Consider the following 57,671-nt stretch of genomic DNA (forward strand, 5'->3'; position numbering starts at 1 on the left):
CGCTGCCGCACGGCAACGGCGAACAGGCCCTGAACGCGGCCTCCCTCGTGGCCGCCGGCGGGGCCGTGCTGGTCCGCGACGGCGGGTTCACACCCCGCTGGGTCACGGACGAACTAATCCCGTTGCTGCGAAACGCGGAGCGGCTGCAGCAGATGTCCGCCGCGGCACACACCCTGGGAATCCGCGACGCAGACACCCGAATGGCAGAATTGGTGCTCGAGGCAGCAGGGAGGAACACAGATGAAAGCCGTTGATTTCCACACCACCGCCCGGCTGCCGTTCGGCGACCTCGGCGCCGTGCACTTCATCGGATTGGGCGGCGCCGGAATGTCCGCCATCGCCCGGATCCTGCTGGCCCGCGGCGTGCCGGTCTCCGGTTCGGACGCGCGCGACTCGGCGGTCCTGCGCCAGCTGGAGGCCCTCGGTGCGACCGTCTTCGTGGGCCACGAGGCCGGCCATGTCGCCGGCGCGGACACGGTGGTTGTCTCCACCGCCATCCGGCCGGAGAACCCCGAACTGCAGGCCGCTGCCGCCGCCGGCCTGAACATCGTGCACCGCTCGGTGGCGCTTGCCGCCGCGATGGAGGGGAAGCGGCTGATCGCCGTCGGCGGCACCCACGGCAAGACGACCACCACGGCCATGGCGACCGTGATGCTGCAGGCGGCCGGCTGCGAACCCTCGTTCGCCATAGGCGGCGACGTGGCGGCGCTCGGCGTCAACGCCGCCCACGGCCAGGGCGAACTGTTCGTCGCCGAAGCCGACGAATCCGACGGATCGTTCCTCAACTACCGTCCGCAGGTCATCGTGGTGACCAACGTGGAGGCCGACCACCTGGACCACTACGGGTCGGCCGAGGCCGTGTACGCCTCCTTCGACCGGTTCACGGCACTGCTTCCGGCCGACGGCACCCTGGTGGCCTGCCTCGACGACGACGGCGCCCGCGCCTTGGCGGAGCGCACGGCGGCGTCCAGCACCGCAGGCCGCGTGCTGGGCTACGGCTACGCGGCCGACGCCCAGGTGCGTGTCGAAGACACCGTCTTCGCCGGCTCGGGGAGCACCAGCAGGATCGAATACCCCGGCGGCAGCTGCACGCTGCGGCTGCAGGTGCCGGGCGAGCACAACATCCGCAACGCCGCCGCCGCCCTCGCCGTGGCCATCACCCAGGGCATCGATCCGGCCACCGCGGCCGAGGGACTGGCCGGGTTCACCGGAGCAGCCAGACGGTTCGAGGCCAAGGGCACGGCGGCAGGGGTACGGGTGTTCGACGACTACGCACACCACCCCACCGAGGTCCACGCGGCACTCACGGCCGCCCGCGAGGTGGCCGGCGGGCATGCGGTGCATGTCCTGTTCCAGCCGCACCTGTTTTCCCGCACCCGGGAATTCGCCGCCGAGTTCGCCCGGGCCCTGCAACTGGCCGATTCGGCGGCCGTTCTCGACATCTACGCCTCCCGTGAAGATCCGATCCCGGGCGTCACCAGCGAACTGATCACCAGCCGGCTCGCGCCCGGCAGCTATGCACCGGATCCGGGGCGGGCGGTGAGGGACATTGTTGCCCGCTCCCGGCCCGGGGACATCGTGCTGACCGTCGGCGCCGGTGACGTGACCCAATACGGGCCGGTGCTGGTCGAGGCCCTGGGGCAGGCCGCAGCGGCGGCGCGATGAGTCCGCGCAAGCCCCGCACTCCCGCCGCGCGTCCCGCCGCCGCCCGGCAGCCAGACGCCCCGCCGCCGGAAGCCGCCGGGCAGCAGCCAAACCCCGGAGCCGCGACGGAGGCGCCCCGGGACACCGGCGTGCGGATCAACACCGGCAGGGTGTCGGCCATGCCCGCCGCGGAGTCCACCGCGGCTGCCGGGCCCGCCGCGGCAGAAGGGCCCGCCGCCGCTGCCCGGCCCGCCCCCGCTGCCCGGCCCGCCCCCGCTGCCAGGCCCGCCCCGCGCGCCCCTAAGCGCGGATCGGGCAAGCCTTCCGGTCGGGGCGGTGCCCCCGCCGGGAGGACGGCCGGGACGGCCGCGCCCTCCCGCACCCCCAAAGCCGGGGGAGCGGCACGGCCCACGCGTGCGCCCAGGCCCGGCGCCGGCACCCCGTCCGTCCCGGCAGCATCCGGCGCGCCCGGCAAGGCGGCAGGCAAGGCCGCGCGCGCGTCCGGCGCCAAGCGGGCCGGGGCGGCAGCGCTGTTGTCGCGGTGGCGGGCCCACAAGGGACCGGACCGCGCGGACGGGGCGGACACCTCCGAATCCACCGTTGTCAGTTTCCCCGAACCGGCGGCGCGCAAGACGCGGCGCCGGCTGTTGATTGCTTCCGGCATTGTGGCCGTGCTCTTCGCCGTCTTGATGTCGGTCATCTTCCTGTCGCCGGCGCTGGCCGTGAAGACAATCACCGTCGAGGGCGACGAACTCACCGAAAAAGCAACGCTCACCGAGGCGCTGCGACCGCTCATGGGAACACCGCTGGCCCGCATCGGAGAACGCGACGTCCATGCCCGGGTGGACCACCTGCCGGCGGTGGAGTCGGTGGAAGTGATCGCCAGGCCGCCGTCGGAACTGCACGTTCGGATCATCGAGCACACGCCCGTGGCTGTGCTGAAGGACGGCAAGAAATTCGTGCTGATCGACGAGTCGGGGACGGAGCTTGCGTCGGTCGCCAAGCGCAGCGAGGCAAAACTGCCCTTGATCGACGGAGCGAAGGCCGCCGAAAACCCGGATGTCTTCGCGTCCATCACCGGGGTGCTCGCCGCGCTGCCGCCGGACGTCCTGAGGCAGCTCAAGCACGCCTCAGCGCAGTCGGTGGACTCGGTGGAACTCCAGTTGGCCGGCGGCCAAAAAGTGCTGTGGGGCAACGCGCAGGAGCAGGAACTCAAGGCCACCGTCCTGCAGGCGATGCTGCGGGCAAAAGACGTGAAAGACAAGGCGAGCGTCATCGATGTGAGCACGCCCACACGCCCGGTGACCCGTTGAGCAGGAGACGGGAAATGCGCAACATCCGGGGAACGCGCGACACGCGGAGCAAGGTCGTTGTGTGGGCCGGGGCTTGCGTCTAGCGTCTCGAATAGAAACTACTTGACATAACTCTAACCTTCAAGCTGAAGGTTAAGGTTAGGTGAAACTACCGGACAGGGTACCCGCCCGCTCCGGCAGAACTGATCAGTGCACAGACTCGAGCAAGGGACACAGGACGTGGCAGCACCGCAGAATTACTTGGCCGTCATCAAGGTCGTCGGCATCGGCGGCGGTGGCGTGAATGCCGTCAACCGGATGATCGAGGTGGGACTCCGTGGCGTGGAGTTCATCGCCATCAACACCGACGCTCAGGCACTGCTGATGAGTGACGCCGACGTCAAGCTCGACGTCGGGCGCGAACTCACCCGGGGCCTTGGCGCCGGCGCCGACCCGGAGGTGGGCCGGAAGGCCGCCGAGGACCATGCCGAAGAGATCGAGGAAGTGCTGCGCGGGGCGGACATGGTCTTCGTGACCGCCGGCGAAGGCGGCGGCACCGGCACCGGCGGCGCACCCGTGGTGGCCCGGATCGCGCGCTCGCTCGGCGCCCTGACCATCGGCGTTGTCACCCGCCCGTTCACGTTCGAGGGCCGCCGCCGGTCGAACCAGGCCGAAAGCGGCATCGAGACGCTGCGCGACGAAGTCGACACCCTCATCGTGATCCCCAACGACCGCCTGCTGTCCATCAGCGACCGCAACGTCTCCATGCTCGATGCCTTCCGGTCCGCCGACCAGGTGCTGCTCTCCGGCGTGCAGGGCATCACCGACCTGATCACCACCCCGGGCCTGATCAACCTTGACTTCGCCGACGTGAAGTCCGTCATGCAGGGGGCCGGCTCGGCGCTGATGGGCATCGGCTCCGCCCGCGGCGAGGACCGGGCCGTCAAGGCCGCCGAGCTGGCCATCGCGTCTCCGTTGCTGGAAGCGTCGATCGACGGTGCGCACGGCGTGCTGCTGTCGATCCAGGGCGGATCGGACCTGGGCCTGTTCGAGATCAACGAGGCCGCCCGGCTGGTGCAGGAAGTCGCACACCCCGAGGCAAACATCATCTTCGGCGCCGTCATCGACGATGCACTCGGCGACGAAGCCCGGGTGACCGTCATCGCCGCCGGCTTTGACCAGGTGGACGTCACCTCCGCTCCGACCCAGAAGCCGGCCGCCGCCCCCGCCGGTACGCCCGCCGTTCCGGCCGCCCAGCCGTCCGTGCCGGTCTCGGAGCCCATGGAGCACAGCTTCAGCGGTGCCATGCCGCAGCACCATGTTCCCGCCGACGCGGGCTTCGACATGGACCTGCCGGCGATCGTCGAGCCGGACCTGAGCGCAGGCCGCGTTGACGACCTGGACGTTCCGGACTTCCTGAAGTAAACCCTCAGGCAGGTCCGGCAGTGTTTTGGTGGAAGCAGCGGGTCCACACCGGCGTGTGGGCCGCTTTTACCGACCGCTCGGCCGGGAACCTTGGCCTGCATGTCGGGGACGACCCCGACACGGTGCTCCGGCGGCGCGCGGCGCTGGAAGACGCCATGGCCGTACCGGCCGGTTCGCTGCGGTTCATGAACCAGGTGCATTCGGCCGTCGCCGCGGTCATCCCCGCCGGCTGCGTGGAGGCCGACGCCACTGAAAGAGCCGCGCCGGCCGACGCGCTGGTCAGTGCCGACGGCGCGGCGCCGCTGGCGGTGATGGTCGCGGACTGCCTGCCGGTCGTGCTGGTGGGAACACGGGCCGACGGCGGGCCCGCCACCGCCGTGGCCCATGCCGGCCGCCGCGGACTGCTCGACGGGGTGCTGGCCAACACCGTCGCCCGGCTCCGCGAGGCCGGTTCGGGCGAACTGCGGGCCTGGATCGGTCCCTCAATCTGCGGGGCCTGCTATGAGGTTCCCGAGCAGATGCAGGCCGAGGCGGTTGCCCGGATTCCCCAACTGGCGGCGAGGACAGCCTGGGGGACGCCGGCTTTGGACCTTGCCGCCGGAGCCAGGGCAGAGCTGGCCGGGCTCGGTGTGGACGTGCATCAGGTGGCCGGCTGCACCCGGGAGGACGAGAGGCTCTACTCCTACCGGCGCGATCAACAAACCGGCCGGTTCGCCGGCCTTGTCTGGAAGGACGCATGAGTACCGACGCCCGCAAGTCCGAACTCGCAGCGAACCTGGAACGTGTCCGGGCACGGATTGCCCGGGCCGCCGCGGGGCGATCCACGGAGCCGGAACTGATCGTCGTGACGAAGTTCTTCCCGGCCTCCGACGTCGCGCTGCTGCATGACCTGGGCGTCACCGACGTCGGCGAAAACCGGGACCAGGAAGCGGCCGCGAAGGCCGCCGAGCTTGCCGGTGCCGGGCTCCGCTGGCACTTCATCGGGCAACTGCAGACGAACAAGGCAAAGTCCGTGGTGCGGTACGCGGATGTGGTCCATTCGGTGGACCGGCGGCAACTCGTCACCGCCCTCGGCAAGGCCGTGGTGGCCGAGCAGGAACGGCGGGAGGCGGCCGGGCTCGGACCACGGGCGCACCTGGACTGCCTGATCCAGGTGAACCTTGACGAGAGCGGCGCCGGGCAGGCCGCGGGCACGGCGGCCCGCGGCGGTGCCCGGCCCGAGGACATCCCGGCGCTGGCCGATGCCCTCGGCGACACCGAGGGACTGAACCCCGCCGGGCTGATGGCCGTCGCACCGCTGGGCGCAGACCCTGCCCGCGCATTCGGCCGGCTGGTCGAACTGTCGCAGCGGCTTCGGGAACAGCATCCCGGCGCCGGCCTGGTGTCGGCGGGCATGAGCCAGGACCTCGAAGCGGCGGTCGCCGCGGGCGCGACACACCTCCGCGTCGGTTCCGATGTCCTCGGCCCGCGACCAGCCGTGGGGTAGCGTTTTGGCTAGGACTCCTTGCCGGGCCGGCCGATCCGGGACCTGGCAAGGCGCGACAGCAGCGCTGAAGACAGGATGGGAGCGACCATGGCAGGCACACTGCGCAAGACAATGATTTATCTTGGGCTCGCCGATGGTGACGAGCACTACGAAGCCGAGCAGGCAGACACGCCCGCTCGAGATGAGGAGCAGCCTGTGGACCAGCCCCGTCAGGAGCGCCGCCCCGAGCCCGCCCCGCCGGTGAAGCAGGTTGCCGAGGAATACCGGGCGCCGGTGACGCCGATCAAGCGCGCTCCGTCGGCCCGCGAGGACGCTACCGTGCTGCACCAGATCACCACCGTGCATCCGCGGTCGTACAATGATGCCAAGATCATTGGCGAAAGTTTCCGCGACGGCATTCCGGTGATCATGAACGTCACGGACATGGGCGAAGCGGAAGCCAAGCGTTTGGTCGACTTTTCCGCCGGCTTGGTCTTCGGACTGCACGGCAGCATCGAGCGGGTCACGAACAAGGTCTTCCTGCTCTCGCCGTCGAGCGTTGAAGTGCTGGGCGAGGACCGGAAGTCCAGCGACCAGCAGGCCAGCTTCTTTAACCAGAGCTAGCCCGCAGCTACGTCCGGCAGGCGTGCCGCCAGCCTTACTCCTTCTAGCGCTAGGAATCGTGGAACCGGCGTGTCCCTCATTTTCGTCCTGCTCTACCTGATCTTGATGCTGTTCCAGCTGTCCCTGATCGTGCGGATCGTCTTTGAAATCGTGCAGGCCTTCGCCCGGCGCTGGCGGCCGCGCGGCATCGCGCTCGTCGCGGCGTCGGCGGTCTACTCCGTGACCGACCCTCCCATGAAGGCCCTCCGGCGGCTCATTCCGCCGCTGCGAATCGGAGGATTCGCGCTCGATCTTGCGTTCCTGGTCCTGTTCCTTGCCGTCACGATCGCCATGGCGATCGTGGCCGGTCTGGCCTGACCCGAGGCGCGTTAGTGTTCGTCTCCGAAACGATATATTCTGATTCAGATATAGCTGGCGGATGCCCGTTGCACGGCGGATATTCGCTACCGTTGTTATGAATCCAGCACGTAGCATTCATGACCCACGAACCAGTATGAGGTGACCAGATGGCTTTGACGCCAGAAGACGTTGTCAACAAGCGGTTCCAGCCGACCAAGTTTCGCGAAGGCTATGACCAGGACGAGGTCGACGATTTCCTAGATGAGATCGTCGTCGAACTCCGCCGGCTGAACCAGGAGAACGACGAACTTCGCAAGAAGCTGGCCGAAGCCACGTCGAACCAGGGTCCGGAGGCCTCCGTGCCGGCTCCGGTCTCCGCCGCCCCGAAGACCGAGCAGGTCCGGGAACCGGTCAAGGAAGAGCCCAAGGAAGAGCCCAAGCCGAAGGAAGAGCCGAAGCCGGCCCCCGCGGCCGTTCCGGCATCCGGGACCGGGCACACCGCGGCCGCCGAGTCCGCCGCAGGCGTGCTGGCCATGGCCCAGAAGCTCCACGACGAGTACGTCACCGCCGGTGTGGAGCAGCGGGACAAGATCATTGCCGAGGCACAGCTGGAAGCCAGCAGCCTGGTCAACGACGCCGAAGAGAAGAGCCGCAAGACCCTGGGCAACCTCGAGCAGCAGAAGGCCGTGCTGGAGCGCAAACTGGAGCAGCTGCGTGGATTCGAACGCGACTACCGGGCCCGCCTGAAGGCGTACATCGAAGGCCAGCTGCGGGATTTGGAAGCCCGCGGATCCTTCGCTGCCCCCGAGGTCAAGGACAGCGCGGACGCGTAAGCGCGGAAGATAACCGCCAGCCCCGTGCCACGGGGCTCCCAATGGCCGGCGCCGGGATTACCCTGCCGCCGGCCATTGGCTTTGGGCGCCCCGCCCCGGCGCCCGACCGGCACTGAAGACGAGAGAGACATGTCAGAAACTTCACCGGCAGCCGATCGACCCGACGATGGGGCGGCGGCCGCACCGGAACAGCGGAAGGGCGCCGGCCGGTTCATCCTGCTGCTGGCCGGCTGCGCGGCGTTCGCCTATGCCTTCGACCAGCTGACCAAGTGGTGGGTGGTGTCCACCATGACCGAGGGCCAGATCACCCCGGTGCTGCCGCCGCTGCTGCACTGGCACTTCATCCGCAATTCCGGGGCCGCGTTCTCGATCGGCGAGGACTACACGTGGGTGTTCACCATCGTCATGACGGCCGTTTCCGCGGCGATCGTGGTCTACGCGCGCAAGGTCCGGTCCCTGTGGTGGTCCGTGGCGCTCGGCTTCCTGCTCGGCGGCGCGCTGGGCAACCTGACCGACCGACTGTTCCGCGAACCCGGCTTCGGGGTGGGCCACGTGGTGGACTTCATCGCCTTCCCCAACTTCGCCATCTTCAACATTGCCGACTCCGCCGTGGTGGGAGCGGTCATCCTGTGGTGCGTGTTGACCTTCATGGGCATCGGAATGGACGGTACCCGGGAGGCCCCCAAGGCCGCGGACAAGCCGGCCGGCGACGGCAAGGCGGCGGGGGAGAGCGGTGACTGACGACGTCAGGGTCGTGGAGCTGGACGCCCGGACAGCCGGCGCGCGGGCCGATACCGCGGTGGCCGCGCTGCTGGGAGTATCCCGCTCGGCGGCCGCAGCACTCCTCGGCGACGGACGCGTGGAATTGGACGGCCGGGTTATCGCCAAGTCGGAGAAGCTCCCGCAGCAGGGAAGCCTGCGCATTGCCGTACCCGAACAGCGGGATCCGCTCGCCGTCGTGGTGGAAGAGGTAGAGGATTTGAAGATTCTCGGAGACGAGGACGATTTCGTCGTCATCGACAAGCCGGTGGGCGTTGCCGCCCACCCGTCGCCGGGCTGGGTCGGCCCGACCGTCGTCGGCGCCCTGGCCGCCCGGGGCTACCGGATTTCGACGTCAGGCGCCGCCGAGCGGGCCGGCATCGTCCACCGCCTCGACGTGGGAACCTCCGGCGTCATGGTGGTCGCCAAGACCGAACACGGCTACACCCTGCTGAAGCGCGCGTTCAAGGAACGCACGGTGGACAAGGTCTACCACGCGCTGGTCCAGGGACTGCCGGACCCGCTGGAGGGCACCATCGATGCGCCGATCGGCCGGCATCCCGGCTACGACTGGCGGTTCGCCGTGGTCGAAGACGGCCGCAACTCGATCACCCACTACGAGGTACTCGAGGCCTTCGGCAGGGCTTCGCTGGTCGAGGTGCACTTGGAGACCGGCCGCACGCACCAGATCCGCGTGCACTTTTCCGCGCTGCGGCATCCGTGTGCCGGCGACCTGACATATGGCGCGGACCCCAAACTCGCCGCCGCACTGGGACTGACCAGGCAGTGGCTGCACGCCAAGAAACTTGGTTTCCACCACCCCGGCAGCGGGGAGTGGGTCGAATACGAGAGCGAGTACCCGCGGGACCTGGCCTACGCGCTGCAGGCGCTGGCCGAACACCGCGTGTAAGCCGGTACCGGCCGACTCCGGCACCTAGAATGAAACGGTGGCAGCAGTGACTTCATCCAAGATCGGCAACGATTCCTTCGTCCACCTTCACAACCACACCGAGTACTCGATGCTCGACGGTGCCGCGCGGCTGACCGACTTGTTCAGCCACGCCGATGAACTGGGCATGAACGCGGTGGCGACGACCGACCACGGGTTCGTTTTCGGCGCCTTCGATTTCTGGAACAAGGCCCGCAACGCCGGCATCAAGCCGATCGTCGGGGTGGAGGCGTATCTGACCCCGGGCACCGCCCGGGCGGACAAGACACGCGTGCGGTGGGGCGACGGCGGACGCAACGACGTCTCCGGCGCCGGCGCCTACACCCACATGACCATGTGGGCCGAGACCACCGAAGGCATGCACAACCTGTTCCGCGCCTCGTCGCTGGCCTCCCTGGAAGGCTACCTCTACAAGCCCCGGATGGACCGCGACCTGCTGCAGACCTACGGCAAGGGGCTGATCGCCACCACCGGCTGCCCGTCCGGCGAGGTCCAGACCAAGCTGCGGCTCGGACTCTACGACGAGGCCAAGCAGGCCGCCTCAGATTTCCGGGACATCTTCGGCAAAGAGAACTTCTACTGCGAGTTGATGGACCACGGCCTGGACATCGAACGCAACGTCCAGGCCGACCTGCGGAAACTGGCCCGCGAACTCGGGCTGCCGTTCGTCGCCACCAACGACCTCCACTACACCCATGCCGAAGACGCCAAGTCGCACGCGGCGCTGCTGTGCGTACAGTCCGGATCGACGCTGGCCGACCCGAAGCGCTTCAAGTTCGATGCGGACGAGTTCTACCTGAAGTCGCCGGCGGAAATGCGCGCCATCTTCCGCGACGTCCCGGAGGCCTGCGACAACACGCTCCTGATCGCCGAGCGCTGCAACGTGGAGTTCAATACCAAGGCTTCCTACATGCCGCGCTTCCCGGTGCCGGAGGGGGAAAACGAGGAGTCCTGGTTCGTCAAGGAAGTCGAGAAGGGCCTGCACTACCGGTTCCCCCACGGCATTCCCGACGACGTGCGGAAGCAGGCCGAATATGAGATCGGCATCATCCTCCAGATGGGCTTCCCCGGCTACTTCCTGGTGGTCGCCGACTTCATCAACTGGTCGAAGGACCACGGCATCCGCGTGGGACCCGGCCGTGGTTCCGGCGCCGGCTCCATGGTCGCGTACGCGATGCGCATCACCGACCTGAACCCGCTAAAGCACGGGCTGATCTTCGAGCGCTTCCTGAACCCGGACCGCGTCTCGATGCCCGACTTCGACGTCGACTTCGACGACCGCCGCCGCCCCGAGGTGATCAAGTACGTCACAGAGAAGTACGGCGACGACCGCGTCGCCATGATCGTCACCTACGGCACCATCAAGGCCAAGCAGGCGCTGAAGGACTCCTCCCGCGTCATGGGCTACCCGTTCTCCACCGGCGAGCGGCTGTCCAAGGCGATGCCGCCGGACGTCATGGGCAAGGGCCTGACGCTGAAGGAAGTCCACGATCCCAACGCCAAGCGCTACGGCGAGGCCGAGGAGATGCGTGAGCTGCTCAAGTCCGACCAGGAGTCCGCGAAGGTCTTCGAAACCGCGCTGGGCCTGGAGGGGCTGAAGCGCCAATGGGGCGTGCACGCGGCCGGGGTGATCATGTCCTCGGAACCGCTGATCGACATCATCCCGATCATGCGCCGGGAGCAGGACGGCCAGGTCATTACGCAGTTCGACTACCCCACCTGCGAAGGCCTCGGCCTGATCAAGATGGACTTCCTCGGCCTGCGCAACCTGACGATCATCACGGACGCCATCGAGAACATCAAGATGAACCAGGACATCGACCTGGACCTTGAAACGCTCGACCTGGACGACCGGCCGTCCTACGAACTGCTCGCCCGCGGCGATACCCTCGGCGTGTTCCAACTCGACGGCGGCCCCATGCGGTCCCTGCTGAAGATGATGCGCCCGGACAACTTCGAAGACATCTCCGCCGTCATCGCCTTGTACCGGCCGGGCCCGATGGGCGCGAACTCCCACACCAACTACGCCCTGCGCAAGACCGGCGTCCAGGAGATCACCCCGATCCATCCGGAGCTGGAAGAGCCGCTGCGGGAAATCCTGGATACCACCTACGGTCTGATCGTGTACCAGGAGCAGGTGATGGCGATCGCGCAGAAGGTGGCCGGCTTCTCGCTGGGCCAGGCGGACATCCTGCGCCGCGCCATGGGCAAGAAGAAGAAGTCCGAACTGGACAAGCAGTATGCGGGCTTCCACCAGGGCATGGTGGACCGCGGCTACTCCGAGGCGGCGGTCAAGGCGCTGTGGGACATCCTGCTGCCCTTCTCCGACTACGCGTTCAACAAGGCGCACTCGGCGGCCTACGGCCTGGTGTCCTACTGGACGGCCTACCTGAAGGCGCACTATCCGGCCGAATACATGGCCGCCCTGCTCACCTCGGTGGGCGACGACAAGGACAAGCTGGCGCTGTACCTGAACGAATGCCGGCACATGGGCATCACCGTGCTGCCGCCGGATGTGAACGAGTCGGCGCTGAACTTCACCCCGGTCGGCACGGACATCCGTTTCGGCATGGGCGCCATCCGCAACGTCGGCGCCAACGTGGTGCACGCCATGGTGGCCGCACGCGACGAGAAGGGCAACTTCGCCAGCTTCAGCGACTTCCTGCAGAAGGTCCCGGCCGTGGTGTGCAACAAGCGCACCATCGAGTCGCTGGTCAAGGCCGGCGCGTTCGACTCGCTGGGCCATCCGCGCCGCGCCCTCGCCATGATCCACGAAGAAGCGGTGGACTCGGTCATCGTGCTCAAGCGCAACGAGGCGGCCAACCAGTTCGACCTCTTCAGCGCGTTCGACGACGGCGGCGAAACCGCCGGGGGTCTGTCGGTCGACGTGCCGGACCTGCCCGAGTGGGACAAGAAGGACAAGCTCGCGTTCGAGCGGGACATGCTCGGCCTGTATGTCTCGGACCACCCGCTGCAGGGGCTGGACGGGATCCTGAGCCAGCACGCGGACCTGTCCATCACGTCCGTGATCGGCGAGGACGGCCCGCCGGACGGGCAGATCATCACCATCGCGGGCATGATCACGTCGCTGCAGCGCCGGATCGCCAAGAACAGCGGCAACGCCTACGCCCGTGCCGAGGTCGAGGACCTGGGCGGTTCCATGGAAGTGATGTTCTTCGGGCAGGCCTACGCGCCGATCGCCACCGTGCTCGCGGAAGACCTGATCGTGGTGGTCCGCGGCCGGCTGCAGCGCCGCGACGACGGTGCCGTCACCCTGAATGCCCAGGAACTCACCGTTCCGGACCTGAGCGACGGGCACTCCGGGCCCGTCGTGATCTCGATGGCCAGCTTCAAGGCCACCGAGTCGGTGGTCACCGCGCTGGGCGACGTGCTGCGCACCCACCCGGGCACCACCGAGGTGCAGGTGCGGCTGAACGGCTCGCGCAAGGTCGAGGTTATGAAGCTCGGGGTGGACCTGCGGGTCAATCCGAACCCCTCGCTGTTCGGCGACCTCAAGGTCCTGCTCGGGCCGGCCTGCCTCGATGCCTGACCGGGCGGCGGCGCCGGGTCAGTAGAATGGGTGGGTGACTTCTGCAGCCTCGGCCAACACCTTCACCGATTTCCCCACCCTTGACCTGCGCGGCCGCCGGCTGGGCACCGCCGAACTCAAGGCGGCCATGCCGCGGGCGGAGACCACCTTCGACGCCGCCACCGGCGCCGTAGAGGAAATCATCGGCAAGGTCCGGGCGGGCGGGTTCGCCGCGTTGGCGGAGCTTGCCCGCCGGTTCGACGGGGTGGAGCAACTGCATCCCCGGGTGCCGGCGGCCGCGCTGGAGGAAGCCCTGGAACAGCTCGATCCGCAGGTCCGCGCCGGTCTGGAGGAATCGATCGCGCGGGCCCGGCGGTTCGCCGCGGCGCAAAAGCCGGGGGACACCGACGTCGAGATCGGTGACGGAGCGGTGGTGACGCACAAGTGGATCCCGGTGAACCGGGTGGGCCTCTACGTCCCGGGCGGGCTGGCGGTGTACCCGTCATCTGTCGTCATGAACGTGGTGCCCGCCCAGGCCGCCGGCGTGGCGTCCATCGCCCTTGCGTCGCCGCCGCAGAAGGACTTCGGCTCGCTCCCGCACCCGACAATCCTGGCCGCCGCCAAGCTGCTGGGAATCGACGAGGTGTACGCCATCGGCGGCGCGCAGGCGGTGGCGGCGTTCGCCTACGGCGCGCCCGCGAACGGGCACGGCCCGGCGCTGGAGCCGGTGGACGTCGTGACCGGCCCCGGCAACGTCTATGTGGCCACGGCCAAGAGGCTGGTCAAGAGCGTGGTGGGGATCGACGCCGAGGCCGGCACCACCGAGATCGCCATCCTGGCCGACGAGACTGCCAATCCGGCGTTCGTGGCCGCCGACCTCATCAGCCAGGCCGAGCACGACCCGCACGCCGCCTCCGTCCTGATCACGGCTTCTGAGGAACTGGCGGCGGCAGTGCGCCGGGAACTCGGCGAGCAGGTCGCCCGAACCAAACACGCCGCCCGCGTCCGCGAGGCGCTGTCCGGTCCGCAGTCGGGGACCATCTTGGTGGACGGGCTGGAACAGGGCATCGCCGTCTGCGACGCCTACGCCGCCGAACACCTGGAGATCCAGACCGCCGACGCGGCCGGGGTAGCCGCGCGCATCCGCAACGCCGGAGCGATCTTCGTGGGCGACTACAGCCCGGTGAGCCTGGGCGACTACTGCGCCGGCTCCAACCACGTGCTGCCCACCAGCGGCACCGCCACCTTCGCCAGCGGCCTGAACGTGACGACCTTCCTGCGCGCCGTCCAGGTGGTCAATTACGGCGACGCGGCGCTGCGGGAAGTCAGCGGGCACATCGCCGCGCTGGCCCGCGCCGAGGACCTCCCGGCCCACGGCGACGCCGTTGCCATCCGGTTCGCCTGAACGGGCCCAAACCCCAACATGTAGTAATCACAGTCTTGTAATTCACCTAGATATGGTTCTAGGATGAATAAGTTGGCTGTCCCGAGGGAAGGAGTGTGGCGTGTACTGTCCGTTCTGCCGTAACTCCGATTCCCGGGTGGTGGACAGCCGGCTGACCGATGACGGTTCCGCGATCCGGCGGCGCCGCCAGTGTCCGGCCTGCGGGCGGCGCTTCACCACAGTGGAGACCACCAGCCTCAGCGTGATCAAGCGCTCCGGGGTCAGCGAGCCGTTCAGCCGGACCAAGGTCGTCAACGGCGTGCGCAAGGCCTGCCAGGGCCGTCCCGTGACGGAAGACGACCTGGCCATGCTGGCCCAGGAAGTCGAAGAGTCGGTCCGCGCCAGCGGTGCCGCGGAAATCGACGCGCATGAGGTGGGCCTGGCCATCCTGGGGCCGCTGAAGAAGCTGGACCTGATCGCCTACCTGCGGTTCGCCAGCGTCTACCAGGGCTACGAATCGCTGGAGGATTTTGAATCCGCGATCGACCAGCTGCGCCACGATGCGCAGAGGAACGGCCAGCAGGGGCCCGAAGGCCGGCAACGGCCGTTGACAGCGCAGTAGCGCGACCAAGACTCCGGTGGCGGCTGCGGAGGGGAAGCCGAGGCCGCCACCGGCACCAACCTCCCGGTTGCCGGCCTATTTGGCGAAGCCGAAGTGCAGGGCCGCCTGCAGGGCCGCCCCCACGATGCCGGCGTTGTTGCGCAGCTGGGCCGGGATGATCGGCGTGGCCAGCTGAAGCCGGGGCAGGAAGTCCTCGCTGCGTTTCGAGATGCCGCCGCCGATGATGAACAGCTCCGGCGAGAACAGGAACTCGACGTGCGAAAAGTACCGCTGCAGGCGCTGCGAGTACTCCGCCCAGTCCAAGCCGTCGCGTTCGCGGGCCACGGCGGAAGCCTTCGACTCGGCGTCGTGCCCGTCCAGCTCCAGGTGGCCCAGCTCGGCGTTCGGGACCAGCTTGCCGTCGAAGATGAACGCGGAGCCGATGCCCGTGCCCAGGGTGATGACCAGCACGGTTCCCTTCACCCCCGCACCCGCCCCGTAGCGGACCTCCGCCAGGCCGGCCGCGTCGGCGTCGTTCATCACCTGGACGGGGCGGGACATCCGGTGCGTGAGCAGCGCGTCCACGTCGGTCCCGATCCAGCGCTCGTCCACGTTGGCCGCCGACCGTGCAATGCCGTGGCGGATGATGGCGGGGAATGTCACGCCCACCGGCCGGTCGGATTCCGGTCCCTCCGGGCGGGCGCTGAGTTCTTTGACGATGCGCGCGACGACGTCGGCCACCGCCTCCGGACTGGACGGACGGGGCGTGTCATAGCGGATGCGGTCGCCGACCAGGATGCCCTTTTTGAGGTCGACGATGCCGCCCTTGATGCCGGTTCCGCCGATATCGATGCCGATCGCCGACCGGGCCGCCCGCTTGGCTGCCTTTTTGGCCACGATGTCCTCGGTCGCCATGCCACCTCCGTGCGCGTTGAGACCCGGCGTGCCTCGCCGGACTACCGGAAGCCTACCCGCTGTGTCCGGCGGTGTCAGGCTGCGAAAAGCTAGGGGAGGGTAAGGATTTCCGCCCCGGTCTCGGTGACCACCAGCGTGTGCTCGAACTGGGCGGTCCGCCTGCGGTCCTTCGTGACGACCGTCCAGTTGTCATCCCACATCTCCCACTCGATCGTGCCCAGGGTCAGCATGGGCTCGATGGTGAAAACCATGCCCGGCTCGATCGCCCGGCTGTAGGCCGGGGCGGCATCGTAGTGCGGGATGATCAGGCCGGTGTGGAAGGCCTCGCCGACGCCGTGGCCGGTGAAATCGCGGACCACGCCGTAGCCGAAACGCCTGGCATAGGACTCGATGCTCCGGCCGATCACGTTGATCTCCCGTCCCGGGGCCACGGCCTTGATGCCGCGGCGCAGCGACTCCTGGGTGCGCTCGACCAGCAGGCGGGACTCTTCATCGACGTCGCCGACCAAAAAGGTGTAGTTCGTGTCCCCGTGGACGCCGTCCAGGTACGCGGTGATATCGATGTTGACGATGTCCCCGTCCTGCAGCACGGTGGTATCCGGAATGCCGTGGCAGATCACTTCATTCACCGAGGAACAGATCGATTTGGGGAAGCCGCGATAGCCCAGGCAGGAGGGATACGCGCCGTGGTCCAGCAGGAATTCATGCCCGATGCGGTCCAACTCGTCGGTGGTCACGCCCGGCTCGATGTGCTTGCCCACCTCCACGATGGCCTGTGCGGCGATCCGTCCGGCGACGCGGATTTTCTCGATGGTCTCCGGCGTCTTGACCTCCGAGCCGGTGAATTTGGCCGGCGCCGGCTTCCACGCGTACTCGGGCCGGACGATCGAAGGGGGAACGGGCAACGGGGGGCTGACGGTGCCTTGAACGAGGGTTCCGACGGGTGCTGTTGCTGCGTTGTGGGGCATAGTATCGATCATATAGGTGCTGCAGAGGTGCCCGACAGCGGAGGGGCAACAGCCTTCGCACGCTGCCGGGCGCCGTCAACGTAAGGAGGCCGGCATGGCGGATTTCTGGTACAACGTGGTCACCCATCAGGTGGAAGTGGGCGCCCAGTCCGACTGGACGCAGCTGATCGGCCCCTACGAGACCCGCGAAGAGGCCGAGCACGCACTGGAAAAGGTGCAGCGGCGCAACGAGGAGTGGGACGCGGAGGACGACTGACCCGCCGGCGCCTGCTCCGGGCGCGGGGTTTACGGACCCAAAGGACGGGGTGCCTAGAAGGAGTGCTCCGGGCCGGGGAACACGCCGTCCTGGACGTCCGAGCGGAAGGCGGCGGCGGCGTCGGAAATGATGGTGCGCACGTCCGCATACTGTTTGACGAACTTCGCCATCTTGCCGCCGCGCAGGCCGACCATGTCCTGCCAGACCAGGACCTGGCCGGTGGTCGACGGTCCGGCCCCGATGCCGATCGTGGGGACACGCAGGGCCTGGTCCACCTTGGCGGCCGCCTCGGCCGGAACCATCTCCATGAGCACGGCGAAGGCTCCGGCCGCTTCCAGGGCCAGGGCGTCGTCGATGAGCCGTTCGGCGTCGTCGCCGCGGCCCTGCACCCGGTAGCCGCCCAGCGCATGTTCGCTCTGCGGAGTGAAGCCGATATGCGCCAGTACCGGAACTCCGGCCTGCACCATGGCCCGGACGGTGTCCGCATAGTAGGCGCCGCCCTCCATTTTCACCGCGTGGACGCCGGTCTCCTTCAGGAAGCGCACGGCCGTTTCCACCGCCTGCGCCGGCGACACCTCGTAGCTGCCGAAGGGCAGGTCGGCAACGACGAACGCGCTGCGGGCCGAGCGGGCGACCGCCCGGCAGAGCGGCAGCATCTCGTCCACGGTGATCGGCAGGGAGGTCTCGTTGCCCAGGACGTTGTTGGACGCCGAGTCCCCGATCAGCAGCACCTCGATGCCGGCGGCGTCGAAAATCTCCGCGGTGTACTGGTCATACGCCGTCAACATCGCGAAGCGCCGGCCCTCGTCCTTGGCCTGCTGCAGGTGGTGGATGCGGGTGCGGCGGGCCGGGCGGGAAGCCGATGCCGCCGCCGGCGTGCCGTAAGGAGCCGGCTGCTCGGCGCCGGAAGACTGTGAAGTGGGCATGTGGTAGAGCCTAATCCTCAGGCGTCCGCTTCCTCCACTCTGGCGCGGACGCGTTACCGGGGGCGCCAACTTCGGTTGTGCTGCCAGTAGGCTAAAGGGAAGCAGACCACCGCAGGCTTTGGCATGCAGTTTTTGGATGCCGTGGCCCGGACACAGCGAAAGGCAGCACATGGACCGTCAGCAGGAATTCGTCCTCCGTACCATCGAGGAACGCGACGTGCGCTTTGTCCGGCTCTGGTTCACCGACATCGTCGGGTCGCTGAAATCCGTGGCGCTGGCCCCTGCGGAGGTCGAAGGCGCCTTCGAGGAGGGGCTCGGCTTCGACGGCTCCTCTATTGAAGGACTGGCCCGGGTCTTCGAGTCCGACATGCTGGTCCAGCCGGATCCCACCACGTTCCAGATCCTGCCGTGGCGGGGCGAAGCGGAGCAAACGTCGCGGATGTTCTGCGACGTGCTCACCCCCGACGGCGAACCGTCCACCGCCGACCCGCGCAATGTCCTCAAGCGGACGCTGGGCAAGGCCGCGGAGATGGGCTTCACTTGCTACACGCACCCCGAAATCGAGTTCTACCTGCTCAAGTCCGACCAGCTGGGTCCGGACGGGGTCCCGGTGCCCGTGGACCACGCCGGGTATTTTGACCACGTGCCCGGCGGTGTTGCCCAGGACTTCCGCCGCACCGCGGTGACCATGCTGGAAAACGTGGGCATCTCGGTGGAGTTCAGCCACCACGAGGACGGGCCCGGCCAAAACGAAATCGACCTCCGGTACGCCGATGCCCTGCAGACGGCGGACAACATCATGACCTTCCGCACGGTGGTCAAGGAAGTGGCGTTGATGGAGGGCATCTACGCCACCTTCATGCCCAAGCCGTTCTCCGACCACCCGGGTTCCGGCATGCACACGCACTTTTCGCTGTTCGAGGGAGACTCGAACGCCTTCTTCGAAGCCGGCGCCGAATTCCAGCTCTCCAAGACGGCGCGCCAGTTCATGGCCGGGATCCTGCGCCATGCGCCCGAATTCACCGCCGTCACCAACCAGTTCGTTAACTCCTACAAGCGCCTGTGGGGCGGGGGAGAGGCCCCCAGTTACGTGTCCTGGGGCCACAACAACCGGTCGGCGCTGCTGCGGGTGCCGCTGTACAAGCCGAGCAAGGGCCAGTCCGCCCGGGTGGAATACCGGGGCATCGACTCGGCGGCCAATCCCTACCTGTCCTACGCGGTGCTCCTGGGCGCCGGGCTCAAGGGCATCGAGGAGGGCTACGAGTTGCCGCCGGCCGCCGAGGACGACGTGTGGAGCCTGAGCACCGCCGAGCGGCGGGCCATGGGCCTTGACCCGTTGCCGTCCAGTTTGCATGACGCCATCCGCACCATGGAGGAGTCGGAGCTGGTGGCCGGGATCCTGGGCGAACAGGTGTACGAGATTTTCCTGCGCAACAAGCGGGCCGAGTGGCACGACTACCGGCTGCAGGTCACCCCGCACGAGCTGAAGCGCAACATCGGAATCCTCTAGGGCTGACACGTGCTGACGAACCGGCGCTTGATCGCCCGAGGATTCCACGATCTGGAGCGCAGCACCCGGTTCCTGCAGGCCAGGGAACTGTCCGGCATCAGCCAGGAGCGGCTGGAGGCCGGGTTCGCGGTGAGCGCCGACCCGGACCAGGCGCTGGTGTCGCTGGTGCGACTGCTGGAGAAAAACCCGTCCCTGGCGGACGTCATCAACATGGGCGGCGACGGCAGTGAAGCCCTGTTCCGGCTGCTCGGGGCTTCCGAGGCCCTGGCGGACTTCCTGCTCCGCCGGCCGGAGCATCTGGACGTCCTCGACACGGACATCGGACCGGAACCGGGCCGGGTGCCGGCGTCCCGGCTGCGCAGCTCGCTGCTGCGTTCCGTCGGGGCGGACCCCTTGTCGGGACAACCGGTCGCCTCGTTTTCGGGCAAGGACGCCTACGTCGCGCTGCGGAGCACGTACCGCCGGCACCTGTCCGAACTGGCGATCCGGGACCTCTCCGCGGCCTCGCCGGTCGACTTCCTGCCGGACGCCGCCCGGGAACTGGCGGACCTGGCAGCGGCCGCGCTGGACGCCGGGCTTGCGGTGGCCCGGGCCGAAGCAGCGGAGCGTTACGGCGCCGGCGACGTCGCGGCGGTGCGGCTGGCCATCATCGGCATGGGCAAGTGCGGGGCCGGGGAGCTGAACTATATTTCCGACGTCGACGTGGTGTACGTCGTCGAGGCCGACGGGCTCGCCGACACCGAGGCCGGGGTGATCGGCGCGGCGCTGGCCAGCGGAACGGCCCGCGCCATCTCCTCGCCCGGCCCGGAACCCGGGCTCTGGGAAGTCGACGCCAACCTGCGCCCGGAGGGCAAGGACGGGCCGCTGGTTCGGACGCTGGACTCGCACCTGACGTATTACCGGCGCTGGGCGCAGAGCTGGGAGTTCCAGGCACTCCTGAAGGCCCGGGCCGTGGCCGGGGACGCCGAGCTGGGCCGCCGGTACGAGGAAGCGGTGTCGCCGTTGGTGTGGTCCTCGTCGGAACGGGAAGGGTTCGTCGAGTCAGTGCAGTCCATGCGCCGCCGGGTCACCGAAAACATCCCGGCCCATGAGCGTGGCCGTCAGATCAAGCTGGGCCGCGGCGGGCTTCGCGACGTCGAATTCACGGTCCAACTGCTGCAGCTGGTGCATGCCCGGGTAGACGAATCCATCCGCCAGCGCGACACGACGTCGGCCATCGCGGCGTTGAGCACGGCGGGCTACATCTCGCGCGCCGACGCGCAGGAATTCGATGAGGCCTACCGGTACCTGCGCGTCCTGGAACACCGGATCCAGTTGGTGCACCTGCGCCGGACCCACTTGATGCCCGACGACGAGCAGGCGCAGCGCGTGCTGGCCAAAGCCGCGCAGGGAGCGCTGCTCGAGAGGCGGCCGGCGCCGGCCGAGTTGCTGGAGAAGTGGCAGCAGACCAAGCGCAGGGTGCGGGCGCTGCACGAGCGCATCTTCTACCGGCCGCTGCTGGCCGCAGCCTCCAACCTGAGCCTGGACGAGGTGCGGCTGACCCCGGAGGCGGCGCAGGGCCGGCTGGCCGCGCTGGGCTACCAGGATCCGCGGGGTGCGATGCGTCATATCGAGGCCCTGACCGGCGGGGTCAGCAGGAAGGCGTTGCTGCAGCGCCAGCTGCTCCCGGTCTTGCTGGAATGGATCGCTTCCGGCGTGGACCCGGACGCGGGTTTGCTGGGCTTCCGCCGGCTGAGCGAACGGCTGGGAGACTCGCACTGGTACCTGGGCATGCTGCGGGACTCGAGCTCGGCCGCCGAACGGCTGTGCCACATCCTTTCCAGCAGCCGCTTCATCACGGACCTGCTGGAGGTCTCGCCGGAGTCCACGGCCTGGCTGGGCACCGACAAGGACCTCGTACCGCTCAGCTTCGACGCCCAGTGGCAGGAAATCCGGTCCAAGATGTCCCGCCATCCGGTGCCCGAGGAGGCCATCCGGCTGATCCGGCTGATCCGGCGCCGGGAAACGCTGCGCATTGCGCTCGCCGACTCCTCCGGGCTGCTGGAGCAGTCCCAGGTCGGGGCCGCTCTGGCGGACGCCGACCGTGCCGCCGTGCTCGGCGCGCTCCACGTCGCGGAAACCTCCGTGCTGGAGTCCGAGGAACGGCTGACGGCCCTGTTGGTGGTGGCCATGGGCCGGCAGGGCGGACGGGAGATCAGCTACGGCTCGGATGCCGACGTCATGTACGTGCACCGGCCCTTGCCGGGGGCCGACCCCGGCCTGGCCCAGCAGCAGGCGGAGCGCATTGTCACGCGGATCTCTTCCCTCCTGAAGCAGCCCTGCACACCCCCGGTGCTGGCCGAACGGGTGCTCGAAGTGGATGCGGCGCTGCGGCCGGAAGGCAAGAACGGGCCGATGGTGCGCTCGCTGGACTCCTACCGCGAGTATTACCAACGCTGGTCCCTGGTCTGGGAGGCGCAGGCCTTGCTGCGCGCCCGCCCGATGGCCGGCGACGACAACCTGGCGGACGAGTTCATCGCGCTCGTGGATCCGATCCGCTACCCGGAGGGGCTGGGAAGCGATCAGGTGCGCGAGATCCGCCGGATCAAGGCGCGGGTGGAATCGGAGCGGCTCCCGCGCGGCGCCGATCCGGCCCGCCATCTGAAGCTGGGCCGCGGGGGACTCAGCGACGTGGAGTGGCTGGTGCAGCTGCTGCAGCTGGAGCACGCCCGGAAGCTCCCGGAGCTGCGCACCACCAACACGCTCGAAGCGCTCTCCGCCATCGCCGCCGCTGGGCTGCTGCCGGGCGAGGACGCCGCCGCCCTCGGGCGAAGCTGGAGCCTTGCCACCCGGATCCGGTCGGCCAATGTGATCTGGGCGGGCAAGAACTCGGACGTGCTGCCGGCCTCGCGCCGGGACCTCGAAGCGGTGGCACGCTGGTGCGGTTACGAGCCCGGGAACGCTGCGGCGATCGAGGAAGACTACCTGCGCCTGACCCGCCGCGCCCGGGCCATCTTCGAGCGCTACTTCTACGGTTACGGCACCTAGCCTCCCCGACGCCAAGTGGTGCTGCCGGTCACCGGTCTGTACCCTCAATGAGGATCTTTTGCGCCTTGCACAGGCTGTACAGGCGTGCCCTGAGAACAAATCTAGGAGCTGTTTAGTTTGCACACCCTCCAACGCACCGGGCTGGGACGGCGCCTGCTGGCCCTGACCGGACTGCTGGCGGTGCTCTCGCTGGTCTTCGGCGGCAACGCGGCCGCGGCCGCGGCCGCGGCCCAGGCGCCGCAGAGCGCCAGCGGCAAGAGCTACGTCATCGGTACCGACACGACGTTCGCCCCCTTCGAGTTCCGCCAGGGCGGCGAACTGGTCGGCATCGACATGGACCTGCTGCGGGCGATCGCCGAGAACCAGGGTTTCGAGGTGGAAATCCGGTCGCTCGGGTTCGACGCCGCGCTGCAGGCGCTGCAGTCCAACCAGGTGGATGGAGTCATCGCCGGCATGTCCATCACGGACGAGCGCCGGCAGGTCTTCGACTTCTCTGACCCGTACTTCGACTCGGGTGTGCAGATGGCCGTGGCGCAGAGCAACAACGAGATCACCTCGTACGAGGACCTCGCGGGCGAGACGGTCGCGGTCAAGCGCGGCAGCGAGGGTGAAGCCTTCGCCGACTCCATCGCCGAAGAGTACGGTTTCACGGTCAAGCCGCTGGACCAGTCGGCCACCATGTACGACGACGTCAAGGCCGGCAACTCCGTGGCAGTCTTCGACGACTACCCGGTGCTGGCCTACGGCATTGCCCAGAACAACGGGCTGAAGGCCGTCACGGAGAAGGAACGCGGAAGTTCCTACGGCTTCGCGGTCAACAAGGACCAGAACCCCGAACTGATCCAAGCCTTCAACGCCGGCCTGGCCGAGCTCAAGGCCAGCGGCGAATACCAGCAGATCCTGGACAAGTACCTCGCCTCGCCGGAGACTGCCGGGAAGAGCAGCTTCTGGCAGCTGCTGACCGACAGCCTCCCTGCCCTGATGAAGGGCCTGGGACTCACGCTGTTCGCCACGGCGGTCTCGATCATCATCGCCCTGGTCCTGGGCGTCGCCTTCGGGTTCCTGAAGGTATCCCGCCGGATCGTGCTGCGCGGGATCGCGACCACCTACGTGGGCATCTTCCGCGGCACGCCGTTGCTGGTCCAGGCGTTCTTCTTCTACTTCGGCCTGCCGCAGCTGACCGGGGCGCCGATCGACGTCCTCACCGCCGGCGTGCTGACGCTGAGCCTGAATGCCGGCGCCTACATGACGGAGATCGTCCGCGGCGGCATCCAGTCCGTTGATCCAGGCCAGATGGAAGCCAGCCGCAGCCTGGGCCTGGGCTACGTCAAGTCCATGCAGAAGGTCGTGATCCCGCAGGCGGTCAAGATCATGACCCCCAGCTTCATCAACCAGTTCGTCATCACGCTCAAGGACAGCTCCCTGCTCGCGGTCATCGGTTTCGCCGAACTGACCTACCAGGGCCAGCAGATCTACGCCTCCAACTTCCGTACCGGCGAAACGCTGCTGATCGTGGCGGCGTTGTACTTCGTGGTGATCACCGCGCTGATCAAGCTTTCCAACATCCTGGATAAGAGGTTCAACAAGTGAGCAAGATTCACGTCGCCGGACTCAGAAAAAGCTTTGGCAGCAACGAGGTCCTCAAGGGCCTCGACGTCGAGGTGGCCGAAGGCGAAGTCGTCTGCGTGATCGGGCCGTCCGGCTCGGGCAAGTCGACCTTCCTGCGCTGCCTGAACAAGCTGGAGGACATCAGCGGGGGAACCGTGGTGGTTGACGGTTTCGACCTGACCGACCCGAAGGTCGACCTGGACAAGGTGCGCCAGCACATCGGCATGGTCTTCCAACACTTCAACTTGTTCCCGCACAAGTCCGTGTTGGAGAACATCATGCTGGCCCCGGTGGAGCTCAAGAAGCTCGGCAAGGCCGAAGCACGCAGCAAGGCCCTGGAGCTGCTGGAGAGGGTCGGGCTGTCTGAGAAGGCCGACGCCCGCCCGGCCCAGCTCTCCGGCGGACAGAAGCAGCGCGTGGCCATCGCGCGGGCACTGGCCATGAATCCCGACATCATGCTCTTCGACGAGGCCACCAGCGCCCTGGACCCGGAGATGGTGGGGGAGGTGCTGCAGGTCATCAAGGACCTGGCGGCGGAAGGCATGACCATGGTGGTGGTCACCCACGAGATGGGCTTCGCCCGCGAAGTCTCGGACCGCGTCATCTTCATGGCCGACGGCAACATCGTGGAGGAAGGCAGGCCGGAGGCACTCTTCGGCGCCCCGCAGCAGGCACGTACCCAGGACTTCCTGGCCAAGGTCCTCTGAGGTCCTCCGACCGGCCGACGGCGGTGCCCTCCGATGCGCGGGGGGCACCGCCGTCGGGCCCCGCCCTGTAGGTGTGTGGCCGGGAACAGGGCGCCGGGCTAGGCTGAGGCCGGAACCCAACCGAAGGAGGCGCCGGACATGACCGACATCGATGTGCTTGGACGCGAACACCTGGCCGTGGCCGTCGGAGCGCCGCACGGCCGCAGTGCCGCCTTGGTGGCCCAGGACGGTCCGCTGCGCCAGACGGTGTTGGCCTTGAAGGCCGGGGCGGAGCTGGGGGAGCACAACGCCCCGCTGGCCGGCACGCTGCTGGTCTTGGAAGGGGCGGTCACCGTGGTGTCCGCGTCCGGCCGCATGGCCGTCAACCAGAACCAGCTCGCCGTGATCCCGCAGGAGCGGCACTCGGTGGAGGCGTCCGAGGACTCGGTGTTCCTGCTGACAGCCGTCACCGAGACACGCCGGGACAGCTGAACGGCGCCGCCGGGACCCATCGGGACAGCCGAGCAACGCGCCGGGCCTTGCCCGCATGGCGCGTCGCGCGTTACCTGCGCAGCGCGCTGCGGATGATCGCCACCACTCCCGCGAACAGCAGCGCGGTGGCCGTCAGCACCAGCGAATAGGCGACTCCGACGCGCAGGATGACCAGGAACACCAGGAAGGTAACGGCAGCGCCGATGAGCGCGGCCCTGACCGGTCGCGGCGTGCGGCCCTGGGGTGCGGGCTCCCCGCTTTCGCCCATGGGCTTCATTTTGCCACGCCTCGAAGTCACAGCCGAGGCTCTCAGCTGCCATCAGAAAGTGGTGGGGCGAAGAGGCTGTCGACCGGTGGTGGGCACTTTTGGAAGCGCGGGCCGAGATGGCGCGGCTCAATGATCTGCTGAACAGTGCAATCGAGCGCCTTGAGCATTACGGTGGCACTCGGCGTCAGCGAGTACGGTCCGGCGCCACCGAGATAAAAGGCGACTGCACTGGACCGCAGTTTCGTGCCGCGCGCCTCGTGTTAGTGTCGGCCGTTTTAAAGATGCCTTGTATCCTGCTGAGGTATCGACGGAAATCAGCGAGGGCACGAGGTAAGCGGGCACATGTCGGGACCCACACTGACGCTGCGCCCGCTATTCATCACGCGGATAGCCTTTTTCGCGGGTACGTTGCTGTTTCTAATAGTGCTCTTCTTCGAAGTCAAAGCCGGCCCTGGCTCTTCTGGACGCGTGGGGGATCACCCCTTCGGGTCGGTGCCAGATGTCATATTGTTTGTGCTTCTTATGGGCGCCATGCTGCTCACTGGCTGGCGAAACTGGCGGTTGGGTGTGCAAGTATCCGCCGCTGATCTAACAGTGTTCGGAGTCTTTCGGGATCGTACGGTCCCACGGTCCGCAGTCCGGGACATCACCATGAACTCTCTGCTCGTGTGGGAAGGTGCAGATGGGCAGATCCGGACCACGCCGATCACGGCGTTTTTAGAACTGGGTGGCGTGCTTGGCTTCATAGCCCGTCACAACGAGCGGAGTCTCGCGCAATTGCGGGACGAGATCCGACCGAAGAATTGATGGCCCAAGCGATGATGCAGGCACGTGCTGGTGGATTCCCGGGAAGCTTGGTCACGTTTGGCGCTTCATCGCAACCGAGATTGACGCATATGAAATTTCGCAGAAAACGGCAGCACTAACCAGACCTGCGGCATGACTACGCCTCACTGTTGATCGCCTCCGGGGTCGGCGTAAAGGTCATCAGCGGTGCAAAGCCAAGACGACGCGCGACCCGCCTATGCGCAGATGTTTCCGGACAAAGAAGAGTCCGCACGTGCTGCTGTCACCGAAGTGTTGGCAGCTCGTGCGGACTCTGTGCGGACTGGCCCGCGTTTAACCGCGGAATCTAGCTAGCAGCCGTAGTAGAGCTCGAATTCGTACGGGTTCGGGCGGGCGGCCAGCGGCGCAATTTCCTCTTCGCGCTTGTAGGCGATCCAGGTGTCGATCAGGTCCTGGGTGAAGACACCGCCGGCCTGCAGGAACTCGTTGTCCGCCTCCAGTGCCTCGAGCGCTTCCTCCAACGAACCCGGAGCCTTCTGGATGTCCTTGGCTTCCTCGGCGGGCAGCTCGTACAGGTCCTTGTCGATCGGGTCGGCCGGCTCGATTCGGTTCTTGATGCCGTCCAGGCCCGCCATCAGCTGCGCGGCGAAGGCCAGGTAGGGGTTGGAGCTGGGGTCCGGAGCGCGGAACTCGATGCGCTTGGCCTTCGGGTTGGAGCCGGTGATCGGGATGCGGATGCCGGCCGACCGGTTGCCCTGTGAGTAAACCATGTTCACCGGGGCCTCGAAGCCCTTGACCAGTCGGCGGTAGGAGTTGACCGTCGGGTTGGTGAACGCCAGCACGGCGGAAGCATGCTTGAGCAGGCCGCCGATGTACCAGCGGGCGGTGTCGGAGAGGCCGGCGTAGCCCTTCTCGTCGTAGAACAGCGGCTGCCCGCCGGTCCAGAGCGACTGGTGGCAGTGCATGCCGGAGCCGTTGTCGCCGAACACGGGCTTGGGCATGAACGTGGCGGACTTGCCCCAGGCGTCGGCGACGTTTTTGACGATGTACTTGAACTTCAGCAAATCGTCGGCCGCGTGCGTCAGCGTGCTGAACTTGTAGTTGATCTCGGCCTGGCCGGCGGCGCCGACCTCGTGGTGGGAGCGCTCGACCTCGAGGCCGACGGCGTCCAGCTCCACGCAGATCGCGTCGCGCAGGTCCGCCTGCTTGTCGGTGGGGGCCACCGGGAAGTAGCCGCCCTTGACCGGGGTCTTGTACCCCTGGTTCCCGCCTTCTTCCCGCTTCCCGGAGTTCCAGTACGCCTCGACCGAGTCCACCCTGTAGAAGGAATGCTCGGGGCTGGACTGGTAGCGGACGTCGTCGAAAATAAAGAATTCGGCTTCCGGGGCGAAGAACGCGGTGTCGGCGATGCCGGTGGAGGCCAGGTACGCCTCGGCGCGCTCGGCCACGCCGCGGGGGTCGCGGTGGTAGGGGTCACCGGTGCGCGGGTTCACGATGGAGAAGTTCAGCGCCAGCGTCTTCTCGACGCGGAACGGATCGATGAAGGCGGTCGAAACATCCGGGATCAGCTGCATGTCGGACTCGGCGATGCCTTGGAAGCCGCGGATCGAGGAGCCGTCGAAGAGTTGGCCGTTCACGAAGAAGTCCGCGTCAACGGTCTTGGCCGGCACGTTGAAGTGCTGCTGGACGCCGGGCAGATCGGTGAAACGGATATCGACGAACTTAACGTCTTCGTCGGCGATGTACTTGAGGACCTCGTCCGCATTCTTGAACATCGGGTCATGCTCCTTACGCATTCTGGGGGAACCTGCCTCCGCTGTACGGGGCCGGCAACAGTTACAACAATAGGAGCAGGGAATTTCCCGACAGTGTCGCAAGTGTTTCGGGCAGGTTACGAAATCGATGTGCACTGCAAGTTTACCGTCAGTGGCCTTCACGCTTTACCGGCGGGAACTCCGGCCGCCGCCGGGGAAACCCCGTTACAGGCGGGACCGGTAAACTTGAGGGGTGGTAAGCAGACGCGATCTTGGTTCCTGGCTTGAAGGCCCCCCGCAGTCCAACATCCAGAAATGGCCCGGGCAGCGGCTCGGGCTCCCGCAATCCGGGCCCGGCTCGATTGCGCGTCCGGGGCGCCGGTTCGTGGCGCTGCTCATTGACTGGCTCCTGTGCTACGCGATCGCGAACGCCTTCCTGGGCGGAAGCCAGCTGGCCATCCTGGGGGTGTTCGCCGTCGAGCAGCTGCTGCTGGTGGGGACGCTCGGCTACAGTTTCGGCCACCGACTGCTTGGCATCCACGTGCGCAAACTCGACGGCTCCGCCCCCGGCTTGCTGGCCGCCGTCGTGCGCACCGTCCTCCTGTGCCTGGTGATTCCGGCGGTTATTTTCGACCCCGACCAGCGAGGCTTCCACGATCGCGCCATGGGCACCGTGCTGGTGCGCCGCTGAGCCAAGCGTTCCTCGATCGTGCCGTGAGCACCACCGTCCCGGCGCCCCGCTGAGCCGGCGCCTCACTGCAGGCCTCAAGCCTGCTGTCTGGCGCGATGCGTTAAACCCGAAAGGCTGCCGGTGAAACCGGCAGCCTTTCGGGTTTAACGGGCGGGACGCTCAGCGGCCGCGCATGGCCTTGCGGTCCGGGCGGGCCTTGAACGGATCCACGCCCTTGGGGATGGGGAGCTTGTTGCTGCCCAGGGCCGACAGGCGCTTGTCCACGGCGCTGACTTCCTGTTTGGTCAGTTCCTTCTTGAGCTTCTGCACGGTCTTGGCCACCTTGCTCAACTCCACCTGGCCTTCGCCGCGGCCGGTCTCGATCACATGGATCGTGACGTTGGGCAGGATGCGGCGAAGCCTGCGCCGCTCCGACTCGACCAGCTGCCGCACGCGGTGCGAGGGGCCCTCGGTGACCAGCACAATGCCGGGGCGGCCCACGGCGCGGAAGACGGCGTCCTGGGTGCGCGGGTTCACGGCCACCGGCTGGTCCTGCAGGATCCAGCCGCGGCGCAGCACGCTGAGGGCCGCGCCGGAAGCACCGGGCTGGCCCTCGATCTGCGAGAACGCCGCACGTTCGGCGCGCCGCGACAAGATGAAGGTGGCGGCCAGCAGGCCCAGCGGGATGGAGATGATCAGCAGCGTGACCCAGTTGTTGATCAGCAGGCCGATGACCAGGCCGACGGCGACGATGCCGAGGAAGGCCAGCAGCATGAACCAGACAACGTTCGGGTCATTGCGCCGGGTCATCCGGAAGACCTGGCCGATCTGCTTCAGCCGGCCGGGCTGCTTGTTGGCTTTGGAGGGTTTCCCAGCCTTGGGCTTGCGTGAGAAGAGACCCCGCTTCGGGGCGTCGGAATCGGTGCTATGGGCCATAATGTCCAATTCTATCGTGAGCCAGGAGGCACTCGTGCCGTACGCGGACACGGCAGCGGCCCGGCAGCCGGCAGGCTCCCGGACCGCGGTTCCGGCGGTTCAGCTACCGGGCAGCAATCAGCGTGGCGGCTTCCTGGCGGGTGCTGCCGGATTCGCCGATATGGGCGAGCTGGGGCGGGAGCTCCAGGCCCTTCTTGCGCATCGCGGTGGCCCAGAGGCGGCTGGCCCGGTAGGACGAGCGCACCAGCGGCCCGCTCATCACGCCCAGGAAGCCGATGTCCTCGGCCTCCTGGCTTAGTTCCACGAATTCCTCCGGCTTCACCCAGCGCTCCACCGGGTGGTGGCGTTCGGTCGGGCGCAGGTACTGCGTGATGGTCACCAGGTCGCAGCCGGCGGCGTGGAGATCGCGCAGCGCCTCGGAAATTTCTTCGCGGGTTTCGCCCATGCCCAGGATCAGGTTGGACTTGGTCACCATGCCCTGGTCGCGGCCCTGCGTGATGACATCCAGCGAACGCTCATAGCGGAAGGCCGGCCGGATGCGCTTGAAGATCCGGGGCACGGTTTCCACGTTGTGCGCGAATACCTCCGGTTTGGCGTCGCAGATGGCCGTGATGTGTTCGGGCTTTCCGGAGAAGTCCGGAATCAGGATTTCGACGCCGGTGCCGGGGTTGAGTTCGTGGATCTTGCGGATGGTCTCGGCGTAGAGCCACACGCCCTCGTCGGCCAGGTCGTCGCGGGCCACGCCGGTGACGGTTGCGTAGCGCAGGTTCATCTGCTGGACCGACTGGGCCACCTTGGTGGGTTCCAGGATGTCGACGGGGGAGGGCTTGCCCGTATGGATCTGGCAAAAGTCACAGCGGCGCGTGCACTCGGAGCCGCCGATCAGGAACGTCGCCTCGCGGTCTTCCCAGCATTCGAAAATATTGGGGCAGCCTGCCTCTTCGCAGACGGTATGCAGCCCCTCCTTCTTGACCAGGTTCTTCATGCCCACGTACTCGGGGCCCATGTTGACCTTGGCCTTGATCCAGTCCGGCTTGCGCTCAACGGGGGTGGCTGCATTGCGGGCCTCGACGCGCAGCAGGCGGCGTCCTTCAGGGGCGAGCGTCACAACAGGGCTCCTTCGGTCTGGCGGTGGCCAGGGTCGGTGTCGGTGGCCGCGGGGCCGGGGGTGCCGGCCTTGACCAGGGATGTCTCGAACGAGCGGAGTTCTTCCTCCACCCGGTCTGCGATGTCGGCCGGGGCCACGTCCAGCCCGGTCTCGGCCTGGATGGTGGTGGTGCCGGCATCGGTAATGCCGCAGGCAATGATCTGGCTGTAGGGTGCCAAATCGTTCCGGCAATTGAGCGCGAAGCCGTGCATGGTTACCCGGCGGTTGACGCGGATGCCGATGGCGGCGATCTTGCGGGCGGGCCCGCGCTCGTCGGCCTCGATCCAGACGCCGGAGCGGCCCTCCATCCTGGTGCCGGCCACGCCGTAATCGGCGAGCACATTAATCAGGACCTGCTCGAGGATGTCAACGTAGTCGGCCACCCGGGTGGGATCCGGGAGGGCCACGATGGGGTAACCCACCAGTTGGCCGGGGCCGTGCCAGGTCAGTTTGCCGCCACGGTCCACGCTGACCACGGGGGTGCCGTCCAACGGCCGCTCATGGTCTTCGGTCCGCTTGCCGGCGGTGTAGACAGCGCTGTGCTCCAGCAACAACACGGTGCTGGGCGCCGTGCCCGCCACGACTTCGGCGTGCAGCTTGCGCTGCAGCGCCCAGCCTTCTTCATAATCGACGTAGTCAGGGGCGAAGCCCAGCCGAGAAAACTCAAGAGCCATTCAGCAAGACTACGCTCCGGGGGCCGGGCACTGCTATTTGTGTAACGACTCAAGTGCTGTGGATAACTCCTGCGCCCCGCGGCCAAACGGAGTACAAGTGGTCCATGGAAGATGGGCAGACACCCGGGGCGGCCTCCATGGGGCAGGAACCGCCGCGGCCGGCGGCGCCGGGGCTGCACGTGCAGCGGTGGCTGGGCAACGGCGCCTCGGCCTCGGTATGGCTGGTCCGCGACGCGCTGACCCGAACGGAGTATGCACTGAAGGTGCTGTCTGCGCCCACTGTTCCCTCCTCCTCGGACGACGCCGAACGCCCGCGGCCGGGGCCGCGCCCTGCCCGGCACGTATTAGCCGCCGATGAGGGGGAGCCCGCTCCCTGGGCGGTTGCCCCCGAGGGGCAACCGGGGGCCGCGGCCGCTGCCGCCGACCATGAACTATTCCTGTTGGCGGGGGCGCGGCATGAGCACCTGCTGCCCGTCCACGGACAAGTGGCAACCGACCGCGGGCCGGGGCTGCTGCTGGAATATGCTGCCGGCGGCTCGCTCGCGGCGCTCGTCGCCGCCCGCGGCCCGCTGGCCGTGGGCGAGGCCGTGACGATTCTGACTCCGATAGCCCAGGCCTTGGATTACCTGCACGGGACCGGGACCGTGCACGGGGACGTATCGCCCGGCAACGTGCTGTTCACCGCGGTGGGCAAGCCGATGCTGGCCGACCTGGGCGTCGCCCGCGCGCTGGGCAGCGACCGCCCACCGGCGGCGGGCACGCCGGGGTTCGGGGCACCGCGCAGCGGTTCCGGCGGCGGCCGGCTGGATCCCGAGGCGGATATTTATGCGTTGGCAGCCATCGGCTGGTTCGCGCTCACCGGCCGGGTGCCCGGTGCCACCGCGCAGCGGCCGCCACTGGCGGCGTTGGTGCCCGAGGTGCCCGATCCCCTGGTGGCCCTCCTGGAAGACGGACTGGCCGAGAGTGCAGGGGAGCGCCCCTCGGCGGCGGAGTTCGCCCGCCGGGCGATCCGGGCCGCAAAGCCGGAGGCACTGGATTTGACGGCGTCGGCGCATCCTTCCGGTGCCAGCCAGTTGCTGACCCGGCGGCAGGCGGCGGGTAAGGCTGCCGGCCGCCGGGACAGGGGGCCGCTGCCGCCGTTTCCGCGGGCGTCAGCCGGGGCCGGCCGTGGAGGCGGTGCCCGGCCCGCCCCCGGTAGGCGGGCCGCGGCCACGTTGGCGGTCGCCGCGGCCGCGGCGGCAGCGGGCATCCTGTTCGCCCTGGCCGGCAACGTAGCGCCTGCTCCGCCGAGCGATCCGGATGCGGTCTCATCGCCTGGTGGTGGCCGGTCGGTGCAACAGGTGTCCACGGCGCAGCGCGAAGGGCAGGACCCGGCTCCCCCCGAAGCCCGGGTACTGCCGGCGGAACTGGAACGTGCGCTGCGGGGCCGCGATGCGGCGGCGGCCGTGCCGGCCCTGGCCTGGTTGCGCACCGAGGCCGTCAGGACGCGCGACGCAACGCTGCTCAACCGGGTCAATATGCCCGGCACGGCCGTCATGGACACGGACCAAGGCATCATCGCTGCACTGGCAGGCTCCGGCAGTTGGCTCGACGGCTTCGAAACCACGGTGGAGGAGGTAACGGCTGATCCAGCGCCACCAGGCGGAGGGCCACAGGAATGGGTGGCCGCAACCGTCAGCACGTCGGCGTACCGGCAGGTGGCCGCCGACGGCAGCGTGCTGGGACGACGCGCCGAACCCAGCGTGCAACGGGTCCACCTTGAGATGGTGAGGCGGGACGCCGGCTGGCTGATCCAGTCAGTCCGCGAGGCGCCCCGCCGCTCGGATGACCCCGGGGCCAGCACAGGCCGTGACTAAGATCGAGGCATGACTTCATCGAGCTACTTCCGCTACCCGCACGTGCACGGCGATCTGGTCACGTTCGTCGCTGAGGACGACGTGTGGGTCGCCCCCCTTGCCGGCGGCCGGGCGTGGCGTGTCTCGTCGCTGCAACTGCCGGCCCGGAATCCGAGGTTCTCGCCGGACGGGCAGCACCTGGCCTGGAGCGTGGTGCAGGCCAGCGCCCCCGAGGCCGTCACGGCGTCGGTCGACGGCGGGGGATTCCGCCAACTGACCTACTGGGGGCACGCCAGCACGAAGGTAAAAGGATTCACTCCGGCGGGCCACGCCCTGGTGACGAGTTCCTTCGAACGCGAAGAATCACGTCACACCTGGGCCTACGCTGTGCCGCTGGACGGTTCGGACGCCCGGGTCCTGCCCTATGGGCCCGTCGACTCAATCGCGTTCGGGCCGGAACTCGGCGACGAGCGTCCGGTCGTGGTCGGCAGCGTGCTCTCGCGCGAACCGGCGTGGTGGAAGCGGTACCGCGGCGGAACGGCCGGCAAACTGTGGATCGACCGGGACGGCGGCGGCGAGTTCGGGCGCCTGGCGGCCGAACTCGACGGCAACCTGGCAGACCCGATGTGGATCGGCAACCGGATCGCGTTCCTGAGCGATCACGAAGGTTACGGCAACCTGTATTCGGTGGGGCCGGACGGAACAGGCCTGCGCCGGCACACCGACCACGACGGTTTCTACGTCCGCCATGCCGCGACGGACGGCACGCGCGTGGTCTTCGAGTCCGCCGGCGAACTCTGGATCCTGGACTCCCTCGATTCCGCGGACGCGGCCCGCCGGCTTGAGATCACGCTGGGCTCGGCATCCACGAGCCGCCGCAGCCGCCCGCTCGACGTGTCAAAGCACCTGGCCTCCGCCGTGCCGAATCCCAAGGGAACCGCCTCCGTCATCGAAACGCACGGCACGGTGCACTGGCTGACCCACCGGGACGGCCCGTCGCGCGCTGTGGAATCGACGCCCGGCGTCCGCGCCCGGCTCGCGCGGCCCCTCGGCGACACGCGGGTGGTCTATGTCGCGGACCACGACGGGGAAGAAGCCCTCTACATCCGCCAGGTCTTCGAACAGCTGTCCCGGGCCGACCAGCCTGCTCCCGCGGCAGCCGTGCCGGCCCCCGCCGAACCGGAGCCCGACGGCTTGCCGCGCCCGGTGTCGGCCTCCGCCGTCGTCCATCCGACCCAGTCCCAGCCCATCGTGGAGGTGCGGTCCGGCGGAAGGCAAGGCGGCGGCGGAAGCGGCGGCCGGGAACCGGACGCCCGTTCGGCTGAGGCGCTGGAGCCGCAGCAATTGCGCCGCGTGGAGCTGCCCGGCCCGGACCGGGTGAGCGCGCTTGCCGCCAGTCCGGACGGCAAGCTGGCGGCAGTGGCCACCGAATACGGCCTGGTACTGGTCCTGGACGCCGAAAGCGCGCAGCTCCGCCGGCTCTCCGAAACCGACCACGGGGCGATCAGCGAGCTGGTCTTCTCGCCGGATTCCCGCTGGATCCTGTGGGCCGAGCCCGTGACAGCGGAGGGCACCCGCACGCGTCTCCGGCTGGCCCGGGCCGACGGCACCGGCGGGATCGTCGACGTGACCGACGGACGCTTCCGCGACCATGGTCCGGCGTTCACCCCGGACGGCAAGTTCGCCGCGTTCCTCTCCGAACGGAGCTTCGATCCGGTCTATTCCACCCACAGCTTCGACCTGGGTTTTCCCGAATCGACCAAGCCGTTCCTGGTGGCCCTGGCCGCCGCCACGTCTTCGCCGTTCGGTCCGTCGGTGCACGGCACGCTGCCGGACGCGCCGCCGTCGGCCGGGAAGGATCACGACGGACCCCCGAACGGGGAGGACCAGGCCACGCCCGCCGTCGCCGACATGGTGGTGGACGCCGAACGGCTGGGAGAGCGGATCATCCCGGTCCCGGTCCGGCAGGGCCGCCACACCGACCTCAGCGCGGTAGACGGAGCCCTGCTGTGGCTGGCCAGCGACCCCGCCGGCGTCACCGGAGAAGGCCGCGCGTCGGCGGAAGAGCCGGAGCAGTCCCAGCGGCTGGAGCGGTTCGACCTCTCCCGCCGGGAGGTTTCCGTGCTGGTGCCGGCGCTGGACTCCTACGAGGTGTCCCAGGACCGCAAGCGGATCGTGTACGTGCACAAGGCGCAGGTCAAGGCCGTGCCGGCCGCCGGGAAGGTCGACGACGACTCGCCCGAGAGCGTGCAGGTCGACCTGGGCCGGATCCGGGTCACCCTCGAACCGCTCAAGGTCTGGGGCCAGGCGTTCGACGAGGCCTGGCGGCTGCAGCGCGACTTCTACTGGGCCGAGGACCTGGCCGGGCTGGACTGGCAAGGCGTCTACGACCGTTACCGGCCCCTGGTCGAGCGGCTTGGATCCCACGACGACCTGGTGGACCTGCTCTGGGAGCTGCACGGCGAACTCGGCACCTCGCACGCCTACGTTTCGCCCCCGCCGGTCGCGGAGCCCGGCTCCGGCAAACAGGGACGGCTCGGCGCCGACCTGGCACGGACCGAGGCGGGCTGGACCGTGCAGAAGATCCTCGCCGGAGAATCGTCGGATCCGCTGGCGCTGTCTCCGCTGACTGCTCCGGGCGCAGCCGTCGACCCGGGGGACGTGATCGCGGCGGTGGACGGCATCCCCGTGGACCCGCTGGCAGGCCCTGCGCCGCTGCTGGCCGGCGCGGCCGGCAAGACGGTCGAACTGACCATCGTCAACGGGGCGGGCAGCCCGGAAGCCGGCCTGCAGCGGCGAATCGCGGTGATCCCCATCCGCGACGAAGAGCGGCTCCGGTACCAGAACTGGGTCTCGGGGAACCGCCGCAATGTCCGCGAGGCATCGAACGGACGCTTCGGATACCTCCATATCCCGGACATGGTGGCGCGCGGCTGGGCACAACTCCACCGCGACCTGGATGTGGAGACCGCCAAGGACGCGCTCGTCATCGACGTACGGCGCAACCGCGGCGGCCATACCTCCCAGCTGGTTGCCGAGTTGATCGGCCGCAAGGTCACCGCCTGGAACCTCGCCCGCGGCGAGCAGCCGGGCACGTACCCGGCCCACGCGCCCCGGGGCCCAGTCGTCGTCCTCACCGATGAATACGCCGGGTCCGACGGCGACATCATCACCCAGGTGAGCAAGCTGCGCGGGATTGGTCCCGTAGTCGGGACCCGGACGTGGGGCGGGGTGGTCGGCATCGACGCGAAGTTCTCGCTGGCCGACGGAACCGGCGTCACGCAGCCGCGGTACGCGTTCTGGTTCACCCAGGGCGTGGGCTGGGGCGTGGAGAACTACGGGGTGGACCCGGACATCGAGGTGCCGTTCCCGCCGCACGCGTACGGGGCGGGGGAGGACCCGCAGCTGGAGCACAGCGTCGGCATCCTCAAGGAGATGCTGGGCGAGCTGCCGACCGACCAGCCGCCGGCGCGGGCCGGTTATCCCGTGCTGCGCCCCGGACCGCTGCCGCCGCGTCCGCAGGATGTGCGTTGACCTTCGCCTGGGCGCACCGGGCGTGAACGGAAGAACCCCGGCGCATCCAAGATGCGCCGGGGTTCTTCGGTCTGTTCGGGATTAGCCGGCCAGGGTGGCATCAATCGTGATGCTCGGGACGGAGGCCAGGGCGCCGGAGACAGGACAGGTGTCCTTGGCGCCGGAGGCCAGGCGCTGGAAGTCGTCCTCGCTGATCCCGGGCACGGTCGCGTTTACGGTCAGGCGAATCTCGGTGATGCCGGTGCCCGGCACGAAATCCACGGCCGCCGAGGTTTTAATGCTCTCGGCTGTGGTCCCGTTTTCCTTGAGCATGTTGCTGAACTGCATGGAGTAGCAGGTGGCGTGGGCGGCAGCCAGCAGTTCTTCGGGGCTGGTCTTTCCCTCGGACTGGTCCGCACGTGCCTTCCAAGTGACATCGTAAGTGCCGATCCCGGACGTTTCGAACGTAGTCTGGCCGGCGCCGCTAAACAGGTCGCCGTTCCACTCGGTGCTGGCAGAACGTGTTGTAGCCATATGTCCTCCTTGGTCGATCTCGGATGAGTTCCATGCCGGCCCGGCCGCGGGCGGCCGGCGCCGTCCTTTTCATACTAGGGGAGTTGCCGCGGACTGTCCGGGCGGCACCGGGTTAAGCCACAGCGGCCGGCCCCGGAGCCCGGGACCGGCCGCAGCGTCAGGAGCTTTGGAAAGTCAGTTCCACAAGGTCGCGATGGCGACGTTCAGCAGCGCCAGGCCGCCCACCGAGTGGGCCAGGCCGGTGGAAATCGGTTCGCCGGCCTTGTACTTGCGGCGGCCGATGAACGCGAGGACGCCCACGACGAGCCCGATGACCAGCTTGATGGTCAGCTTCACGTAGTCGGCGTCCATGTCCAGGGCCGGAATCAGGCCCATCATGATGACGCCGGTAATCAGCTGGAGGGCTGCGCCGTCGAACTGGCGGGGGTGGACGGTGGGCTTCTTCATGTTGCCTATCCAGATGCCGACGATCATGGCGGCACCGACGATGTGCAGGAAGACGAAAATGCTGTAAAGGATGTCCATGGGCCCAGCTTATCGGCCGGGGAGGCACGCAGATCCGCGCCATGCCGCGGCGGGACGGGTATTTCTACCTGGCGTAGTAGCGGCTGGCGGGCCGAGGGGACAAAGCACAGCGGCGGGCTGCGTCCACTGGGAACGCAGCCCGCCGCTCATCCGTGCGTCGCGCGGGGCAGGCCGGGCTAGAGGCCCAGGTCCGCCTCGAACTGTCCGGCTTCCAGACGCGCCCGCAGCGTCTGCAGGAAACGGCCGGCATCCGCGCCGTCGACCAAACGGTGGTCGTAGGTCAGGGACAGATACATCATCGAGCGGATGGCGATCGAATCGTCGCCGTTCTCATCCTGGACAACCATGGGCCGCTTGACGATGGCGCCGGTACCGAGGATTCCCACCTGCGGCTGGTTGATGATCGGAGTGTCGAACAGGGCGCCGACGCTGCCGATGTTGGTGATCGAGAAGGTACCGCCGGAGAGCTCGTCGGGAGCGATCTTGTTGCTGCGGGTACGGGCGGCAACATCGGCGATCTTGCCCGCCAGGCCGGCCAGGTTCAGGCTGCCGGCGTCATTGATCACCGGGACCAGCAGGCCCTTGTCGGTATCCACCGCAATCGCCAGGTGCTCTGCGTTGTGGTAGGTGATCTCCTGCTTTTCCTCGTCGTACTCGGCGTTCAGCTTCGGATGCTGCTTGAGCGCCTCCGCGACGGCCTTGGCGATGAAGGGCAGGTACGTCAGCTTGACGCCGTTTTGCTCCTGGAAGGACTTCTTGGCACGCTCGCGCAGCTTGGCCACCTTGGTCATGTCGACCTCGTGGACCTGGGTGAGCTGGGTGGAAGCGTCCAGCGATTCGCGCATCCGGCGGGCGATCACCTGGCGGATCCGCGGTGCCTTCTCGACGGTGCCGCGCTTGGCCGAGGCCGCGGCGTCCGCCGGAGCCTTCGCGGCGGCTGCCGGTGCTGCGGCCGGTTTGGCGGATTCGGCCGCCTCCAGCACGTCCTGCTTGCGGATGCGTCCGCCCACGCCGGTGCCCTTGACGTTGGACAGGTCCACGCCGTGCTGGTTGGCCAGCTTGCGGACCAGCGGGGTGACGTAGCCGGCGTCCGGGCCCGCGGCGGGCTCGGCGGCGGCCGGAGCCTCGGCCTTGGGGGCTTCGGCCTTGGGAGCCTCGGCCTTCGGGGCTTCGGCGGCCGGCTGTTCGGCGGACGGTTCAACCACCGGGGCTTCGCGTTCCTCGGCAGGCGCGGCGGCCACCGGCTCGGCTTCCTTCGGCTCCGCCTTGGCGGGGCCGGCGCCGGTGCCGATGATGGCAAGCACCGAACCGACCTCTGCGGTCTCATCCTCGGCGACCTTGATCTCCTGGACCGTGCCGGCCACCGGGGACGGAATCTCCGTGTCTACCTTGTCGGTGGAGACCTCGAGCAGCGGCTCATCGACCTCGACCGTGTCGCCCACCTGCTTCAGCCAGCGGGTGACCGTGCCCTCGGTCACGCTCTCGCCCAGGGCCGGGAGGGTGACTTCGGTGCCTTCGCCGGAACCGGCGGCGGGCGCCTCCTCGGCGGGGGCTTCCTGCCGGGGCTCCTCCTGCTTCGGGGCCTCCTGTGCTGGGGCTTCCTCGGCGGGGGCTTCCTGCTGGGGGGCTTCAGCCTCCTGCTGCGCCGCCGGCGCTTCTTCGGCGGTCTCGCCGGAGCCGGAACCGTCGCCAATCCGCACCAGCGGGGCTCCGACGTCGGCGGTTTCGTCTTCGGCGACCAGGATCTCTTCGATCACGCCGGCTACCGGAGAGGGGATCTCGGTGTCGACCTTGTCGGTGGAAACCTCGAGCAGGGGTTCGTCGACTTCGACCCGGTCGCCGACCTGTTTCAGCCAGCGAGTGACAGTGCCTTCGGTGACGCTTTCACCGAGGGCGGGCAAGTTCACGGTTTCAGACATGTGGTGCCCGTTCTCCTTTGAGTCTATTTTCCGGCCTGGCCGGTACATCGAGTCTTGTCTTGAGCCTAGTGCACCCGCCCGGCGGGGACGGGTGCACCAGGAGAGGGCCTGTTAGCCGTGCAGCGGGCGGCCGGCCAGCGCCATGGCGGCCTCGCCGAGGGCCTCGTTCTGCGTGGGGTGCGCGTGGATGAGCGCCGCGACGTCCTCCGGGTAGGCTTCCCAGCTGACGATCAGCTGGGCCTCGCCGATCTGCTCGCCGATGCGGCCGCCGATCATGTGCATGCCCACAATGGGGCCGTCCTTTTCGCGGACCATCTTGATCATGCCGCTGGTGCCCAGGATCGAGCTCTTGCCGTTGCCGGCCAGGTTGTACTCGACGGTCTCCACGTTGTCCTTGCCGAACTTCTCCTCGGCCTGCGGCTGGTTGAGGCCGACGGAGGCAATCTCCGGATCGCAGTAGGTGACCTTCGGGATGTTGATGTCTTCGATGAGGGCCGGCTTGTTGCCGGCAATCTCCTCGGCCACGAAGATGCCCTGCTGGAATCCGCGGTGGGCCAGCTGGACGCCGGGGACAATGTCGCCGACGGCGTAGATGTTGCCGACACCGGTGTGCAGCCGCTCGTTGGTGATCACGAAGCCGCGGTCAACCGTGAGGCCGGCTTCCTCGAAGCCCAGGCCCGCGGTGCTCGGTCCGCGCCCGACGGCAACCAGCATCAGGTCGGCTTGGAACGTCTTGCCGTCGGCCAGGGTGACCACCACGCCGTCGTCGTTCTGTTCCACCTTTTCGAAGAACACGCCGGTGTTGAACTTGATGCCGCGCTTCTTGAACGCGCGCTCCAGCTGCTTGATGATCGCCGGGTCCTCGTTGGGCACCAGCGAGGGCAGGCCCTCGACGATGGTGACGTCAACGCCGAACGAGTTCCATACCGAGGCGAACTCGACGCCGATGACGCCGCCGCCGAGCACCACGGCGCTCTTGGGCAGGGTGTCCATCTTCAGGGCATGGTCGGACGTGATGACCTTGCCGCCGATTTCCAGGCCCGGGAGGGTCTTGGAGTAGGAGCCGGTGGCCAGGACGATGTTCTTGCCCTTGTAGGCGGTGCCGCCGACCTCGATGGTGTCCTTGCCGACGAGCTTGCCTTCGCCTTCGATGACGGTGATGCCCTTGGACTTCACCAGGCCGGTCAGGCCCTTGAACTTCCCGGCGATGACACCGTCCTTGTAGGCATTGACGGCAGCCATGTCGATGGAATCGAGGCTTACGTTCACGCCGTACTTCGCGGCGTCCTTGGCGTGGTCGGCCAGCTCGGCCGAGTGCAGCAGCGCCTTGGTGGGGATGCAGCCGTTGTGCAGGCAGGTGCCGCCGAGCTTGCCCTTTTCCACCAGACCGACGCTGAAGCCCAGCTGCACGGCGCGGAGGGCAGCGGCATAACCGCCGCTGCCGCCGCCGAGGATCAGGATGTCGAATTCTTGCGCTGTTGCCGAATCGGCCACGTGAACGCTCCCTCGCGTGTTCGCAACGTGTGGTGACACGTCGATGAGTTGATTGGGGTTGACGAACGAAGTTGGTTGGGTCTCACCTTAGCCCTCCCGCATACCATCATCTAGTTGGTGACGGCCCCAACAGGCCGGATTGTGTGCGGATTCACGCGGGCGCGCTCCGAGGCGCGGGCCTTTAGGAGCTGCGGGCCACTACATCCTCGGCGTAGGCCACCAGCGTGCGGACGGCGACGCCGGTGCCCTCCTTCGGGGTGTAGCCGTGCGGGGATCCTTCGTTGAAGGCCGGGCCGGCAATGTCGAGGTGGGCCCACGGGATGCGCGCGCCGCCGGATTCGCCCACGAACTCGCGCAGGAAGATCGCGGCCGTCAGCATGCCGCCGTACTTGTCGCCCATGTTGGACAGGTCTGCCACCTGCGAGTCCAGGCTGGGACGAAGTTCCTCCGGCAACGGCATCGGCCAGAACAGTTCCCCCGCCCGGTCGGCGGCGGCCTTGACGGCATCGCGCACGGGTTCGTCGCCCATGACCGCGGCCACCCGGCTTCCCAGCGCGACCATCTGCGCACCCGTCAGGGTGGCGACGTCCAGCAGGACGTCGGGATGTTCCTCGCTGGCGGCGGCCAGTCCGTCGGCCATGACCAGCCGGCCTTCGGCGTCGGTGTTGAGCACTTCCACCGTCTTGCCGCCGTACATGGTTAGTACGTCGGAGGGCCGGGACGCGGTGCCGGACGGCATGTTCTCCGCCAGGCAAAGCCACGCCGTGGCCTTCACCGGCAGTCCCAGCTCGGCGATCGCCAGGACGGCGTTCAGCACCACCGCCGCGCCTGCCATGTCGCACTTCATGGTCATCATGCCGGTGGCGGGCTTGAGCGAGAGGCCGCCGGAGTCGAAGGTGATGCCCTTGCCCACGAAGGCGAGCTTCGCCTTGGCCCGGACCGGCGCGTATTCGACCTTGACCAAGCGGGGCGGGCGGCTGGATCCCTTGCCGACGCCGGTCAGGCCCCCGTAACCGTCTTTCGCCAGCCGACCCTCGTCCAGGACGGTGACCTTGACTGGCAGGTTCCGGGCCATCTGGGTGGCAGCCTCGGCGAACGTCTCCGGGTACAAGTGGCTCGGCGGCTGGTTGACCAGGGAGCGCGTCGCATTGACCGCCCGTCCCAGCACCGAGGCCCGCTTGAGTGCCTTCGCCAGTTCCTTGTCGCCGGCAACCGGCGTGATGACGGTGGCTTCCGCCACCGGGCCGCGGGCCCCGGCCGCCCGGGTGCGGTGATCGCTGAAGTCATAGGCGCCCAGGGCGGCGCCTTCGGCGACAGCCGCCGCTTCGGCCACTGTTCCGGCCGGCAGGCCGAGTGCCACCGAGCGGACCCCGGCCAGTTGGCGCACCGCCGAGCCGGCGGTGCGGCGCAGGGTTTCTTCCGTCAACGCCTGCCCGGGCAGCAGCTTCCCGACGCCGGCCAGCACCACCACGTCCGCCCCGGCCCCGGGCAGCCCCGGCAGGCGGTGGACCTGGTCGGCCGCCCCGGTGACGCCGAGCAGCGGAAGGGAGTCCTGCAGCGACTTCGAGGCCTTGGCCGGCAGCGGATTCTCCAGCAGGACCGGACCGTCTCCGTCCTGCCCGACCGCAATGACGAGGGCGGCTGACTTGGCCTTTTTGACATCCTTGGCAATGGCGCTGAGCTTGAGCTCGGTCGTGGGGATCACGCAGATCTGTCCTAACTTCTCCTACAGCCGGCCGGCCGGACGGGTGGTGCCCGCCGCCGCTCACCGGTTGCTTACCGTTGTGTCTACAGTAGTTCCAGCAGGAATGAGCCTTTGAAAAGGTTGGCCGGAACAGGGCCTGCACCTGTCGATCGTAGTCTCTCCGCACCGGATGCGGTGCCGCGCACGCGCTGTCCGGCCCGCGGGCCGGAATTTTTCCGCCCGCCCGGGCGCTGAACACTGCGAGAGGCATGCACGGCAGGGAAAGAGACGATGCCGGAACGGAGGGCACATTGCTGGATCCACGGTCGCTGATGTCGACCAACGCGGAGTTGTTCGACTCGCCTGAGCTGCGCGGGCTTGATCTCGTCATGGGATTCACCGGTGCTGCGGAAGCCGGCCACGTGGTGGAGCAGATCGGCGACGAGCTGCTCGACGGGCTCGACGCACAACTGGTCGCCTCCTTCGACGCCGACCAACTGGTGGACTACCGCAGCAGGCGGCCCCGCATCACCTTCGCCGGCGACCGTTTCACCGACTACGAAGCCCCCGCCATCGAGCTGTACCGGCTGGTCGACGGGCTCGGCACTCCGTTCCTGCTGTTGACCGGCCCCGAACCCGACTACCAGTGGGAGCGGTTCTCCCGTGCGGTCGTCTGGGTGGCGAACCGGCTCCAGACGCGGCTGGTCGCGTGGGTCCAGTCGCTGCCCATGCCGGTGCCCCACACCCGCCCGATCGGCGTGACCGTCCACGGCTCGCGGCAGGACCTGATCGACGGGATCACCAGCTGGAAACCCCAGGCGGAGCTGCAGGCCGGCATCGGCCCGCTGCTGGAAGTGCGCCTCGCAGAGGCCGGGCGCGACGTCGTCGGCTATTCCATCCACGTGCCCCACTACCTGTCCGACGCCCAGTACCCGCCTGCCGCCGTCGCGGCGCTGGAGTACATCGGTGCCGCCACCTCGCTGACGTTGCCCACAGACCGGCTGCGCGAGACCGGACGCGAGGTGGAAAGCCAGATCGACCGGCAGGTACAGGACTCCGCGGACGTCCAGCGCGTCGTCGGCCGGCTGGAAGAGCGGTACGACGAGTACGCGGGGCATGAAGAGCGCCGCTCGCTGCTGGTCAAGGACAACGAAGAGCTTCCCGACGCCGACGAGATCGGCGCGGCGGTGGAGGCCTTCCTGGCCACTCAGCCTGCCACCGACGACGACGGCGCCGAAGGAGCCTCCACGGGGTCCGGCGACGCCGATTAGTCCCGCGCCCCGGACCGTGGGCAAGATGGAGCAATGGATTCGCGGCGTGCTTGGTGGGTGTGGGGGAGCGGGATATTCGCCTACTTGGTGGCGATCACCCAGCGGACCTCCTTCGGCGTAGCAGGGCTGCAGGCCACCGAGCGCTTTGACGCCACCGCCGCCGCGTTGTCGACGTTCACCGTGGTGCAACTGGTGGTGTACGCGGGCCTGCAGATCCCCGTCGGCCTCATGGTGGACAAATACGGGCCCCGGATAATGGTGGCCGGAGGGGCCGTGCTGATGCTGGCCGGGCAAACCGCCCTGGCCTTCGCGTCCTCCGTCCCCGAAGGGCTGGCCGGACGCGTCCTCGTCGGTGCCGGCGACGCGATGACCTTCGTGTCGGTGCTGCGGCTGCTGCCCAGTTGGTTCAGCGGGAAGCACATTCCGTTGCTGACCCAGTTAACCGGCCAGCTGGGCCAGATCGGCCAGCTCATCAGCGTCATCCCGTTCGTGGCCATCCTTAACCTGGCGGGTTGGACGCCGGCTTTCCTCTCTGTTGCCGCGCTCTCCGCGGTGGCCTTCGTCCTTGCCCTCGCAGTGGTCCGCAACGAGCCGGGACCCCGGCGGACAGCCCCGCAGCCGACCCTCCGCCAGACCGGCGCGTCGCTCGCCGAAGCGTGGCGGGAACCGGGTACGAGACTGGGACTGTGGACTCATTTCACGGTCCAGTTTCCCGCGAACGTGTTCATGCTCATGTGGGGTTACCCGTTCCTGGTGTCGGCCCAAGGCCTGACTCCGACGGAAGCCTCGGTGCTGATGACGGCAGCGGTCATGACCTCCTTCGTCGCCGGCCCGTTGCTGGGCCGCTGGGTGGGCCGGCATCCCCTCCGGCGCTCCACCATGGCCCTGCTGATCGTGGGGGCCATGTCGGCGGCCTGGCTGTGCGTCCTGGTTTACCCGGGCCCGGCACCGTTTTGGCTGCTCCTGCTGCTGGTCATGGCCGTGGCCGTCGGCGGCCCGGGTTCCATGATCGGCTTCGACTTCGCCCGGACCTTCAATCCGCTCAGCCGCGCCGGAACGGCCACCGGGATTGTCAACGTCGGCGGCTTCATCTCGGCGCTGCTGGTGATGCTCGGCATGGGCGTGGTGCTCGATGCCCTGCTGGCCAGCGGGTTCTCGCAGGGCGACCTGTACGCGCTGGACTCGTTCAAGCTGGCCTTCAGCCTCCAGTTCCTCTTCCTGATCGCGGGCACGCTGGCGATGCTGGCCGTGCGCAAACGCGTGCGCACCCGGATGTCGCACGGCGGGATTACCGTGCCGCCGCTGCGCGATGCGCTCGCACGGGAGCGCCGCCGGCGGCGCGAACGGATCCGGGAAAGCAGGGGGAACGGCGGAACCCGGGGCGGCTAAGCACCCTCCCTCCACCGTTGAGCACCCTTCCTCCACCTGGGCTTCGGAAGGGCGGTTGTCCACAGGAGAGCCCCCTCGGCTGGCCGCCGGGCAGGCAGCGGCGGAAGGCTCCTGTCATGGAGAAGAAGAAGTTCACCGCCCGCCGCTCCGTCGACATTCTCGGTTTCGTGCCGCATGCGCTGGGATTCCTTCCCGCCGACAGCGTGGTGCTGCTGGCCCTTTCCCAAGGCCGTTTGGGCGCGACCCTCCGCCTGGACCTCCCCGCCAGCGGGGACGGCTGCCACCTCGAACTGTTTGCCGAAACGGCGGCGGACTATCTGCGCTCGGACGAGGACGCCGACTCCGCGCTGCTCATCCTGTACACGGACCACCCCTGGCGTTCGCCGGGCCGGCCGCCCCATGCCCGGCTCGTGGCCGCCCTCGGCCGTTCCCTGTCCGCCGCCGGGCTGCCGGTCCGCGCGGGCTGGACGGTAGGCCCGCAGCACTGGCGGGAGCTTTATTGCGCCGACGCCGAATGCTGTCCGCTGCCCGGACGTCCGGTGTCACAGATCCGGGACAGTGCCCTGAGCGCCGAACTTGTCTACAGCGGCAGCACCTACGCGGCCTCCGCAGCGGAGGCCGTGGCCGTCCCACGGGCGGCTACCTCCGGCGCGCCGTACGCGACCGCCACGTCCGTCCGGAAAGCGGGGGCTGCACAGGCACTAACACCGGCACCGGCAGCGACGCCCGATGTCGCGGCCGGGATACGGCAGGAGGCGGACCGGCTGGCCGCGGGACGTGCGGGAGGGTGGACCCATTCGGACTTCTACTTCCACACCCTCCGCCGCTGGGAGCAATCCCTGGCAGCGCACAAGGCCGGAACCCTCACGGCGGAAGCGCAGGCCTTCCTGCTGGCGAGCCTGAGCGACAACGCGGTACGGGACGGTATTGCCATCTTCGCCTGCAGCAGCGCCGAGACGGCGTTCCTCTGGGCCGAGGCATCCGGCCTCCTCGATGACGCGGACCGGGCGGCGGGCGCCGCGCCGCCCGTCGATCCATTGCCCGGGTCCGGCGATCCTGCCGCAGCCCGGGGCTGGTCCAAAATTTTGATCGGTGAGTCGCCCCACGCTCCGGACTGGGATCGCGTGGACGCCACGGCACACCTGCTCTCCCGCCTGCACGCCGTCGGAGCGGGGCGCTCCCGCGCTGCCGCCGGCACGCTGCATGCCTGGATCGAATGGGCCCGGGGACGCGGTACGCATGCGCATCAACGGGCCGAGGCCTGCCTTCGCGAATGGCCCGGCTACCGGCTGGCGGAACTGGTGCGGGAACTGGCAGACAGCGGAATGCTGCCGGTGTGGGCGCGCCGGCGGGAGACCGCCTGGCCCGGACGGAGGCACCTGACGGCATGATCGCGGCGTCGCGACGGTCGAAAATCAGTTCATCCGGCGGTCTGAATCGTGAGACAATGGGAACCGAGACCCGGTTGGGTTCGTGTTTCAAACAGCGGTAGATCCTGCGGGAATACCGCCGCCGCGGATCAGGTTATGCCATGCAGACCCTGCGTCCGTGGCTTGGTTTGAATTCATTCACGGACTTGACAGGGTCATAGTGGTGTTACCCGCAGGTAGCGTCACAGACCGCCGTACGAAAGGTTCTCTGTGTCACCGGACAAGAAGACTGCTGCAGCTCCCGATGAGGAGACTGCTGCCTCCGCTCCGAAAAAGTCCGCGACGACCAAGCGCGCGGGCGCCCAGTCAGCGGCAGCGGCGGAAGCTGCTCCGAAACGGCGCGGCCGCAAGCCCGGTGCCGCTGCCAAGAAGGATGAGGCGAACACCGCCGAGCTGGCCACGGAAGAAGTCGACGAGGATCCCGAGGTCGAGCCGGAGCCCACCGAGGAAGACGTAGAAGCCACCGAGGAAGCCGGCGCCAAGAAGGGCAAGGACGGCGAGACCGGGTCCGGGTTTGTTTACTCCGACGCCGACGACGACGACGCCCCCGCCCAGCAGGTGGTCTCCGCCGGCGCCACCGCCGACCCCGTCAAGGACTACCTGAAGCAGATCGGCAAGGTCGCCCTGCTGAACGCCGAGCAGGAAGTCGACCTCGCGCTGCGGATCGAGGCCGGTCTCTTCGCCGAAGAGAAACTGGCCAAGGACGACGGCACCATGGAGACGCGCCTGCGGCGCGACCTGGAGCAGATCGTCCACGACGGCAAGCGCGCCAAGAACCACCTGCTGGAAGCCAACCTCCGACTGGTCGTCTCGCTGGCCAAGCGCTACACCGGCCGCGGCATGCTGTTCCTGGACCTGATCCAGGAAGGCAACCTTGGCCTCATCCGCGCCGTCGAGAAGTTCGACTACACCAAGGGCTTCAAGTTCTCCACCTACGCCACCTGGTGGATCCGGCAGGCCATCACCCGCGCCATGGCGGATCAGGCCCGCACCATCCGCATTCCGGTGCACATGGTGGAAGTCATCAACAAGCTGGCCCGCGTGCAGCGCCAGATGCTCCAGGACCTGGGCCGCGAGCCCACTCCCGAAGAGCTGGCCAAGGAACTGGACATGACACCGGAAAAGGTCGTCGAGGTCCAGAAGTACGGCCGGGAGCCGATCTCGCTGCACACGCCGCTGGGCGAAGACGGCGACTCGGAGTTCGGCGACCTGATCGAAGACTCCGAGGCCGTGGTTCCCGCCGACGCGGTCAGCTTTACCTTGCTGCAGGAACAGCTCCACTCGGTGCTGGACACGCTGTCCGAGCGCGAAGCCGGCGTGGTGGCCATGCGCTTCGGACTCACCGACGGCCAGCCGAAGACTTTAGACGAAATCGGCAAGGTCTACGGCGTCACGCGGGAACGCATCCGCCAGATCGAATCCAAGACCATGTCCAAGCTGCGGCACCCGTCGCGGTCGCAGGTACTCCGCGACTACCTGGACTAATCCGACTGCGCAGCAGGGCCGGTACCCGCAAGGGGCCGGCCCTGCTGCGTTAACCGGCTCCCGCAAAAGGCCGGCCCTGCTGCGTTAGCCGGCGGCAGCGGGGGAAGGGGAGCGCCGCGTTCCGGCGCCAGGTCCCCGGGCGCCCCCGGCGGAAAGGCCTCCGGAGACGCAAAGGGCGCCGTTCCCCTTGCGGGGAACGGCGCCCTTTGACCGGGTACCGGGCGGACCTGTCGGACCGCTCCGGGAACGGGCTGCGGCTGCAGCCCGTTCCCAAAGAACCTATTCGGCGGCGGCGCCGGCCTTTTCGGTCAACCGGCTGGTTTCGTCCTGCCATTCCGAGGCCTTGGAGCGAAGCTGCGGCTCATGCTGCCGGGCATGGTGCCCGCAGAAGAGGAGTTCGCCGCCGGAGGAGGCCAGGACAACCCGTACATAGGCTTGGGCACCACACCGGTCGCATCGGTCCAATGCGGTCAGTTCACGGGGGGCTACTGCTGTCGTCATGATGACCTCCTTACGAGTGCGTCTATCCATAGAACCATCCGAAGCGCGGAAATCTTCGCAAGATGGGGTCACTTTCGCTCACCGCGTATCACGTGTGGGTAACAGCCGGGAGCTGCGTCACATGCCGGTCTGCGCTCCGGCGCGGTGCACAAGCCCGCCCGCAAAGGGGATTAGCCTAGTAACGGTCCGTTATTCGCGGCGGACCGCGGCCAAGGACCGCAGTTCTGTCTGCCAAGGAGCACTCGTACACGTGGCGCCAACGAAGTCTGAGTACACAGCACGCCATCTTTCCGTCCTGGAAGGGCTGGAAGCCGTCCGCAAGAGGCCGGGCATGTACATCGGATCCACTGATTCCCGCGGGTTGATGCACTGCCTATGGGAAATCATCGACAACTCCGTCGACGAGGCGCTGGCCGGGTACGGGCAGAGCATCAAGATCACGCTGCACCCGGACGGCTCGGTGGAGATCCACGACGACGGCCGTGGCATCCCGGTGGACATCGAGCCAAAGACCGGCTTGAGCGGCGTCGAAGTAGTGTTCACCAAGCTGCACGCCGGCGGAAAGTTCGGCGGCGGCTCCTACACGGCCTCCGGCGGCCTGCACGGCGTCGGCGCCAGCGTGGTCAACGCCCTGTCCTCCCGCCTGGATGTCCAGGTGGACCGCGGCGGCAAGACGTACCAAATGTCCTTCCGCCGCGGCGAGCCGGGCAAGTTCATCGACACGGGCAGGGGGCCGGGCCCGGAGTCCGCGTTCGAGCCGTTCGTCACGGGCTCCAAACTGGAAGTGGTCGGAACCGCCAAGCGCGGCGTGACCGGAACGCGCATCAGATACTGGGGCGACCGGCAGATTTTCACCCCGGACGCCAAGTTCTCCTACGAAGAGCTGCAGAACCGGGCGCGGCAGACCTCGTTCCTGGTTCCGGGGCTGAAGATCACGCTGCGCGACGAGCGCAGGTTGGCCGGCACCGCCGGCGAGAACGGCCCGATCGAGGAAGTGTTCCACCACGACGGCGGCATCGCCGAGTTCGTCGAATACCTGGCCAACGACAGCGCCGTCACGGATGTCTGGCGCTTCCACGGCTCCGGCAAGTTCAAGGAAACCGTTCCGGTACTCGATGAAAACGGGCACAGCAAGATCGCCGAGGTCGACCGCGACTGCCACGTTGACGTCGCCCTGCGCTGGGGCATTGGTTACGACACCACGGTCCGTTCCTATGTGAACATCATCGCCACCCCCAAGGGCGGCACGCACCAGGCCGGCTTCGAACAGGCGCTGTTGAAAACCTTCCGCAAGGTGATCGAGGCGAACGCCCGCAAGCTGAAGGCCGGCAGCGACAAGATTGAAAAGGACGACGTCTTCGCGGGACTCACCGCGGTGCTCACCGTCCGCCTGGCCGAGCCGCAGTTCGAAGGCCAGACCAAGGAAATCCTGGGCACCTCCGCCGTCCGCGCCATCGTGTCCCGGGTGGTGGAGAAGGAGCTGGCCGCCAAGCTGGGGTCCTCGAACCGCGGGGATAAGGCCCAATCCGCGCTGCTGCTCGAAAAGGTCGTCAGCGAGATGAAGTCCCGCATCTCGGCCCGCGTCCACAAGGAGACGCAGCGGCGCAAGAACGCGTTGGAGACGTCCTCCATGCCGGCAAAGCTGATCGACTGCCGCACCAGCGACGTCGAACGCTCCGAGCTGTTCATCGTCGAGGGCGACAGCGCTTTGGGCACGGCACGGCTGGCCCGCTCGTCCGACCACCAGGCGCTGCTGCCGATCCGCGGCAAGATCCTCAACGTGCAGAAGGCATCGGTGGGCGACATGCTCTCCAACGCCGAATGCGCGGCCATCATCCAGGTGGTGGGGGCCGGGTCCGGGCGCAGCTTCCAGCTGGACGCGGCCCGCTACGGCAAGGTCGTCCTGATGACGGACGCCGACGTCGACGGCGCGCACATCCGCACGCTGCTGCTCACGCTCTTCTTCCGCTACATGCGCCCCCTGGTCGACGCCGGTCGCGTGTACGCCGCCGTGCCCCCGCTGCACCGGGTGGAGATCATCAACCCGGGTGCCAAGGCCAACGAGGTGGTGTACACCTACTCGGAGAACGAGCTGCACAAACTGCTCGCCACCCTGGAGAAGGACGGCCGGAAGTACAAGGAGCCGATCCAGCGCTACAAGGGCCTGGGCGAGATGGACGCCGACCAGCTGGCCGAGACCACCATGGAGCCCCGCCACCGAACGCTGCGCCGGGTGCGGATCGAGGATGCCGAAGCCGCCGAGCGTTCCTTCGACCTGCTGATGGGCTCCGACGTGGCGCCGCGCAAGGAGTTCATTGTGGCCGGCGCCTCGATGCTCGACCGGGAACGGATCGACGCCTAGGCCGCCAGCCCGGGTGCCACCAGCAGGACGGTCGGCACCGCCAGCAGCAAAGCCGCGGCCAGCAGTACCGCGGACCGGGCCGCGCCGCCAAGGGCCGGAACAGGGGAGAGCAGCCGCCGCAGCCGGTGTGCGGTGACAAAGGACTCCGCCTCGGCGGCGCCGAGCAATCCCTTCGCCGGGTCGCCCAGGCTTGCGGCCGGGCCTGCCGCCGCCGGCCGCTCACCGGCGGCGACGACGGCGATCGCACGCACCAGCGTCTCGCGGGCCGACGTCTTCAGGGAATGGTCGTCCGCGAGCATCTCGATCAGCTCGTTCACCGCCGTCCGGGCCAGCTTCGAGGTGGGGAGCCAGGGCAGGGCCGCCCGCCAGGCGGCGAAGGCCCACAGCAGCAGGTCGTGGCGCTGTTCCAAGTGTGCCTTTTCGTGCGTCATGACCGCGTGCAGTTCGTCCGGCGAGAGCAACTCGAGCAGGCCGTTCGAGAGCACCGTGACGGAGCCGCCGCCGCCGGGCAGGCAGTAGGCCACCGGCGCCGGGTGGTTGATCACCAGGGTGCGCGGGGAGTCTTCGGACGGGGAGCTGAGCAGATTCAGCAGGTCGCGGTGCCGGCCGCGCTGTTTGCGGATCTTGTAGTAGGTCAGCAGCAGCGTGAAGACCAAATGGACGGTCAGCAGCAGGGCGGCGCTGAGCGCGAACACGTGCACCAAGTCCAGGCCGGTATCCGCACTGTCGTCCAGCAGAAGGCCGGTCAGGCCCCGGAGGCCGGCCAGCAGGTGGTCTCCCAGCGGTTCCAAGCCCCACGTCAGCATGGCGCCGATCATGGACAGGCCGCCGGCCAGGGCGATGGCCTGCCAAAGCACCAGCGCCGTCCCGGGACTGCGGGCCGTCCAACGTGCCCGCGAGAGCAGGATGGGAGCAGGCCACGCCAAAATGACCGCCATGGCGGCCAGCAGGTAGGAGGCCAGGAACATTCAGCTCAGTTGGAAGAGAGGATCTTGCGCAGGGTTTCCGCTTCCTCGTCGCTGACCGTGCCGATAAAGCGGGCCAGGACGGCCTCGCGGTCCGGGGCCGAGCCCAGGACCTCGTGCATCAGCTCCACGGTGTGCTCTTCGCGGCTGGTCACCGCCCGGTAGCGGTGGGGGCGGATGTCGCGGCCGCGCTGGACCAGCCCCTTCTTCTCGAGCCGGGACAGGACCGTCAGCACCGTCGTGACGGCCAGCTCCTTGCCGTCCGCCCCGTCCGCGGAGACCTGCGCCAACGTGTCGCGCAGCTCATTGGCGGTCAGTCCTCCTTCGGCGGGATCGGCGGCGTTCTGGGACCACAGCACGTCCATGACCGCCCGTTCCAAATCTCCGAGAGTAGCCATCTGGTTCCTTTTCGTCTCTTAACGTCGCATCACCGGCGCGCAGAACCTTTCCGCGACCGTGCTCTTGGTCTCTAATTTACCGTCTTTCGTGCAAATGTTCTACAGTTCGTAGAAGATTAAGTTCTACGGCTTGTAGAAATGAGTTCCGGCGCAGGCCGGAACCCAGGTCAGTCCGGGAGGCAGCGGCAATGGAAGCACTTGAAATCGCGCGGTGGCAGTTCGGTATCACCACCGTCTACCACTTCCTCATGGTGCCGCTGACCATCGGCCTGGGACTGCTCGTCGCGATCATGCACACGGCCTGGTACCGCACCGGCAAGGACCAGTACCTGCGGATGACCAAGTTCTGGGGCAAGCTGTTCCTGATCAACTTCATCATGGGCGTGGCCACCGGCCTGGTCCAGGAATTCCAGTTCGGCATGGCCTGGAGCGAATACAGCCGCTTCGTCGGCGACGTCTTCGGCGCCCCGCTGGCCATGGAGGCGCTGCTCGCGTTCTTCGTCGAGTCCATCTTCCTGGGCCTGTGGATTTTCGGCTGGGGCCGGCTGCCCAAAGCGGTGCACCTGCTCAGCATCTGGGGTGCCTCGCTGGCCACCGTCGCTTCGGCCTACTTCATCCTGGCCGCGAACTCCTGGATGCAGCACCCGGTCGGCGTCGAAATGATCGACGGTCGGCCGGTCATGGTGGACGTCTGGGCGGTGCTGACCAACAACACGCTGCTGGTGGCCTTCCCGCACACCATCTTCGGCGCCACCTCGGTGGCCGGCGGTTTCCTGCTGGGCATCAGCTGGTACCACCTGTGGAAGCGCCGCCGCGACGGCATCGACACCGTGGGCCCGGACGGCACGGTAGTCGTCGGATCCGACCCGGCGCGCGGCAGGGATGCGGCCGACCACAAGGTCTGGCTCCGCTCGCTGCGGATCGGCGCCGTCGTCGCGGTCGTCTCCTTCGCCGGGGTGTCCCTCACCGGGGACCTGCAGGCTAAACTGATGTTCCAGCAACAGCCCATGAAGATGGCCGCCGCGGAGGCCGCCTGCCACGACGGCACGGGCTTCTCCATCCTGACGGTCGGCGACCTCGGCTCCAACGACTGCGACGACATGGTCGCCGTGGTGGAGCTGCCCGGACTGCTCTCCTTCATGGCCAACGGCGACTTCGACACCGAGATCCGGGGCATTAACAGCCTGCTGCCGGAGTACCAGGAGCGCTTCGGAACGCACCTGCCCGACAACCCGATCTACGGCGAGCGCGCCGGCAGCGAAATCGACTACGTGCCGGTCATGGAAGTCACCTACTGGGGCTTCCGGATGATGATCACCTTCGGCATGCTGGCCGCCGCGGCCGCCGCCGTCGCCCTGTGGGTGGTGCGCAAGGGCACGGTGCCCGAATCGAAGTGGCTGATGCGGCTGGCCGTGTTCGGAATCCTCGCCCCGTTCGGTGCCAACTCGGCGGGCTGGATCTTCACCGAAATGGGCCGCCAGCCGTTCGTCGTGGCACCCAACCCGGATCCCGACGGCATCGACAACGTCTTTATGTTCACGGCCGCGGCCGTGTCGCCGGGCGTCTCGCTGGGGGAGCTGATTTTCTCGCTCAGCGCCTTCACCTTGGTCTACGGCTCGCTGCTGGTGGTGGAAGTGAAGCTGCTCGCCGCCTACTGCCGCGGCGGTGTGCCGGCGGCAATGCCCGAGCTGCTGCCCGCGGCGTCCGCGGATGGCACGGGCAAGGACGACGACGGCGGCACCGGCGGCCACGGCAAGGACGGAGACGGAACGGACGGGAACGGAAAAGACCCTGATGACGTGCTCGCGTTCGCGTACTGAACCGGCTCCTACGGATCGATAAGGACGACTCATGGAAACCCTGCCTACCATCTGGTTCATTGTCATCGCCTTCTTCTGGACCGGGTACCTGTTCCTGGAAGGATTCGACCTCGGCGTCGGCATGATGATGCGCGGCTTCGCCCGGAACAACACGGAACGCCGCGTGCTGCTCAACACCATCGGCCCGGTCTGGGACGGCAACGAAGTCTGGCTGGTCACCGCGGGGGCCGCCACGTTCGCGGCCTTCCCCGAGTGGTACGCCGCCCTGTTCTCCGGTCTGTACCTCCCGCTGGTGCTCGTGCTGCTGGCCCTGATCTTCCGCGCCGTCGGGATCGAATACCGCGGCAAGGTGGACACGGACCGGTGGCGGGCGCGCTGGGACTGGGCGATCGCGCTGGGCTCGTTGGTCGCGGCCTTCGGCGTCGGGGCCATGCTCGCCCTGACCACCACCGGCCTGCCGCTCAACGCCAACGGCGACCGGGTGGGCGGACCGTTCGCCTGGTTCAACGGCTACGCCGTGCTCGGCGGGCTGGCGGTGGTCGGCTTCAGCCTGGTCCACGCGGCGGCGTTCCTGGCGCTGAAGACCGACGGCGAAGTCCGGTTGCGGGCCAAGGCGCTGGTCCTGCGCTGGCTGCCGGTGGCGCTGCTGCCGATGGCCGCCTGGGCCGCCGTGTTGGTGCTGCGCCACGGCAAGGCCGTCACGGTGGCGACGCTGTTGCTGGCCGCCCTCGGCGCGGCGGCGGCCTGGCTGCTGGCCAAGGCCGGACGGGACGGACTCTCCTTCGCCGGACTCGGCACCTTCGTGGTCGCCGGGTCGGCAACCATCTTCACCGCGGTGTTCCCCACGGTACTGCCCTCGACCATCGACGAGGCCTTCAGCCTGACGGTGGACTCGGCGTCGTCGTCGGACTACACGCTGGGCGTGATGAGCGTGGTGGCGCTGTTCGGCATCCCGGCCGTGCTCGTCTATCAGGGCTACACGTACTGGGTGTTCCGCAAGCGCGTGAGCGCCTCCGCCATCCCCGCAGCACACGCCGTCACCGCACAGTGAAGCCGGTGCTTCCGGTGGGCGCCGCCGGCAAACGGGCGCTCTACCTGCTGGGACTGGCCGCGGCCGTCAAGGCCGGCGGCTTGGTCTTGCTCGCTTCGGCGGTGGCCGCCGGGGTGGCGGGCGTGGCGGCCGGGACGTTCAGCTGGGAGGCGGTCCTGCTGCCCGGCGCCCTCGGCGCCGTCCTGCGCGCGGCCGCGGCCTGGGGCCAGGACGTGGCCGCACAGCGGGCTGCGGCCGGCATCAAGGAGGACCTGCGGGCCCGCCTCGCCGCCCGTATCCTGCACGACGGCGGTGCCTCCCCGGCCGGGCGCAACGGCTCCGCCCCGGGCGAGGGCGCCCTGAGTGTGCTGGCCACCCGGGGACTGGACAACCTGGACGACTACTACGCCAAGTACCTGCCGGCCCTGGTGACCTGCGCCACCGTACCCCTGCTGGTGGGGCTGCGGATCCTGGCCGCGGACTGGGTGAGCGCGCTGATCGTGGTGCTCACGCTGCCGCTGGTGCCGGTCTTCATGATCCTGATCGGCAAGCACACCGAAGACCGGACGAAACAGGCGGCCGCCGCCTTGGACCGCCTGTCCGACCACCTGCTGGAACTGGCCCGGGGACTGCCGGTCCTGGTCGGCCTGGGCCGGGCCGCCGCGCAGACCCGGGCCCTGGGCGATGTCGCCCGCGCCTACCGGGAACGGACCCTGGCCACCCTGCGGGTCGCCTTCCTGTCCTCGCTGGCACTGGAACTGATCGCCACCATTTCCGTGGCCGTGGTGGCGGTGTTCGTGGGCATCCGGCTGGTCTACGGCGGAATGGAACTCGAAGCCGGGCTGCTGGCCCTGATCCTGGCTCCGGAGTGTTTCCAACCGCTGCGCGACCTCGGCTCGGCGCACCACGCGAGCGAAGACGGACTGGAAGCCCTCGAGCGCAGCAAGGCCGTGTTGGACGCGCCGGCGGGCCGGCCGCTGGTCGCCGCTCCGGACGCCGGGCACCGGCCCCGGGCGGTCCGCGGGGAAGCGCCGGAGCTGCGGGTTGCCGGGCTGACCGCCGCTTACCCGGGCCGCGGGCAGGTGCTGGAAGGGCTAAACTTCACGGCTCTGGCCGGCCGCATCACCGCCTTGTCCGGGCCGAGCGGCGGCGGCAAGACCACGGTGCTGGAGATCCTGGCGGGCCTGCGCCGGGACGGGGCCCGCATCCGGCTCGCCGGCCGGGTGTCCGGCCTCGACCGCGGCCGGATCGCGTGGATCCCGCAGCATCCGGTTCCCTCCGAGTCCACGGCGGCCGAGGAGGTGGCGCTGTATGCCGGGCTGGCCGGGCCGGCCGGGCGTGCAGCGGCGGAGGAAGCGCTGGCGCAGGTCAATGCCGCCGGCCTGGCGGACGCGGACACCGGCGACCTCAGCCCGGGAGAGCTGCGCCGCGTGGCCGTGGCACGGGCTTTGGCCCGGGTTGACCATGTCCCCGGGGTGGACGTGCTGCTGGCCGATGAACCTACCGCGCACGTGGATGAGCGCAGTGCCCGGGCCATCGAGGCCGCGCTGGACGGTCTCCGCGGCAGGGTGACCACCGTGCTGGTGGCCCACGACCCGGACACCGCCGCGCTCGCCGACCACGTGGTGCCGGTGGTGCCGGCGTCCGGGGAACCCGTTGCTGCCGCCCCGTCGGATACGGATGGTGTGCGGTCCCCGGCATCGGGCACCGAACGCCGCGCGCAGGCGCCCGGAGCAAGGGCGGGCTCCGGCACGGAAGCGGCGGGGGAGGACGGCGGAACCGAAGCGGCGGGGAAGGACGCAGCCGGCGCCGGACCCGGCCTGTGGCGACAGGCGGCGCTGCTGCGGCCGTGGAGCGGGAAGTTCCTGGCCGCACTGTGCTTTGGCCTCGGCGCGGCGCTCTTCGCCGTCGCGCTGGCGGGCCTGTCAGGCTGGCTGATCGTCTATGCCAGCGAACAGCCGCCGATCCTGTACCTGATGACCTCCATCGTCGGTGTCCGGTTCTTCGGGATCGGGCGTTCGGTCCTGCGTTACCAGGAACGGCTGAAGC

At 68.3% G+C, this 57,671-nt stretch carries 48 protein-coding genes (2 of these 48 cut by a window edge); 32 read left to right on the forward strand and 16 right to left on the reverse strand.

Annotation, left to right across the window (positions count from 1 at the left end):
* The 14 genes from murG to nrdR all read left to right on the forward strand — a co-directional run.
* Positions 1 to 254, forward strand: partial view of an undecaprenyldiphospho-muramoylpentapeptide beta-N-acetylglucosaminyltransferase gene (murG, locus tag AC5RW2_RS24045; RefSeq protein ID WP_494074708.1) — the 3' end only. 865 nt of this gene lie to the left of the window's left edge; 254 of the gene's 1,119 nt are visible here — the last part of the coding sequence; its start codon lies off the left edge, out of view; it ends in the stop codon at positions 252 to 254.
* Positions 241 to 1,665 carry a UDP-N-acetylmuramate--L-alanine ligase gene (gene murC / locus AC5RW2_RS24050; protein WP_494074709.1) on the forward strand — a complete coding sequence of 475 codons (1,425 nt, stop codon included), beginning with the start codon at positions 241 to 243 and terminating at the stop codon, positions 1,663 to 1,665. The genes murG and murC overlap by 14 nt, the downstream gene beginning before the upstream one ends.
* Positions 1,662 to 2,957 (forward strand): cell division protein FtsQ/DivIB, encoded by a 1,296-nt coding sequence (locus tag AC5RW2_RS24055; protein WP_494074710.1) that lies wholly within the window; start codon positions 1,662 to 1,664, stop codon positions 2,955 to 2,957. The genes murC and AC5RW2_RS24055 overlap by 4 nt, the downstream gene beginning before the upstream one ends.
* Positions 2,958 to 3,176: 219 nt before the next feature.
* Positions 3,177 to 4,361 (forward strand): cell division protein FtsZ, encoded by a 1,185-nt coding sequence (gene ftsZ, locus AC5RW2_RS24060; RefSeq protein ID WP_493999470.1) that lies wholly within the window; start codon positions 3,177 to 3,179, stop codon positions 4,359 to 4,361.
* A 20-nt stretch (positions 4,362 to 4,381) separates the two neighbouring features.
* Entirely contained in the window at positions 4,382 to 5,101 is a 720-nt protein-coding gene (locus AC5RW2_RS24065) for a purine nucleoside phosphorylase YfiH/LACC1 family protein (RefSeq protein ID WP_494074711.1), read from the forward strand.
* On the forward strand, positions 5,098 to 5,847 hold the full coding sequence (locus AC5RW2_RS24070) for a YggS family pyridoxal phosphate-dependent enzyme (RefSeq protein WP_494023238.1): 750 nt from the start codon (positions 5,098 to 5,100) through the stop codon (positions 5,845 to 5,847). Before AC5RW2_RS24065 ends, AC5RW2_RS24070 begins: the two co-directional genes overlap by 4 nt.
* An 87-nt stretch (positions 5,848 to 5,934) precedes the next feature.
* Complete coding sequence (locus AC5RW2_RS24075) at positions 5,935 to 6,450, forward strand: cell division protein SepF (RefSeq protein ID WP_493999473.1); 516 nt, start codon at positions 5,935 to 5,937, stop codon at positions 6,448 to 6,450.
* A 69-nt stretch (positions 6,451 to 6,519) separates the two neighbouring features.
* Positions 6,520 to 6,807 carry a YggT family protein gene (locus tag AC5RW2_RS24080; protein WP_493999474.1) on the forward strand — a complete coding sequence of 96 codons (288 nt, stop codon included), beginning with the start codon at positions 6,520 to 6,522 and terminating at the stop codon, positions 6,805 to 6,807.
* Positions 6,808 to 6,956: 149 nt separating this feature from the next.
* On the forward strand, positions 6,957 to 7,622 hold the full coding sequence (locus tag AC5RW2_RS24085; protein ID WP_493999475.1) for a DivIVA domain-containing protein: 666 nt from the start codon (positions 6,957 to 6,959) through the stop codon (positions 7,620 to 7,622).
* Positions 7,623 to 7,751: 129 nt separating this feature from the next.
* Positions 7,752 to 8,363, forward strand: a complete 612-nt coding sequence (gene lspA / locus AC5RW2_RS24090; protein ID WP_494013812.1) for a signal peptidase II — start codon at positions 7,752 to 7,754, stop codon at positions 8,361 to 8,363.
* Positions 8,356 to 9,291 (forward strand): RluA family pseudouridine synthase, encoded by a 936-nt coding sequence (locus AC5RW2_RS24095; protein ID WP_493999477.1) that lies wholly within the window; start codon positions 8,356 to 8,358, stop codon positions 9,289 to 9,291. Before lspA ends, AC5RW2_RS24095 begins: the two co-directional genes overlap by 8 nt.
* Positions 9,292 to 9,337: 46 nt before the next feature.
* Positions 9,338 to 12,880: a DNA polymerase III subunit alpha gene (dnaE, locus tag AC5RW2_RS24100; RefSeq protein ID WP_494014120.1), complete on the forward strand. Its 3,543-nt coding sequence runs from the start codon at positions 9,338 to 9,340 to the stop codon at positions 12,878 to 12,880.
* A gap of 34 nt (positions 12,881 to 12,914) precedes the next feature.
* The gene (gene hisD, locus AC5RW2_RS24105; protein WP_494013814.1) at positions 12,915 to 14,264 is read left to right on the forward strand and encodes a histidinol dehydrogenase; all 1,350 of its coding nucleotides are present in this window, start codon (positions 12,915 to 12,917) and stop codon (positions 14,262 to 14,264) included.
* 100 nt (positions 14,265 to 14,364) lie between these two features.
* Positions 14,365 to 14,865 carry a transcriptional regulator NrdR gene (nrdR, locus tag AC5RW2_RS24110; protein WP_493999479.1) on the forward strand — a complete coding sequence of 167 codons (501 nt, stop codon included), beginning with the start codon at positions 14,365 to 14,367 and terminating at the stop codon, positions 14,863 to 14,865.
* A 75-nt stretch (positions 14,866 to 14,940) separates the two neighbouring features.
* Here nrdR and ppgK read toward each other — a convergent pair whose 3' ends face one another.
* Both ppgK and map read right to left on the reverse strand, forming a co-directional pair.
* Entirely contained in the window at positions 14,941 to 15,741 is an 801-nt protein-coding gene (gene ppgK, locus AC5RW2_RS24115) for a polyphosphate--glucose phosphotransferase (RefSeq protein ID WP_493978006.1), read from the reverse strand.
* 107 nt (positions 15,742 to 15,848) lie between these two features.
* Positions 15,849 to 16,727, reverse strand: a complete 879-nt coding sequence (map, locus tag AC5RW2_RS24120) for a type I methionyl aminopeptidase (RefSeq protein WP_493999480.1) — start codon at positions 16,725 to 16,727, stop codon at positions 15,849 to 15,851.
* A gap of 16 nt (positions 16,728 to 16,743) precedes the next feature.
* Between map and AC5RW2_RS24125 the strand changes: the two genes are divergently transcribed.
* Complete coding sequence (locus AC5RW2_RS24125; RefSeq protein ID WP_493999481.1) at positions 16,744 to 16,983, forward strand: SPOR domain-containing protein; 240 nt, start codon at positions 16,744 to 16,746, stop codon at positions 16,981 to 16,983.
* Between the two features lie 53 nt (positions 16,984 to 17,036).
* Here the strand turns inward: AC5RW2_RS24125 and panB are convergent, their stop codons facing one another.
* Positions 17,037 to 17,909 carry a 3-methyl-2-oxobutanoate hydroxymethyltransferase gene (gene panB / locus AC5RW2_RS24130; RefSeq protein ID WP_493999482.1) on the reverse strand — a complete coding sequence of 291 codons (873 nt, stop codon included), beginning with the start codon at positions 17,907 to 17,909 and terminating at the stop codon, positions 17,037 to 17,039.
* Positions 17,910 to 18,078: 169 nt separating this feature from the next.
* On the opposite strand from panB, the gene AC5RW2_RS24135 reads away from it, so the two are divergent.
* The 5 genes from AC5RW2_RS24135 to AC5RW2_RS24155 all read left to right on the forward strand — a co-directional run bounded on the left by AC5RW2_RS24135 (position 18,079) and on the right by AC5RW2_RS24155 (position 25,232).
* Positions 18,079 to 19,419: a glutamine synthetase family protein gene (locus AC5RW2_RS24135; protein ID WP_493977944.1), complete on the forward strand. Its 1,341-nt coding sequence runs from the start codon at positions 18,079 to 18,081 to the stop codon at positions 19,417 to 19,419.
* Between the two features lie 9 nt (positions 19,420 to 19,428).
* Positions 19,429 to 22,446, forward strand: coding sequence for a bifunctional [glutamine synthetase] adenylyltransferase/[glutamine synthetase]-adenylyl-L-tyrosine phosphorylase (locus AC5RW2_RS24140; protein ID WP_494074712.1), 3,018 nt, complete (start codon positions 19,429 to 19,431; stop codon positions 22,444 to 22,446).
* Positions 22,447 to 22,563: 117 nt separating this feature from the next.
* Positions 22,564 to 24,036: an amino acid ABC transporter substrate-binding protein/permease gene (locus AC5RW2_RS24145; RefSeq protein ID WP_494074713.1), complete on the forward strand. Its 1,473-nt coding sequence runs from the start codon at positions 22,564 to 22,566 to the stop codon at positions 24,034 to 24,036.
* A complete protein-coding gene (locus AC5RW2_RS24150) occupies positions 24,033 to 24,761 on the forward strand; it encodes an amino acid ABC transporter ATP-binding protein (RefSeq protein WP_494013817.1) in 729 nt (242 codons plus the stop codon). Before AC5RW2_RS24145 ends, AC5RW2_RS24150 begins: the two co-directional genes overlap by 4 nt.
* 138 nt (positions 24,762 to 24,899) lie before the next feature.
* Positions 24,900 to 25,232 (forward strand): cupin domain-containing protein, encoded by a 333-nt coding sequence (locus AC5RW2_RS24155; protein ID WP_493977940.1) that lies wholly within the window; start codon positions 24,900 to 24,902, stop codon positions 25,230 to 25,232.
* 70 nt (positions 25,233 to 25,302) lie between these two features.
* Here the strand turns inward: AC5RW2_RS24155 and AC5RW2_RS24160 are convergent, their stop codons facing one another.
* Entirely contained in the window at positions 25,303 to 25,500 is a 198-nt protein-coding gene (locus AC5RW2_RS24160) for a hypothetical protein (RefSeq protein WP_493999486.1), read from the reverse strand.
* 342 nt (positions 25,501 to 25,842) lie between these two features.
* On the opposite strand from AC5RW2_RS24160, the gene AC5RW2_RS24165 reads away from it, so the two are divergent.
* Complete coding sequence (locus AC5RW2_RS24165) at positions 25,843 to 26,307, forward strand: hypothetical protein (RefSeq protein ID WP_494074714.1); 465 nt, start codon at positions 25,843 to 25,845, stop codon at positions 26,305 to 26,307.
* Positions 26,308 to 26,636: 329 nt separating this feature from the next.
* On the opposite strand, the gene glnA is transcribed toward AC5RW2_RS24165, so the two are convergent.
* On the reverse strand, positions 26,637 to 28,061 hold the full coding sequence (glnA, locus tag AC5RW2_RS24170) for a type I glutamate--ammonia ligase (protein ID WP_493967363.1): 1,425 nt from the start codon (positions 28,059 to 28,061) through the stop codon (positions 26,637 to 26,639).
* Positions 28,062 to 28,293: 232 nt separating this feature from the next.
* Here glnA and AC5RW2_RS24175 point away from each other — a divergent pair, with 232 nt between their 5' ends.
* Complete coding sequence (locus AC5RW2_RS24175) at positions 28,294 to 28,731, forward strand: RDD family protein (protein WP_493999487.1); 438 nt, start codon at positions 28,294 to 28,296, stop codon at positions 28,729 to 28,731.
* Between the two features lie 159 nt (positions 28,732 to 28,890).
* On the opposite strand, the gene AC5RW2_RS24180 is transcribed toward AC5RW2_RS24175, so the two are convergent.
* The 3 genes from AC5RW2_RS24180 to lipB all read right to left on the reverse strand — a co-directional run bounded on the left by AC5RW2_RS24180 (position 28,891) and on the right by lipB (position 31,467).
* Positions 28,891 to 29,646 (reverse strand): DUF4191 domain-containing protein, encoded by a 756-nt coding sequence (locus AC5RW2_RS24180; RefSeq protein ID WP_493978004.1) that lies wholly within the window; start codon positions 29,644 to 29,646, stop codon positions 28,891 to 28,893.
* 103 nt (positions 29,647 to 29,749) lie between these two features.
* A complete protein-coding gene (lipA, locus tag AC5RW2_RS24185) occupies positions 29,750 to 30,754 on the reverse strand; it encodes a lipoyl synthase (protein WP_494013821.1) in 1,005 nt (334 codons plus the stop codon).
* Positions 30,751 to 31,467, reverse strand: coding sequence for a lipoyl(octanoyl) transferase LipB (lipB, locus tag AC5RW2_RS24190; protein ID WP_494013822.1), 717 nt, complete (start codon positions 31,465 to 31,467; stop codon positions 30,751 to 30,753). Before lipB ends, lipA begins: the two co-directional genes overlap by 4 nt.
* A gap of 104 nt (positions 31,468 to 31,571) precedes the next feature.
* Between lipB and AC5RW2_RS24195 the strand changes: the two genes are divergently transcribed.
* Together AC5RW2_RS24195 and AC5RW2_RS24200 are read left to right on the forward strand one after the other, a co-directional pair.
* Positions 31,572 to 33,323 (forward strand): serine/threonine-protein kinase, encoded by a 1,752-nt coding sequence (locus tag AC5RW2_RS24195; protein WP_494074715.1) that lies wholly within the window; start codon positions 31,572 to 31,574, stop codon positions 33,321 to 33,323.
* A gap of 9 nt (positions 33,324 to 33,332) precedes the next feature.
* Positions 33,333 to 36,836, forward strand: coding sequence for a S41 family peptidase (locus AC5RW2_RS24200; RefSeq protein ID WP_494074716.1), 3,504 nt, complete (start codon positions 33,333 to 33,335; stop codon positions 36,834 to 36,836).
* Positions 36,837 to 36,917: 81 nt separating this feature from the next.
* Here AC5RW2_RS24200 and AC5RW2_RS24205 read toward each other — a convergent pair whose 3' ends face one another.
* The 5 genes from AC5RW2_RS24205 to AC5RW2_RS24225 all read right to left on the reverse strand — a co-directional run bounded on the left by AC5RW2_RS24205 (position 36,918) and on the right by AC5RW2_RS24225 (position 42,992).
* Positions 36,918 to 37,349 (reverse strand): OsmC family peroxiredoxin, encoded by a 432-nt coding sequence (locus AC5RW2_RS24205; RefSeq protein WP_493987444.1) that lies wholly within the window; start codon positions 37,347 to 37,349, stop codon positions 36,918 to 36,920.
* Positions 37,350 to 37,523: 174 nt separating this feature from the next.
* Complete coding sequence (locus AC5RW2_RS24210) at positions 37,524 to 37,874, reverse strand: hypothetical protein (protein ID WP_494023225.1); 351 nt, start codon at positions 37,872 to 37,874, stop codon at positions 37,524 to 37,526.
* A gap of 176 nt (positions 37,875 to 38,050) precedes the next feature.
* Positions 38,051 to 39,793: a 2-oxoglutarate dehydrogenase, E2 component, dihydrolipoamide succinyltransferase gene (sucB, locus tag AC5RW2_RS24215; RefSeq protein ID WP_494074717.1), complete on the reverse strand. Its 1,743-nt coding sequence runs from the start codon at positions 39,791 to 39,793 to the stop codon at positions 38,051 to 38,053.
* A gap of 111 nt (positions 39,794 to 39,904) precedes the next feature.
* Entirely contained in the window at positions 39,905 to 41,287 is a 1,383-nt protein-coding gene (gene lpdA / locus AC5RW2_RS24220) for a dihydrolipoyl dehydrogenase (RefSeq protein WP_494013827.1), read from the reverse strand.
* A gap of 181 nt (positions 41,288 to 41,468) precedes the next feature.
* Entirely contained in the window at positions 41,469 to 42,992 is a 1,524-nt protein-coding gene (locus AC5RW2_RS24225) for a leucyl aminopeptidase (protein WP_494013828.1), read from the reverse strand.
* 248 nt (positions 42,993 to 43,240) lie between these two features.
* Here AC5RW2_RS24225 and AC5RW2_RS24230 point away from each other — a divergent pair, with 248 nt between their 5' ends.
* The 4 genes from AC5RW2_RS24230 (at position 43,241) to AC5RW2_RS24245 (ending at position 48,546) form a co-directional block, all read left to right on the forward strand.
* On the forward strand, positions 43,241 to 44,242 hold the full coding sequence (locus tag AC5RW2_RS24230; protein ID WP_494013829.1) for a proteasome assembly chaperone family protein: 1,002 nt from the start codon (positions 43,241 to 43,243) through the stop codon (positions 44,240 to 44,242).
* Positions 44,243 to 44,275: 33 nt separating this feature from the next.
* The gene (locus AC5RW2_RS24235) at positions 44,276 to 45,631 is read left to right on the forward strand and encodes an MFS transporter (protein WP_494025821.1); all 1,356 of its coding nucleotides are present in this window, start codon (positions 44,276 to 44,278) and stop codon (positions 45,629 to 45,631) included.
* Positions 45,632 to 45,747: 116 nt separating this feature from the next.
* Complete coding sequence (locus AC5RW2_RS24240; RefSeq protein WP_494025822.1) at positions 45,748 to 47,022, forward strand: DUF4192 domain-containing protein; 1,275 nt, start codon at positions 45,748 to 45,750, stop codon at positions 47,020 to 47,022.
* Positions 47,023 to 47,271: 249 nt separating this feature from the next.
* Positions 47,272 to 48,546, forward strand: a complete 1,275-nt coding sequence (locus AC5RW2_RS24245; RefSeq protein ID WP_494013832.1) for an RNA polymerase sigma factor — start codon at positions 47,272 to 47,274, stop codon at positions 48,544 to 48,546.
* Between the two features lie 279 nt (positions 48,547 to 48,825).
* Here AC5RW2_RS24245 and AC5RW2_RS24250 read toward each other — a convergent pair whose 3' ends face one another.
* A complete protein-coding gene (locus AC5RW2_RS24250; RefSeq protein WP_493999501.1) occupies positions 48,826 to 49,047 on the reverse strand; it encodes a DUF7455 domain-containing protein in 222 nt (73 codons plus the stop codon).
* A 250-nt stretch (positions 49,048 to 49,297) separates the two neighbouring features.
* On the opposite strand from AC5RW2_RS24250, the gene AC5RW2_RS24255 reads away from it, so the two are divergent.
* Entirely contained in the window at positions 49,298 to 51,409 is a 2,112-nt protein-coding gene (locus tag AC5RW2_RS24255) for a DNA gyrase/topoisomerase IV subunit B (protein ID WP_494013833.1), read from the forward strand.
* Here AC5RW2_RS24255 and AC5RW2_RS24260 read toward each other — a convergent pair.
* Positions 51,406 to 52,377 (reverse strand): M56 family metallopeptidase, encoded by a 972-nt coding sequence (locus AC5RW2_RS24260; protein ID WP_494013834.1) that lies wholly within the window; start codon positions 52,375 to 52,377, stop codon positions 51,406 to 51,408. The genes AC5RW2_RS24255 and AC5RW2_RS24260 overlap by 4 nt on opposite strands.
* Before the next feature lie 5 nt (positions 52,378 to 52,382).
* A complete protein-coding gene (locus AC5RW2_RS24265) occupies positions 52,383 to 52,772 on the reverse strand; it encodes a BlaI/MecI/CopY family transcriptional regulator (RefSeq protein ID WP_494013835.1) in 390 nt (129 codons plus the stop codon).
* Between the two features lie 188 nt (positions 52,773 to 52,960).
* Here AC5RW2_RS24265 and AC5RW2_RS24270 point away from each other — a divergent pair, with 188 nt between their 5' ends.
* The 3 genes in view from AC5RW2_RS24270 to cydD are tightly spaced (at most 31 nt apart) and all read left to right on the forward strand, a layout consistent with a single transcriptional unit that may run on beyond the window.
* Positions 52,961 to 54,592 (forward strand): cytochrome ubiquinol oxidase subunit I, encoded by a 1,632-nt coding sequence (locus tag AC5RW2_RS24270; RefSeq protein ID WP_494013836.1) that lies wholly within the window; start codon positions 52,961 to 52,963, stop codon positions 54,590 to 54,592.
* 31 nt (positions 54,593 to 54,623) lie between these two features.
* Positions 54,624 to 55,643, forward strand: coding sequence for a cytochrome d ubiquinol oxidase subunit II (gene cydB, locus AC5RW2_RS24275; protein WP_494013837.1), 1,020 nt, complete (start codon positions 54,624 to 54,626; stop codon positions 55,641 to 55,643).
* A gap of 5 nt (positions 55,644 to 55,648) precedes the next feature.
* Positions 55,649 to 57,671, forward strand: partial view of a thiol reductant ABC exporter subunit CydD gene (cydD, locus tag AC5RW2_RS24280; RefSeq protein ID WP_494025823.1) — the 5' portion only. 1,397 nt of this gene lie beyond the right edge of the window; the window shows 2,023 of its 3,420 coding nt (coding positions 1-2,023); its start codon is at positions 55,649 to 55,651; its stop codon lies off the right edge, out of view.

This window comes from Arthrobacter sp. B0316-1-20, assembly GCF_059091865.1.

Bases quoted from the DNA above. Each gene is read 5' to 3' on its own strand.
- murC (WP_494074709.1), top strand. From the start codon at position 241: ATGAAAGCCGTTGATTTCCACACCACCGCCCGGCTGCCGTTCGGCGAC.
- AC5RW2_RS24055 (WP_494074710.1), top strand. From the start codon at position 1,662: ATGAGTCCGCGCAAGCCCCGCACTCCCGCCGCGCGTCCCGCCGCCGCC.
- AC5RW2_RS24070 (WP_494023238.1), top strand. From the start codon at position 5,098: ATGAGTACCGACGCCCGCAAGTCCGAACTCGCAGCGAACCTGGAACGT.
- AC5RW2_RS24075 (WP_493999473.1), top strand. From the start codon at position 5,935: ATGGCAGGCACACTGCGCAAGACAATGATTTATCTTGGGCTCGCCGAT.
- AC5RW2_RS24085 (WP_493999475.1), top strand. From the start codon at position 6,957: ATGGCTTTGACGCCAGAAGACGTTGTCAACAAGCGGTTCCAGCCGACC.
- lspA (WP_494013812.1), top strand. From the start codon at position 7,752: ATGTCAGAAACTTCACCGGCAGCCGATCGACCCGACGATGGGGCGGCG.
- map (WP_493999480.1), bottom strand. From the start codon at position 16,727: ATGCCCCACAACGCAGCAACAGCACCCGTCGGAACCCTCGTTCAAGGC.
- panB (WP_493999482.1), bottom strand. From the start codon at position 17,909: ATGCCCACTTCACAGTCTTCCGGCGCCGAGCAGCCGGCTCCTTACGGC.
- AC5RW2_RS24135 (WP_493977944.1), top strand. From the start codon at position 18,079: ATGGACCGTCAGCAGGAATTCGTCCTCCGTACCATCGAGGAACGCGAC.
- AC5RW2_RS24155 (WP_493977940.1), top strand. From the start codon at position 24,900: ATGACCGACATCGATGTGCTTGGACGCGAACACCTGGCCGTGGCCGTC.
- AC5RW2_RS24160 (WP_493999486.1), bottom strand. From the start codon at position 25,500: ATGGGCGAAAGCGGGGAGCCCGCACCCCAGGGCCGCACGCCGCGACCG.
- AC5RW2_RS24165 (WP_494074714.1), top strand. From the start codon at position 25,843: ATGTCGGGACCCACACTGACGCTGCGCCCGCTATTCATCACGCGGATA.
- glnA (WP_493967363.1), bottom strand. From the start codon at position 28,061: ATGTTCAAGAATGCGGACGAGGTCCTCAAGTACATCGCCGACGAAGAC.
- AC5RW2_RS24180 (WP_493978004.1), bottom strand. From the start codon at position 29,646: ATGGCCCATAGCACCGATTCCGACGCCCCGAAGCGGGGTCTCTTCTCA.
- lipB (WP_494013822.1), bottom strand. From the start codon at position 31,467: ATGGCTCTTGAGTTTTCTCGGCTGGGCTTCGCCCCTGACTACGTCGAT.
- AC5RW2_RS24195 (WP_494074715.1), top strand. From the start codon at position 31,572: ATGGAAGATGGGCAGACACCCGGGGCGGCCTCCATGGGGCAGGAACCG.
- AC5RW2_RS24200 (WP_494074716.1), top strand. From the start codon at position 33,333: ATGACTTCATCGAGCTACTTCCGCTACCCGCACGTGCACGGCGATCTG.
- AC5RW2_RS24205 (WP_493987444.1), bottom strand. From the start codon at position 37,349: ATGGCTACAACACGTTCTGCCAGCACCGAGTGGAACGGCGACCTGTTT.
- AC5RW2_RS24210 (WP_494023225.1), bottom strand. From the start codon at position 37,874: ATGGACATCCTTTACAGCATTTTCGTCTTCCTGCACATCGTCGGTGCC.
- sucB (WP_494074717.1), bottom strand. From the start codon at position 39,793: ATGTCTGAAACCGTGAACTTGCCCGCCCTCGGTGAAAGCGTCACCGAA.
- AC5RW2_RS24230 (WP_494013829.1), top strand. From the start codon at position 43,241: ATGCACGGCAGGGAAAGAGACGATGCCGGAACGGAGGGCACATTGCTG.
- AC5RW2_RS24235 (WP_494025821.1), top strand. From the start codon at position 44,276: ATGGATTCGCGGCGTGCTTGGTGGGTGTGGGGGAGCGGGATATTCGCC.
- AC5RW2_RS24240 (WP_494025822.1), top strand. From the start codon at position 45,748: ATGGAGAAGAAGAAGTTCACCGCCCGCCGCTCCGTCGACATTCTCGGT.
- AC5RW2_RS24250 (WP_493999501.1), bottom strand. From the start codon at position 49,047: ATGACGACAGCAGTAGCCCCCCGTGAACTGACCGCATTGGACCGATGC.
- AC5RW2_RS24260 (WP_494013834.1), bottom strand. From the start codon at position 52,377: ATGTTCCTGGCCTCCTACCTGCTGGCCGCCATGGCGGTCATTTTGGCG.
- AC5RW2_RS24265 (WP_494013835.1), bottom strand. From the start codon at position 52,772: ATGGCTACTCTCGGAGATTTGGAACGGGCGGTCATGGACGTGCTGTGG.
- AC5RW2_RS24270 (WP_494013836.1), top strand. From the start codon at position 52,961: ATGGAAGCACTTGAAATCGCGCGGTGGCAGTTCGGTATCACCACCGTC.
- cydB (WP_494013837.1), top strand. From the start codon at position 54,624: ATGGAAACCCTGCCTACCATCTGGTTCATTGTCATCGCCTTCTTCTGG.